We start from the raw sequence: 55,105 nt of genomic DNA on the forward strand, positions 1-55,105 counted from the left end.
ACGCGCGAGCGTGGACGCCAGCCGCCGCGAGGACTGGATCGCCGAGCAGTTGGACCGTGGCATCGACGTGCTCATCACCAACCCCGAGCTTGTGAAAACGGGACTGGACCTGTTGGAGTTTCCGACGATCGTGTTCATGCAGTCGGGCTACAACGTGTATTCGCTCCAGCAGGCGGCACGCCGCTCATGGCGCATCGGGCAGAAACTGCACGTGCGCGTGATCTACCTCGGCTACGCCGGTTCCTCGCAGATGACCTGCCTTGAACTGATGGCCAAGAAGATCATGGTCTCGCAGTCCACCTCGGGCGACGTGCCCGAATCCGGGCTGGATGTGCTCAACCAAGACGGTGATTCCGTCGAGGTCGCACTGGCCCGGCAACTAGTCGCCGCCTGATCCCCACGCCAACGCCGGCCTAGCGCCGCCGGGTTCTTGTTATTTCCAACTTGCAGCCACGCCCACGGTCTCCGTGGACGTGGCTGCGCTTTTCCTATCCCAAGGAGAGTTTCATGAACACCCATATCCAAGCCACGCCCGAAACCGTCAATGCTCGCCTGACGCTAGACGTGACCTATCTGCTCAACGGCGAGGCCGCGCCTGAAGTGCTGGCTCGGCTGGAACGCATGTGCGAACGCGCCATCGGCGAGGGTTTGCTGACCGACGAGACCGCCGTGGAAGTGGACGCCTGGTCGATCGATGTATCCGAGGTGCCTTCGGCTGCCGACCGCGAAACCCTGGAAGCCGAGATCGCCGCTTTCATGCAACAGCGCATCGAGGACGGCAACCTCGGTGCCGAGGACATTCCCATGCGCCTGGCACGCTATGGCCTGATGGCCCCCGAGGCATTCACCGACGAGATGCGCGAGCGCATGGGCATGGACGACGACGCCCTCACGGGCCGAGCCGTCATCCCCTCGACCGAACCTGCCGACGGCGGTGAGATCGAGATGCAAGTCGCGGTCGCCTGCATCGGTGCCTCCGGCAGCCCCGACGTGCCGGTCTTCAAGGTCAGGATCACCCAGGAGGAATACGACCTGGGTATCCACTACGACAAGGCCAAGGACTTCGCCAAAGAAGCCCACTACGAGGGGCCGTTCGTCTGCTTCGACGCTGCCGAATATGGCCCCATCCTGTCGGCCGCCCGCGAACTGGGTCTTGTTCCGCAGGTTGTCGTGGTCGATATGACCGACGGCCAGATCCACTCCATCCGCTGCGACAGCGGCGAGATCAAGGTCATCTGCTACGACACCAGCGACACCGAAGAGTATTCGGTGGCGGTTGCGAACCGGCCGCTCGGCGAGAACGGCCAGTTCGTGCGCTGCTGGTCGCACACCCAACTGGCACAGGTCGATCCCGGTCTGAAGCTGGCTCGGGATTGATTCAGCGCGCTCGATGTGCGTTTTCACTGGCCCCTTCGGGGGCCTTTTTCTTTGGAGGGAGGCTGTCGGTAAATCGGGCGCTGCCTGGTTCGCATTGTTTGCTGCCGCTCGTGGCCCGAGAGGCGATGGTGAGGGCTCGATGTTTCAGGACGCCGAGCTTATGTGCCCCTCTCCACCTTGGTTTCACCATCCCGAACGCCGCCTGCTGGCGGGAGTCCTCGGCCTGCTCTGGTCGGTGCTGGCTGCTGGCTGCGCGACGACGACTGCGCCGCCCCCGCCCGATGCCTTCGAGGAAGTCTTGGCCGCGCCGGAATCCGAGGCGCCCGAGTACATCCCCGTCGTGCGCTACGGTCGCTACACGCTGGTCGAGCTGGCACCCACGGCGGCGCAGCGGGACCTGCTGTTGCAGACCATCGACGTGTCCATGCCCGAAGATGCCCGTGCCACCGTCGGCGATGGGCTGCGGCATGTGCTCAAGCGCAGCGGTTACAGCCTATGCCAGACGGCGCACGCGGTGATCGAGCTGTACGCGCTGCCGCTGCCGGCGGCGCACTTGCACCTCGGCCCCATGACCTTGCGCGATGCGCTGCTCACACTGGCTGGCCCCGCCTGGGAACTGCACGTGGATGATCGCGCACGGCAGATTTGCTTCGAACGGCCTGCCGACAGCGCGGCCATCGAACCCGCATCCGAGTCACCCGCCGCCGAGGCGGTGCAGACGTTCCCGCTGGAGCCTTCTGTTTCGGGAGGCCAGCCATGACCGCCCCGCAGTCTGCCCGGCGCCCGGCCGCTGCGGTGGTGGTGCAGAGCCTTATGTGGCTCTGGCTGATCGGCCTCAGCATCTTCGTAGCCTTGGGCTACCAGACCATGAACGACCAGGCCGACCAGGAACAGCTCGCTTCCCGCCTGCAACGCCTGGAAGCGCAGGCGGCGGGCCTGGCCGAGACCATCGAGGCCATCCAGCAGCGTCCGGCCGTCGCAACGGCGGCAGACCTCAAAGACACCCGACAAATCCTGGAAGCACGCGCTGCCCAGGTTGAGAAAACGCTCAGCAGCTATGCCGCTGCCGACGACCTTCAGGCGCTGCGCGTGGAAGTTGAGCAGATCAAGGCGCGCCAGACCGCTGCGCCCGCTCCGCGCGCCGCAGCACCCGCACGACCGCGCGCATCGGGCAAGGCCGCCGCCAAGCCCGAACCGCCGCCGATGCCGTTCCGCGTCGTCGGCGCCGAATTGCGCGCTGGCCAGCGCAGCGTATCCGTCGCGCCGAGCAGCGCGGACTTCACGCCCGACCAGCTTCAGGTGCTGCTGCCAGGTGATGCGCTCGGCCCGTGGCGCTTGCAGGCGGTCGAGGGAAACACCGCCGTGTTCCAGTCCGGCGACCAGACCCGTCGCGTGGCGATTCCCTGACCGGAGCACACCGCATGAAGCCGTCGATCGTCCTTTCCGCGTTCCTGTTGGCATCCACCCAGTTGCCCGCCTGGGCGCAGCAGCCGTCCGCCGCCCCGGCCCGCAATGCGCAGAGCCAGGAGCGTCCGCTGGTCGCCCGAACCCCGAACGACCAGGTAGCAAGTGAGTGGGGCCTGCAACCGCAGGAATGGGCGCGCTATCGTGAGCTGATGGACGGGCCATTGGGCATCTACTCGCCCAACCTGGACCCGCTGTCCGCGCTGGGCATCGAGGCCCGCACCGATGAAGAACGGCGGCGCTACGCAGAACTGCAGGTGCAGGTCGAAGCACGCCGCGTCGAGAAATTGCTCGCCTACCAGCGCGCCTACGACGATGCCTGGCAGCGCCTGAACCCCGGCATGCAACGGGTGAACCTGCCTGACGACAAGCCCGGCGCAGTGCGCAGCAGCGGCCGTATGGCGGTGTTCGTCAAGGACGGCTGCGTGGCCTGCGGGCAACTCGTGCAGCGCCTGCAATCCTCGGGTACTGAGTTCGACCTGTACATGGTCGGCAGCCGCCAGGACGACGCGCGCATCCGCGACTGGGCCAAGCGCGCGCAGATCGACCCGGCACGGGTGCGCAGCGGCAGCATCACGCTCAACCATGACGGCGGCCGCTGGCTGTCGCTGGGCCTGCCCGGCGATCTCCCAGCGGTCGTGCGCGAGGTGAACGGCCAATGGCAGCGCCAACCCTGACGGCGCCGTTGCGCGCACTGGTGCTCGCTGCTGGCCTCTGCGTCTGCGCCGCCCGGGCCCAGGAAATTCCACCACCGGCCTACCAGCTTGCCGCCCAGCGCGCGGGCATTCCCTCGGCGGTGCTCTACGCCGTGGCCTTGCAGGAGAGCGGCATCCGGCGTAACGGACGCATCGTCCCGTGGCCTTGGTCCCTCAACGTCGCCGGCCAGTCGCGCCGCTACGCGACCCGCGCCGACGCCTGCGCCGGTTTGCAGCAGGCGATGCGCTCCACGCCGCACACGCGCATCGACGTGGGCCTGGGTCAGATCAACCTCGGCTACCAACAGCAGCGTTACGCCAGCGCGTGCGACTTGCTCGACCCGTACCGCAACCTCGCCATCGCTGCCGAGATTCTGAAGGAGCAGCACACCGCCGGTGAGGACTGGTTGCTGGCGATCGGCCGCTACCACCGTCCGGCGGGCGGTGAGCCCGCTGCCCGCTATCGCCGCAGCGTGTCCCGCCACCTCGCGCGCGTGCAGGGCACGCACCCAACCGCCGCGGTCCTCGCCGCGCGCCAGGAGACCTCCCCATGACGAAATCCCATCTGGCCCATCTCGCGGCGAAAGGCCTGCTCGTGCTGCTGGCTGGTCTGCCGCTGGCCTCGCGTGCCGGCGAGCCGCTGATCGTGGTCGAAGACCGTGGCGGCACGTCGGCGCTGCCGTACTACGAAGCCCTGAACCTTCAGCCGCGCGCCAACGCTCCGGCCCGGTCGCCCGCCGGCCCGGTCGCCCGCCCCGGCGCCTCAGATCCCTGCCACACCGGCGGACGAGGCCGCGATGCTGCCGGTGCGTAGCGCCAAGCTCACGTCCGGCACCGTCGCGCGGCGGGTGATCGAGGCGCCGGGCCTGCGTCCCTTTGTGGTCGTGGGCGACGACGAGGCTTCCCAGGCCTGGTTGCGCCGCCATGCAGCCTCATTGCGCGAGCGCGGCGCGGTCGGTCTGGTGGTCAACGTCGAGACCGTCCAGGGCCTGGAGCGGCTGCGCGCACTGGCACCCGGCGTCCCCCTCGCGCCCGTGTCCGGTGACGACTTGGCCGAGCGCTTGGGCCTGCGGCACTACCCGGCGCTGATCACGGCCACCGGCATCGAGCAATGAAGCCATGTCGGGGAAACAGCCGGTCGAGGTGCTGCTTCGCCCAGCGGTGGAGCTATATACCGTCGCGGCGTGTGCGGGCGCCGCGTTTCTGTCCCTGGTGGCCCCGTGGTCGCTCGCGCTGAGCCCCGCCATGGGTGTCGGCAGCGCGTTGGCGTTCGGGGCCTATGGCGCGATCCGCTACCGCGATGCCCGCGTCATCCTGCGCTACCGGCGCAACATCCGCCGCCTGCCGCGCTACGTGATGACCAGCAAGGACGTGCCGGTCAGCCAGCAACGTCTGTTTGTGGGGCGCGGCTTTTTGTGGGAGCAGAAACACACCCATAGGCTCATGCAGACATACCGGCCGGAGTTTCGGCGCTACGTCGAGCCGACGCCGGCCTACCGACTGACGCGGCGCCTGGAGGAACGGCTGGAGTTCGCGCGGTTCCCGCTTTCCCGGCTGCCGAAACTCACCGGCTGGGACGTGCCTTTCAACCCAGTGCGCCCGCTGCCGCCCGTGGGCGGACTGCCTCGGCTGCACGGCATCGAACCCGAGGAGGTGGACGTCAGCCTGCCGCTCGGCGAGCGCGTCGGGCACTCATTGGTCTTGGGGACAACCCGCGTGGGCAAGACGCGGCTGGCCGAACTGTTCGTGACCCAGGACATCCGGCGAAAGAACGCGGCGGGAGAGCACGAGGTCGTGATCGTCATCGACCCCAAAGGGGATGCCGATCTGCTGAAGCGGATGTACGTCGAGGCGCAACGCGCGGGCCGCGAGGGCGAGTTCTATGTCTTCCATTTGGGCTGGCCGGACATTTCCGCCCGCTACAACGCCGTGGGGCGCTTTGGACGTATCAGCGAGGTGGCGACCCGCATTGCAGGGCAACTCTCCGGTGAAGGCAACTCGGCGGCTTTCAGGGAATTTGCCTGGCGCTTCGTCAACATCATCGCCCGCGCCTTGGTGGAACTGGGGCAGCGTCCGGACTACATGCTGATCCAGCGGCATGTCATCAACATCGACGCGCTGTTCATCGAGTACGCCCAGCACTACTTCGCCAAGACGGAGCCGAAAGCCTGGGAGGTGATCGTCCAGATCGAGGCCAAGCTCAACGAGAAGAACATCCCGCGCAACATGATCGGGCGCGAGAAGCGCGTGGTGGCGCTGGAGCAGTACCTGTCCCAAGCCCGCAACTACGACCCTGTGCTGGACGGTTTGCGCTCTGCCGTGCGGTACGACAAGACGTATTTCGACAAGATCGTCGCCAGCCTCTTGCCTCTGCTGGAAAAACTCACGAGCGGCAAGATCGCGCAGCTCCTGGCCCCGAACTATTCCGACCTGGCCGACCCGCGCCCGATCTTCGATTGGATGCAGGTCATTAGGAAGCGGGCCATCGTCTATGTGGGCCTGGACGCGCTGTCCGATGCCGAGGTCGCCGCAGCGGTCGGCAACTCGATGTTCAGCGATCTCGTCTCGGTCGCAGGCCATATCTACAAGCACGGGATCGACGATGGCCTGCCGGGCGCTTCGGCCGGCGCGCGCGTGCCGATCAACGTCCATGCCGATGAGTTCAACGAGTTGATGGGTGACGAGTTCATTCCGCTGATCAACAAAGGTGGTGGCGCCGGGCTGCAAGTCACCGCGTACACGCAGACCCTCTCGGACATTGAGGCCCGCATTGGCAACCGCGCCAAGGCCGGTCAGGTCATCGGCAACTTCAACAACCTGTTCATGCTGCGCGTGCGCGAGACCGCGACCGCTGAACTGCTGACCCGGCAACTACCGAAGGTCGAGGTTTATACGACCACCATCGTCAGCGGCGCGACCGACAGCTCGGACATTCGCGGGGCGACGGATTTCACGTCCAACACTCAGGACCGCATCAGCATGTCCAGCGTGCCGATGATCGAGCCGTCGCACATCGTCGGCTTGCCCAAGGGCCAGTGTTTTGCATTGTTGCAGGGCGGCCAACTTTGGAAGGTTCGCATGCCGCTGCCGGCACCGGACCCCGATGAGGTCATGCCACAGGATCTGCAACAACTCGCGGGCTACATGCGCCAGAGCTACAGCGAGGCCACGCAGTGGTGGGAGTTCACCAGCTCCCCGGCGCTGCAGGACGGGGCCTTGCCCGACGACCTGCTGGATGATGCTGCTGCGGTCGAACCTGGCCTTGTGGCCACCGACGACAGCGCCGGCAACGAGGCCTCGCCATGAAGGATGCCGCCTCGACCGCGCAGCGGGAGCAGAACCAGCGCCAAGGCCTGATCGTCGGCACCATCACCTTGCCGTTCCGGCTGCTCGGGGTGCTGATCGGCTCACTGCTGTTCTCCATCGTCGTGGAATGCGTCGGCATGCACCTGTTCTGGAAGGACCAGGGCTGGCGTCACTCCCAGCAGATGTTGCAGTACGAGCTGGGGCACCTGTCCAACCACTTCACGCGCAGCGTCGTCGTGCGGGAGCCAGGGCGCACGGCGCATGAGCTGGTGGACACCGGCTACGAATGGGTATTCGTGCGCTCGGGACTGCTGGAACGCATGAGCCAGACCGCCGAGCGTGCCCGTGCGCCCAGCCACGGGCAGACGCGCAACTTCCGCTATTACATCAGCCAGGTCTATGTCTGGACCGAGAACTACCTGATCGCCGCGGCCTTCACGACGCTGACCTTCCTTGTGCGCCTGCTGGTCCTTGTGCTCACGTTGCCGCTGATCTCCACTGCGGCGTTCGTCGGCCTGATCGACGGCTTGGTGCGCAGGGACGTGCGCCGGTTCGGCGCGGGCCGCGAATCGGGTTTCATCTACCACCGTGCGAAAGCCAGCCTGATGCCCATAGCCGTTCTGCCCTGGGTCACGTACCTGGCCTTGCCGATCTCGGTACACCCATTACTGATCCTCTTGCCGAGCGCCGCCTTGCTGGGACTGGCGGTGTCTCTGACTGCGGGGAGCTTCAAAAAGTACCTGTGAGTGCTCGCCACCGGCAGCGCAGGAAGTAGTCGATGCTCAGACCTTCAACCGTGCGTACACCTGTTCCCAGGCCTTTGCAGCACGAACCTGTGCCGCCTCCATTTCGGCCCTGATCAGTTCGGTCATCTCGGCGTGGCCGGCTTCGGCTTCCTCCCAGATGAAGTACCTGCGCATCTCGTGCGTCTCGCCGTCCACGAAGACCATCGTCTCGAACAAGAGGGGATCGCCGCCTAGCGCGTGGTTGTGGTCCAGGCCGAGAAAAACCGTGGAGATACGGACGTCATCTATCCATGTTTCCGCCACACGCCTGTCGCCTTCCGCCATCCACATAGACCACTCAACGAGACTGTCGCACGGCACGGAGCGACGGCCATCGAGCTTGTAGTGCATGAGGCGTGGAGGACGGGGAATAGCCATGCTGAAAGAGTACCCCAACTCCATTTCTCTCCCCAATCTTCGCCATCGGTCTGCCCGGAGTTCAGCACGGCGCCGATAGGCACTTTCCGGGCCTCGAATCCGTGTCGAAAGCCCATGAATCCGGTCATCTGCGGGTTCCTATTGTTTGCAGCCTAAAGCAGCGCTGATCTCCACGATCAAGCCATTGCTGATCACACAGGAATGGCGCGATGGTGGCTTTAACCTGGCTGCGCGCCGCGCATCGCGGCGTGCCCACTTTTCTCGTGATGGCCCTCCTGCTGGGCCAGTCCCCGATGGCGTTGGGCGAGTCCCCGGCGCAGCGCCAGGAGTTGGTCGCCGCGCTGCGCCAGCTCGACGCGCTGGAGCGCACCGTCGCCGACAGCGCCGCGCATGCCTCCATCCAGCCGGGCGAACGCTATCACTTCGATTACCCGCGGCTGCTGGCTGATCTAGCGCGTATGCGCGCTGGCATCCAGGCCCACCTTACCCCGTCGCGTGCCCAGCCGCGCGACACCTCCGAACTGGCCGGCGGCTACCGCACCGAGCGGGCCGTCGAGGGATCGCTGCCGACGACTGTGGAGAACAAGCCATGAACGGCGCCCAGGTCTCGGCATTTCAGGCCAACAGCGGCATCGCGCCTTCAGCGATGGCGACCGTCCTGGTCGGCGTCGTGTTCGCGGTCCTGCTCGTCTGGGGCGTCTGGGCCATCCGAACGGCCTACGTGGGGTGGTCCGAGAGCCGCCTCAACCAGCGCCAGTTCCTCGGCGTCTGCATCCGCTTCGTCGCGATGTACCTCGTCCTGAGTTTCTTCCTCCTCTCTTGACCTGAAAGGCATGACCATGCAAAACCGCATCCTCAATTCCCGTCTCGCCCAGCGCGCCGCCGTGGCCCTGGGCATCGCCGCGCTGCCCGCGCTGTCGTTCGCGCAGGGTTTGCCGCAGTTGGAGAACCCGACCCGTGGCACCGGCAACGGCATCATGGAGACGATCCGCAACTACGGCTACGACATCATCATGCTCGTGGCATTGCTGGTTGTGGCGTCGATGTTTATTGGCGTCTGCTACCACGCCTACGGGACCTACGCGGAAATCCACACTGGCCGCAAAACCTGGGGCCAATTCGGCCTCACGGTCGCCATCGGCGCAGTGCTGCTCGTGATCGGCATCTGGCTGCTCACCGAAGCCACCGGCATCCTGTAAGGCGAGGCTGGTATGTCCGAGCAGCAGCACGTCCGTGCTGACGGGACGGTCACGTTCCTTCCGCACCGGCTCAACCGCCATCCCGTTGTTGTGCGCGGCCTCACCGCCGACGAGCTGTGGATCTGCTGCGGCCTGTCCGGCGCCGCCGGCCTGCTGGTCGGTGCGCCGCTGTCCTGGGTGTTCCGCACGATCGCGCTTGCACCCACGTTCGTCGTGCTGGGCGTGGCCTTCGGCGTGTTCATCGGGGGCGGCATCCTGCGTCGCCTCAAGCGTGGGCGTCCCGACACCTGGCTGTATCGGCAACTCCAGTGGCGCATCGCCACGCGCCACCCGCTGGTGGCAGGCTGGGTGGGCGGCCATGTACTGATCTCACGCTCCGGCTTCTGGACCACCCGAAGGTCTGCAGCAAGGGGGTCACGATGAGCCGTTTCAAGAACGAGATCACCCATCTGCAGGCGCACATCAAGACGCTCCGCCTGGGTGCTGGCGCGCTGGTCATCGTCGCCCTGGTCATGGGCGGCGGCTGGTGGAGCGCTCCGCGCGACTTGACCATCCACGTCCCTCCTGATCTGCGCTCCGGCAGTACCCGCAAGTGGTGGGAAGTGCCGCCCGAATCGGTCTATGCGTTCACGTTCTACGTGTTTCAGACCCTCAACCGCTGGCCGACGAATGGTGAAGAGGACTACGCACGCAATCTCCACACGCTCTCGCCGTACCTCACGCCGTCGTGCCAGGCCTACCTGCGGGCGGACTACGACTACCGCCGCTCCACGGGCGAGCTGCGCCAGCGCGTGCGCGGCATCTACGAAATCCCCGGTCGCGGCTATGGCGACGACCCCACGGCGCGCGTGCGCGTGGTGTCCGACCGCGACTGGGTGGTGACGCTGGACATCACCGCCGACGAGTACTACGGCGCCGAGCAGGTCAAGCGGGCCCTCGTGCGCTACCCCGTGAAGGTCACGCGGGTGGACGTCGATCCGACGCGCAACCCGTTCGGCCTGGCGCTCGACTGCTACGACGGCACGCCCCAGCGCATCAGTACGCCGGAGCCAACGCGCCCGGCGCCAAGCGGCCTGTCTCCACAAGCGCCCCAAGGAGGAAGCACCCCATGAAGCACCCTGTATTCAAGCTGCCGGGGCTGTTGGCCGTGGCCGCCGCAGTGGTCATGTCCTCCGCTGCCCAGGCGGTGGAAATCCTGCGCTGGGAACGCATGCCGCTGGCGGTGCCCTTGAAGGTCGGCCAGGAGCGCGTCGTGTTCATCGACAAGAACGTCCGCGTCGGCGTGCCCGCTGGCGTCAGCGAACGCCTACGGGTGCAGAGCGCGGGCGGCGCGGTGTACCTGCGCGCCAGCGAGCCGATCGAGCCCACACGGCTGCAACTGCAGGACGCCGACACGGGCGCGCTGATCCTGCTGGACATTGCGGCCGAGCCGCCCAAGGACGGGGAAGCCGAGCTGGAGCCGGTGCGCATCGTCGAGGGCAACAGCACCCCGGCACGCTATGGCGATCAGCCCGGCGATGCCGACGATGCCCCGGCACGCGCCCAGGACCCGACAGGCACGCGGGCAACGCGCCGCGAAACCCCGGTTCCGGTCGTGCTGACGCGCTATGCCGCGCAAAACCTCTACGCACCGCTGCGCACTGTGGAGCCGCTACCGGGCGTCATGCGGGTGAACCTGCGCCGCGACTTCGACCTCGGCACGCTGATGCCGACGCTGCCGGTGCGCGCGGTCGCGCTCGCGTCGTGGCGTCTGGAAGACCAGTGGGTCACGGCCGTGCGCCTGACCAATAGCAGCGGCGGCTGGATCACTCTCGACCCCCGCGTGCTGCAAGGCGACTTCCTCACCGCCACCTTCCAGCACGAAGCACTCGGCCCGCGCGGAACGCCCGAGGACACGACCGTGCTGTACCTGGTGACGCGCGGGCACGGCCTTGCCCAGTCGCTGCTGCCGGCGATCAACCGCTTCGACCCAGCCGCGCATTTGCCGCAACCCGAAGCCGAGGCCACCACCGCCAGCAAGGAGTCCCGCCATGCGCAGTAACGGACTCCTGAAGTGGTTGATGATCCCCGTGGCCCTGCTGGTGCTGTTCGTCGCCATCCGGATGTTTTCGGGTGGAAGCTCGTCTGCGCCTCCCGCCGCGGATGCCGGCGCCAAGCTCACGCCGGAGGAAATGAAGGCGCTGGGCATCGAGGGCGATACCCCCCGCGATACCGTAGCGACGCTCGTGGCGCAGGTGAAGCAGTTGCGCACCGAGCTTCAGACGGTCCTGTCCGACAACAAGTCCCAGCGCGAGGAGAACCAGCGCCTGCGCCAACGCGAGAACTCGATCGACCAGCGCATCAATTCGGCCCTCGAATCCGAGCGCTCCAACCTGCGCCGCGACCAGCAGCAGGCGGCCAGCGAGCGCCAGCAGACCGAGGGGCTGCTCGCCGACCTACAGCGGCGCTTGGAAAGCATCGGCGGGCGTGGCGGCGGCCACGCCGATCTACCCGTGGGCCTGGGACTGCGTGACGGCGACGAGGCAGGCATGGAAGGCGGCGTGCGCTGGGTCGAGCCGAACGACGCTAAGCCCGCTGATGGGCGTAACGGCAGTCGTGCCACGGGTGGCGGCACGAGCTTTCCGACGAGCTTCGGCCCTGCGCAGAGCACGCTGGAAACCACGGCGAAAACCGTGGCGAACGCGGGCGCCCGCGCCGCAGGCGTCAAGAGCGCCAAGCCGGTCTATACGGTGCCTACCAACTCGACGCTGATGGGGTCGGTGGCTATGACGGCGCTGATCGGCCGCGTGCCGATTGACGGCACGGTCAACGATCCGTATCCGTTCAAAGTCCTGGTCGGCCCCGACAACCTCACGGCAAACGGCATCGACATTCCCGATGTGGCCGGCGCCGTGTTTTCCGGCACTGCCTCGGGCGACTGGACGCTCTCTTGTGTGCGCGGCCAGGTGCGCAGCATCACCTTTGTGTTCCATGACGGAACCATTCGGACGATTCCCGAAGACCGCGACGGCAACCAGCAGAACAATCAGCAGCGCGACGGATTGGGCTGGATCAGCGACCCGTATGGCATTCCTTGCGTCAGTGGAGAGCGGCGCAGCAACGCCCAGCAATACCTCGGTTCGCAGGCGCTCATCACCGCGGCGGGTGCGGGCGTGGCCTCGCTTATCGACAGCGACAGCGGCCAGATGTCCTACGTGGGCGCAGACGGTTCCATCGGCAGCGTCGGCATTTCCAGCAACGAAGCCGTAGGTCGCATCCTGGCCGGTGGCGTGCGGGACATGGCCGATTGGGTGAACAAGTTGTACGGCCAGGCCTTCGCCGCCGTCTATGTCCAACCCGGCGCGAAGGTCGCCGTCCATCTCGAAAAGCCGCTCGCCATCGATTTCGATCCCGAAGGCCGCAAGGTCGATCACCGCGCAGGAGAAAGCCATGCTCTCGAACTTGAATAAGGGCCTGGCGCTGGCTCTTGCCGTCGCGGTGCTCGGCGGCTGCGCCACCAGTAAGGAAAAGCTGCTGCCGCACGGCGACAGCACAATGATGGACATCTGGCAGACCAACGCCGGCGACGGCGGCGGTGGCGCCGGCCAAGTGGCGCGCAGGCAATTGCTCGATGCACGCCAGAGCCTGCGCCGGCCGCTGACCGACGCCGACGTGCAGGCCGCGCCCGCCGAGCAGATGCGCTACACGCGGACCGCGCGCAACGAGGTCTATCGCCAGTTCCAGCGTCTGCCCAATCCCGACCTGGTGATGTACGTGTACCCGCATCTGGCGGGCACGGACCCCGTGCCGGTTCCGGGCTACACGACGGTCTTCCCCCTCTACCAGCGCGTGCAGTACGCCATGCCGGGCGAGCGCGTGGAGGACTACTGATGCGCTGGAAACTCCCCTGGCCGAAGCTGGCCGCATCCGGCGCTGGCGAGGACGAGCAGCCGGACGGCTGGCAGCGCCACGTCGAGACCTTGCGACAGGCCGGCATCCCTGAACCCGGCGCGGCGGTCCAGGACCGCAGGCCGGCGACCTTGGCAGACGAGCAGGCGCTGTACGACGTCGCGCCGTCCTTCACGGAACTGCTGCCTTGGGTGGAGTTTCTGCCCCAATCGAAGTCCATGCTGCTGGAGGACGGGCAATCGGTCGCGGCCTTCTACGAGCTGGTGCCGCTGGGCACCGAAGGTCGGGAACCCGGCTGGCTCGCGCATGCCCGAGATGCGCTCGAAAACGCGCTGCAAGACTCGTTCGACGAACTGGACGAGAACCCCTGGGTGCTTCAGCTCTACGCGCAGGACGAGCCCAGCTTCGACCAGTACATGCAGACCCTGCGCGACTACGTGCAGCCGCGCGCCCGCGGCACGGCGTTCACGGAGTTCTATTTGCGCTTCTTCGGCCACCACCTGCGGGCGGTGGCCAAGCCGGGCGGGCTGTTCGAGGACACGGTGGTCACGCGGCTGCGCTGGCGGGGTCAGACGCGGCGCGTGCGCATGGTCGTCTATCGCCGGGCCACCGGACAGGCGAGCCGCCGCGGCCAGACGCCAGAACAAATGCTCAATATCGTCTGCGACCGCCTGTGCGGCGGGCTGGCGAACGCTGGCATCCAGGCTCGGCGCATGGATGCGGCCGGGGTTCACGATTGGCTTTTGCGCTGGTTCAACCCGCGCCCAACTCTGCTGGGGCCGGGCGTGGAAGACCGCGAGCGGTTCTACGCGCTCGCGCGCTACCCTGACGAGACCGAGGAAGGCGAGATCGAGCTTGCGAGCGGGCGTGATTTCAGCCAGCGGCTGTTCTTCGGCCAGCCGCGATCCGACGTGGCGCACGGCACCTGGCACTTCGACGGCATGCCGCATCGCGTGCTGATCACCGACCGCCTGCGCATGCCGCCCGGCACGGGGCACTTGACCGGCGAAACCCGCAAGGGCGATGCGATCAACACCCTGTTCGACCAGATGCCGGAAGACACGCTGATGTGTCTCACGATGGTTGCCACACCGCAGGATGTCCTGGAAGCGGACCTCAACCACCTGGCAAAGAAGGCCGTGGGAGAGACGCTGGCGTCGGAGCAGACGCTCAAGGACGTGCAGGAGGCCCGCTCGCTGATCGGCAGCGCGCATAAGCTCTACCGGGGAACTCTGGCGTTCTACCTGCGCGGGCGCGACGAGGCGGAACTGGACCGGCGCGGGCTGGACTTGGCGAACGTCATGCTCAATGCCGGCTTGCAGCCGGTGCGCGAGGACGACGAGGTGGCGCCGCTCAACAGCTACTTGCGCTGGCTACCGTGCTGCTACAACCCCGGCCAGGATCGGCGCAAGTGGTACACCCAACTGATGTTCGCCCAGCACGCGGCGAACCTGTCGCCGGTGTGGGGCCGCGCCCAGGGTACGGGGCACCCCGGCATCACGATGTTCAACCGCGGTGGTGGGCCGATCACCTTCGACCCGCTCAACCGCCTGGACCGGCAGATGAACGCGCATCTGTTCCTGTTCGGTCCCACCGGCTCCGGTAAGAGCGCCACACTCAACAACCTCTTGAACCAGGTCACGGCCATCTACCGGCCGCGCCTCTTCATCGTGGAAGCCGGCAACAGCTTCGGCCTGTTCAGCGATTTCGCCAAGCGCCTGGGCCTCACCGTAAACCGGGTCAAGCTGTCACCTGGCTCGGGCATCAGCCTCGCGCCATTCGCCGATGCGCGCCGGCTGATCGAGACGCCAAGCGACGTGCAGACGCTCGATGCCGATGCGCTGGATGAAGACCTACCACCGGATGCCTCGGCCATGGAGGCGGACGAACAGCGTGACGTGCTGGGCGAACTGGAGATCACGGCGCGTTTGATGATCACGGGCGGCGAAGACAAGGAAGAAGCCCGGATGACGCGGGCCGATCGCTCGCTCATCCGCCAGTGCATCCTCGACGCCGCCGAGCACTGCGTGGCCGAGAAGCGCACGGTCCTCACGCGCGACGTGCGCAATGCGCTGCGCGCCCGGGGCCAGGACCCGACACTGCCCGAGATGCGCCGCGTGCGGCTGCTGGAGATGGCAGACGCGATGGACATGTTCTGCCAAGGCACGGACGGCGAAATGTTCGACCGCGACGGCACGCCGTGGCCCGAAGCCGACATCACGCTGGTGGATCTGGCGACCTACGCTCGTGAGGGCTACAACGCCCAGCTCTCCATCGCTTACATCAGCCTGATCAGCACGGTGAACAACATCGCCGAGCGCGACCAGTATCTGGGCCGCCCGATCATCAACGTGACCGACGAAGGGCACATCATCACGAAGAACCCGCTGCTCGCGCCCTACGTGGTCAAGATCACGAAGATGTGGCGCAAGTTGGGGGCCTGGTTCTGGCTCGCGACGCAGAACATCGACGACCTGCCGCGTGCCGCAGAGCCCATGCTCAACATGATCGAGTGGTGGATCTGCCTGTCGATGCCGCCGGACGAGGTGGAGAAGATCGCCCGGTTCCGCGAACTCTCGCCCGCGCAGAAGGCGCTGATGCTTTCGGCGCGCAAAGAGGCGGGGAAATTCACCGAGGGCGTCATCCTCTCCAAGAGCATGGAAGTGCTCTTCCGCGCTGTGCCGCCAAGCCTCTACCTCGCGCTCGCGCAAACCGAACCCGAAGAGAAGGCCGACCGCTACCAGCTCATGCAGCAATACGGCTGCACCGAACTGGAAGCGGCCTTCAAGGTGGCCGAGAAGATCGACCAGGCACGCGGCATCGAGTCGCCAGCCCTGGAACTGTCGTAAGCCGGAGAACGCCATGGAACAGAAACGTCCTTCCATTCCGATACAGGTGCAGGCGTTCCGTCGTCGTCACTGGCGGCCCCGCTGGCCTTGGGCCTTGGCGGTTGCGCTGATCGCGCTGCTGCTGATCTGGCTCGTGTCCCGGTCGCCCGGCGAATCCTCACCGCAATCGCCGACGCCGGTCAGCACGGCGCAGGTGGCCGGGCCTCCCTGGCAGATGGGCAACCCGGAGGGCCGTTTCACGCTGACGCTCTATGCGGATCTCGAATGCCCATTCTGCCGGGAGTACTTCCCGCAGCTCAAGCGCTGGGTCGGCCGCAACGCCGATGTGGTCCTGCAATGGCACCACCAGCCGTTGGCCGCGCACGAGCCGGCCGCGTCGGCCGAGGCGCGTCTTGTCGAGTGCGTCGCCGAAGCTGGCGGGCATGCTGCCTTCTGGCAGGCCGTCGAGTGGGTCTATGCTCACACACGCAGCGACGGCCAGGGATTGCCCGATGGCCTGCGCTACCCCGAATCTACGCCGGCCGTCGAACAGTGCATGGCAAGCGAGCGGGCCGATGCAGTCATCCATGCCCAGGCCGTGGAAGCCACGAAAAGTGGTGTAACGGCCACGCCGTCGCTGCGCCTGCTTGATCGCCAGACGGGCCAGGCCATCCTGCTGCAGGGGCCGATCGAAGGCGATGCCTTGCTGTCGGCGATGGACATGCTGTCCGCTGCCGAACCAGCCGCCACACCTACCGCCGAAATGCCTGCCGACGTTGTCGGCGACATGCCCAGGTAGTCCTCGGTCTTCAAGGCTACGGCGCGGTTGCCCGCGCTGACCGATACCCGTTCGCTCCGCATCCTGGCCGCGAACAATCACCGCTGCGCGGTGGTGGATGCACCTTGTTCCGTTGTTTCTATCCCAGGAGGGCTTGCCCTCCCAGGGTGTGCGCCCTCCGATCTCACCCTCCGGAGGTTCGCCATGTCTTTCGTCGTCAATGACTCCTGCATGGAGTCGCTTTCCGCCGTCGCAGCCCATCATGAGGACTGGATCATCCAGCAGGCTATCGCGTTGCTGGAGAGACGGATCTTCAAAGTCGGACCGTGCCTCAGCGGACCGGCGGCCGTGCGGGATTATCTGCGTTTAAAACTGGTCGCTGAGCCCAATGAAGTGTTCGCAGCCGTGTTCCTGGACAGCATGCATCAAGTGTTGGCCTACGAGCCGCTGTTCAGGGGCACGATCAATTCGACTGCGGTCTATCCGCGTGTCGTCGTACAGCGTGTATTAGAGCTGAAAGCCGCCGCAGTGGTCTTCGCGCACCAGCACCCTTCGGGTTCCACCGAACCGTCGAACGCCGATCGCGCGCTGACCCAGCGATTGCAGGCTGCGCTGGCGCTCATCGATGTTCGGCTACTGGACCACATCGTCGTCGGTCTGGGAAACCCCTATTCCTTCGCTGAGCACGGCCTGCTGTAGCGCATCGCCTCATTGATCACTGCGGGGGCTTCGGCCTCCGTTTTTCTTCGCAGCGGGACAAGCAGGTATGCGGGGTGTCCGTGATGCGCATTGTTTGTTGGGGCTGCATCCGGTTCGCGTTTGACTATGGCCCTGATCAACTTCCAGGGGCACGCGACATGCCAGCTTCTTTTTCCAGGTTCTCGCCGCGCTGGCGAACCCTCGGCCTGGCCGTTGCGCTGCCGGTGGCGTTGGCCGCTTTTTGCCCGGCCACCTTCGCCGCCGACGTGCTGGTCGTCACCGACAGCCGGCACCCCCTCAAGACCATGGGCGGCGAACGGCTGATCGAGCTGGACGAAGCGCATCGGATTGAAGCGGAGCTTTCTGTCGAACTCCCCGCCGATTCTGAACAGGCTGCCGCCGTCGTCAAGCGTCGGCTGAATAGTGGCGGTGCCGACCTCCAGCGCCGCATTGCGTCCGCATACCAGGGCGTCACCGACGCATGGAGCCTGGGCATCACCAGCATCCCAGCCGTCGTGGTGGACCAGCGCTACGTGGTCTATGGCGAGCCGGACGTGGCCCGCGCCGTCGCGCGCGTTCAGCAGCACCGGAGGGCTCAGCCGTGACTCGTGCATTCGACCTGATGCGCCGCCTGCGTGCTGGCGTGGCGTCCGTGCTGCTGCTCAGCGCCACGGGCAGCTACGCGCTCAACACCGCAACCATCGTCGGCTCGGTGGCATCTCCAGACTGCCTCGAATACCGCGTCGTCGGGATCTGCTACTGGCTCTACTGTACCTGGACGGGCTGTACGGTACGCACGTCCATCAAGGTCCGCCACTACATCCCCGATGCGGTCGTCTCCAGCTACAGCAACACCGGCGAAAACCCCTGGATCGAAGTCCGGCCGATGAGCACGCCCAACCCATCCGCCCAAGCCGGCGGGGACGGAACGACGAACGAGGACCACGAAAACAACCTCGCCAAGTTCAAGAATGCGGACGTCATCGGCCACCCGGGCGCCGAGGTGTTCAACCAGTTCGTGTCGTCCTCGGGCTACTTCTGCGAGGGTGCGGGCACGGCGTTCATGCCGTACTTGCTCAGCACCCTGGACACGCTGGCCTGGCGCTACAACGTGCCCGAGATGGCCTACCCGGAGGCGCTGATTCCTGGCATGCGCGAGGTCGGCGCACGCACCACGATGAACCTCTGGGGCAACGTGTATCCCCGCGGTGGTTTTCTGCACCAGACCGACGACCACAAGACCGGCGCAGTGATCGCCCAGCGCGCAGGCGATGTCGTCACGCGCCGCGGGCAACTCCACGTCTATCAGCCGTTGCTTGCCAACCCCCGCGATGGCTACTGGCCGGCTGGCGCGCTGATGGAGGGCGATGCCTCGACAGGCAAGTGGCAGGAACTCACACCCGTCCTGTCATCGTCCTGCTCGGTCTTCCCGCGCAGCGGCTCCCTGACCCAGGCCCAGCAGGGCGATTACGCCTGGGCGCTATGGCGGCCGTATGCGTGCTGCGAACGCCGGGGCCAAGTGTTTCTCGGCAGCGTCGATTTCCTCTGAGGTGGTGCCATGAAGTTTCGTCCTGCATTCAATCCGTTCTCCCCCCGTGTACCTCGCACGAAGATCGTTCTGGCGCTGGCTGGTGCGCTGGCCTTGGCCAGCGGCGTGGCCTGGGGCCAACTGGGCTACCAGACGGGCGGCAGCGTCATCGGCGATGACGTCATGTACTCCATCGGTGGCGGCAGCGCAGTGTCCATGGGACGTGCCGCAGGAATGCAATCGATCGGCGTGGGCGTGGGCTGGAACTCAAATCTCGTCTGCGGCGACATGAGCCTCCAGACCACTCTGCGCAACCAGCTCAACGGCATCACGAACGGCTTTCAGCAGATCATGGGGAACGTGATCCAGAGCGCCACCAGCGCCGTGGCATCCCTGCCTGCGCTGATCATTCAGCGCGCCGACCCGGGCTTGTACAACCTGCTCACCAATGGCGTGCTGCAAGCGCGGCTGGATTTCGACCGTTCCAAGCTGACGTGCCGCGCAATGGCCGAGAAGATGGCCGACACAGCGGGCGGCCAGCTCGGCTGGAGCCGGATGGCAGAAGGTTTGGCGCTGCGCGATGCGGTGTCAAGCACGGATGCGGTCTCGGCCATCGAGCAGGCCGAAACGCGCCGCGGCAATGACGGTGTGCCGTGGGTCGGGGGTAGCAACGCGGGGGGCTCTGGTCAGCCCGCGATTAAGGTCGTCGGCGATGTCACCCGCGCCGGCTACAACCTAGTCAACGGCCGCGGCGTGACCGATACGTCGTCTATCGCACCGACCAGTTGTAGCAGCCTCTCGTGCCAGACCTGGACCTCGCCGCAGGCCGCCGTCGAGTGGGCCACGCGCGTACTCGGCGAGAAGGAACAGCGCACTTGCGATGCCTGCACCAAAACCGAGACGACGCCCGGCGTAGGACTGACGCCGCTGATCCAGGAAGAGTACGACGCCAAGCTGCAGGCGCTCCAGGATCTGGTGTCCAAGGCGAAGAACACGACGCCCGAGAACCTGCGCGAAGCTGGCAGTGCATCGCTGCCCATCACCCGCGGCGTCATCGAGGCGCTGCGCGACGAGCCGGACCAGCACCTGCTGTCGCAGCGCCTGGCGTCCGAGGTCGCGCTGTCCTCAGTGCTGGAGAAGGCGCTGCTGCTACAGCGCACGCTGCTCACGGGCAAGAAAGAGCCCAACGTCGCGGCCAACGAGCTTGCGGTGGAGAGCGTGAACAAGGAGAGCGATACGCTCGACCGCGAAATCCGCAACCTCAAGACCGAACTGGAGCTACGGCGCGAACTGGCGAATAACTCGCCCATGGCCATCATCCAGCGGCATGGCACGCGTGCGGCAGGCTCGCGCGGCATCTACGAGGGCGATCCCATCCCCGACCGTCTCGACCGGCTCCAGAAGGGCAATCCGGGAGGCAACCCATGAGCCCGATGCACGCCAGTTGGCTGCGTCCGCGCTGGCTGTTCAGCCGGCGCGCGGTGAAAACCTTGCTGTGGCTTGTGCTGGTCGTGGCCGCCGCGGTGGGGGCCAACGTCGCCGGCATCTACTTGGTCGGCAGTGTTGCGGCCTGGGAGCATTGGCTGGCGGCGTCCGCAGGGTATTTCTTCATCTGGCGGCTGTGCCTGTACGGCGCGACGGTCTATGGATGGGTCTGGATGCGCCGTCGGCTGCTGGCCCGCGAAGACAACGCGCAGGCGCGACGTCGGCTGATCCGCGCCGAGGTCGCCGGCGTCGTCGCCATCGTGGCGCTCGAAGCCAGCCTGTTGATGCAGGCCGCTTGAGGGGAGATCGAGGCCATGACGCTTTTCACGACCGACTACCTGGAGTACTACCTCACCCTCGTGTCCTGGATCGTCAACAACGGCATCTGGGCCGTGCTGGTGTCCAGCGGGGTGTTTGCGCTGCCCTTTGTGGCGATCGTCATCCAGGAATGGCTCAAGGCCAGAGCGGAGGGCGCCGACGAAGGCAACAAGGGCGTGCTCTCGGCGGCGCGCATCGAGAACCGAGTATTTGTGGCCATCGTGGTCGTGATGTTCGCCGGCATTCCGTTCATCGACGTCGACCTCAGCACTATCCAGTACGACAGCTCGCGCTCGGCGCAGTGCCAGGTCAGCGTGCCACAGCCTGCGCAAACTGGCTGGTCGCAGTCCTTCAGCACCATCAACAACCAGTCGGCGAAGGTTCCGGTCTGGTGGGCGTTCATGCACGCGCTTTCGCGCGCCGTCACGAGCGCTTCGGTGGCTGCGATCCCGTGCGGCACAGATCTGAGGCAGATGCGTATGGAGATCGATGCGACCCGTATCGACGACCCGGTGCTGGCTCAGGAAGTGGCGGATTTCTCTCGGGACTGCTATGGACCGGCGCGCGCCAAGCTGTTCATGCAGCGCCCGGATCTCGATGAGCAGCAGATGCACGACGTGACCTGGATCGGCTCGCGCTTTTTCACGGACACAGGTGGCTACTACGACAGCTACCGCTCCAGTACGGCGCGAGAGGCATGGCCCTATGACGACACCCGCGATGCTGGGCTCGCGCAGGTTACCAATGGTGGCGGCTACCCGACCTGCAAGCAGTGGTGGTCCGACGGCAGTAACGGACTGCGCGCGCGGCTGCTGGGGCAAGTGGACCCGAGCCTGCTGAATCGCCTGGCGGGCTGGGCTGGATTCCTGAGCCGGGCCGAGGTGGACGACTCCGTGATCCGCGCCATCGCGTCACCGCGGCAGCAGAAATTGAACCAAGGCAGCGTCTATACGGACTACGGCGGTCAGATCGACAAGACGTTGCCCAATGTCGTCAACCGTGCCACCAGCGATGTTGGCTTGGCGGTTGGGGCTCTCGCCGCCTTCCCGGCAATGGACGTAGTGCGCCAAGCACTGCCCATGGTGCTCGCGCTGCTCAAGATGGCGCTCGTGATCTGCATTCCGCTAGTGCTGGTCGTTGGCACCTATGACCTGAAGATGGTCGTCACCGTCAGCACCGTCCAGTTCGCGCTGTTCTTCACGGACTTCTGGTTTCAGCTCGCACGCTGGATCGACAGCACCATCCTCGATGCGCTCTACGGGTGGGGCTTTGGCTGGAACCGGCCGCATACCAACTTCGACCCGCTGGTGGGGCTGAACAATGCCTTCGGCGACATGCTTTTGATGTTCGTCACCGGCACGATGTTCTTGGTCCTGCCGACTTTCTGGGTGGCAGCTCTTGGGTGGGTCGGAGTAAAAGCCGGGGTAATCGCTCAGAACCTGGCTGTCGGTTCCAAGGAAGCACGCGATAGCGCGGGATCAGGCGTGAACAAGGTTACCGGCAAGGTGCTTTGATCGGTCGCCCATTTCAGTCGTTGAACGGATCGTTCGGGTCGTGCGGATCGATCCGCTGACCGCTGGACGAATACAGGCCAAAGCCTGCCTCGCCGTTTCGCAGTTCGTCCGGTTGCGTCCAGCGATCATCATCGACCGTCGAATTGCTGGCCGTCCATGCTGCGGCAACCCCAACCAGAAGCACCAACGCCAGCCAGAACGCGGCGTAGAACAGCAATCCCAGCGCGACCAGCTTCACTACCCATACGAGCACGGTGGCCCCGGCAAGCGGCATCCCCTTGGAGGCGAGCCAACACGACAACCTTCGCTCGCCGCGCGCATAGGCGCGCCATCCACGGCCAACGCTGCGGCCGAGGCGTTCTGCGGTGCTGATGCGGGTTGTCGTGTTCATGGTCGTCTCCTGCTACATGAGGAATGCCTATTCCAGTTTGCTCCAATCCTGCTTGCTTGCCTGCACCAATACGTTCCAATCGTCTGGCGGATTTCCACGTCCGAGCATTTTCTCGAACACGGCATAGGGATCTGACTTGCTCCCCGAAGACCGCAAGGTCTGCTCATCATTGACCCAGGCGTACACGATGACCTTGGCCTTCGAGTCGTACCGGAAGAACAACCGGAACCGCCTTCCGATCTTGGCCCGTCGCCAGTGCCGGTGGGCGGGCCCCAGGGTGTTGCCCTGGCGGTACTCGTCGCGTGCCGGATCACCGGGCACCACATCTAATATCAACTGATTCAAGGCCCTGAAGAGCTTGACGTTGGCGTTGGACTCGAAGCCCTCCGGGTCGTTCTCTTGCGCGCGCCGTGCGGCTCCGTGCAGTTTTTGCAACTGCTCGATCACACAGTCGTGGAACAGCAATGCCCAGCCATGCCGTTGCATCAGAGTTCCACTTCGCCGTCGATCTCCTCGCCCAGGTTCACGCTATGACCTGCATGCTCCAGCATGGCACGAGCCAAGTCCTCGGGCAGGCCCTGGACATTCCGACCAGCCTCGATGTCGCGGGCCAGCAGGCTCAGGAACGCGCCGATGGCGGGGTCCTCGTGCTCGGCGTCAACGCGGGTGACAACGACTTCGCTGCCCCGCAGGTCGAACGCGAGCTTGCCGCCGGCATCGACACCGAGCGCCTGCCGGATGGGCTTGGGCAGCGTGATCTGGCCTTTGGACGTCAGCGTGGCAACTTCATGAATGGCAGGCATGGTGGTTCTCCTGATAGCGACACCACTATGGTAAGGAAATTTCCTTACCGTGTCAATGTTAGCCCTCATGATGCTCTCCAGAGTCCAAGAATCGGGCCATCGTATGGGGGGGAACAGCGAGCCTTCACGCACCAATCCGGCTCGCTGCAACCCGCATTGGTGGTGGACGGCAAGCGCACGCCGCCCTATATCCAAATGGTTAAAGGCCAAAGGGCCGAAAGGGCAATGGAAGGGGCTGCAAGGGGAAAGGCCCTACCTCGAAAAGGCAAAAGGCCTCCCGGTCGGCCCGCCACTAGGACACCCACATGCTCTCTCTGTTCCAGCGAAAACGGCCCGTGGTCGCTTCTGCTCCGTCGCCAGCGCCCTCCAACGACCTCCCGAAAGGGCGGCTGCGGCCCGAGTCGGCCGCCTCGCTGCTGGCGACACCGCGCCGGCAGAAGCTACTGGAACACATCTGGCAGCGCACGTCGCTGTCGCGCAAGCAGTTCGCCACCCTCTATCGCGCACCGCTGGAGCGCTACGCCGAGCTGGTCCAGCGGTTTCCCGCCTCGGAGGCCCATCACCATGCGTACCCCGGCGGCATGCTGGACCACGGACTGGAGATCGTTGCCTACGCCCTCAAGCTGCGTCAATCGCACCTGCTCCCGGCCGGCAGCACCCCGGAGGACCAGGCCGCGCAATCCGAAGCCTGGACCGCCGCCGTCGCCTACGCGGCCTTGCTGCACGACGTCGGCAAGCTCGCCGTCGATCTCCACGTCGAGCTGGCCGACGGCAGCACGTGGCACCCTTGGCACGGCCCCCTGCGCCAGCCGTACCGCTTCCGCTACCGCGAGGACCGCGAGTACCGCCTCCATAGCGCCGCAACGGGCTTGCTCTACCGCCAACTGCTGGACGCCCAGCTTCTGGACTGGCTCAGTGGCTACCCCGCCCTTTGGGGGCCGTTGCTCTACGTCCTGGCTGGCCAGTACGAGCACGCCGGGGTGCTGGGCGAGCTGGTCGTGCAGGCCGACCGCGCCTCCGTCGCCCAAGAGCTGGGCGGCGATCCGGCGCGCGCCATGGCCGCGCCCAAGCATGCGCTACAGCGCAAACTGCTGGACGGGTTGCGCTATCTGCTCAAGGAAGAGTTGAAGCTGAACCAGCCCGAGGCCTCTGATGGCTGGCTCACCGAGGACGCACTATGGCTGGTGAGCAAGACGGTTTCCGACAAGCTGCGCGCGCATCTGCTGTCCCAAGGTATTGACGGCATTCCCGCGAACAACACCGCCGTGTTCAACGTGCTGCAGGATCACGGCATGTTGCATCCCACGACGGACGGCAAAGCAGTCTGGCGCGCGACCGTGACCAGCGCGACCGGGTGGTCCCACTCGTTCACTCTGTTGCGCCTCGCTCCCGCGCTGATATGGGAACCAGGCGAACGGCCCGTTCCTTTCGCTGGGACGGTGGCGATCGACGCCGTACCCAACGATAAGTCGGTCGCCCAGCCGGCAGCCGTCGCGGAAACGACCCAGGAAGGCCAAGAAGCGCCACCATGGGAAAGCAGCAGCGTCGCGGTACCGTCGCCCGCGACTCAAACAGTACCCGACGTGTTGGAGGACATGCTGGCGATGGTGGGAATGGGCAATTCGTCCGGCACGCAGCAGGATGAGGAGGCCACCTCGCATGCGGCCGACGCAACACCATCCGAAGCCCCTATGCCAGCGATGGCTGCAGCTTCACCACCATCGCCTGTGCCCCCGGCTGCGCCATCGTCCGCTACTGCGCAGCCATCCGGCGAGCATTTCATGGCATGGCTGAAGCAGGGAATCGTTTCGCGCCGGCTCATCATCAATGATGCGAAAGCGCTCGTGCATACCGTGAGCGACACGGCTTACCTGGTCAGCCCAGGCGTGTTCCAGCGATACGCACGAGAGCACCCGCAGGTAGGCATGCTTGCTAAGCAAGAGAGCCAGCAGGATTGGCAATGGGTGCAAAAGCGTTTCGAGAAATTGCAGTTGCACCGCAAACACATCAATGGCCTAAACGTCTGGGCGTGCTCCGTTACAGGATCGCGCAAGTCACGCCAGTTGCACGGCTATCTCCTTCGTGATCCGCTGCCCTTATTCGGCAAAGTACCGCCGAATAATCCTTACTTGTCAATCTTGCAAAGCATTTAGCGCGCAACAAGGAACAAATACGGTCTGCAACCCATGGAAGCGAATGAGATAAAGCAGCGGGTCAGACGAGGAATAGATATCTTCATGAAAATATATGGGAAGCACGATGAGGATTAACCATTTCCTGCGCACTGTTTCACCGTCCAACAGGCCTAGCTGACTAATGTGCTGGGCCAGGGGTATTTGTTGATTGTGCGACCGACGCACGAGTGTTGGTTCAGGGCGATGGATACGTCGGCTGAGCACGTCGAAGCAGTGTTCTGTCGGTTCACGGTTGAGCCGACGGCAGGCCGGTGCTCTCAATTTTTTTTGACCATTTTCACGACTTGAGCCGGCGTTATGCCGTCCTCGATGACGGCATGGAATTCAGCCTGGTGCCTTGGCGACCGGTGATTGAACAGCGGCTGGGGCAGCGGATCGTCGCGACGGCGCGTGGTGGCGGTGTGTCGTGGAAGATCGGGCGGCAGCGATCCTCCCAATCGTAGATACTTGGCTTGCTTAGTCTCGGCGTTTTTTATTTAGGCTCTGGTCTTGTAAAACGGCTGGGGGATTTGCCGAATAGCTGTTTAAAGGCATGAGTAAATGCCGAAGGCGTGGAATAGCCAATTGTTAATGCCACCTCTGTCACTGTAATGTCTGACCTCAACATTTCAAGCGAGCCAAGAAGCCGCATGCGTTGTCGCCATGTGTGATACGGCAAACCCGTAGCCCGCAGGAAATGTCGAGTAAATGTACGTGACGACATGCGAGCAAGACCTGCGGACTCATCGAGTGTATGGGCTAGATGTGGGGCGCTCTGAATTGTCAAGCAAACTTCAAGTAGTCTAGGTTCAGTAGGGAACGGCAGATTAAACGGGGCATCCGGCAGCGATTGCAACGAATCTAGCAGCACTTTAACCTTTCGTCCGTCTGCACCGTCTTCATCATACTTAACAGGTATAGATGTACAGCCGTGATGGATGAATGCACGGACAAACTCATCCACCATTACCACCCGTGGCTCTTGATCTTGTATGGCTACAGCAGTTGGTTCGATATACAAACTTTCCAACTCGACCTCTTCGCCAATCCATAGGGTATGAACACAGCCAGGAGGTATCCACACTCCGTAGTCGGGCGGCAATGTCAATGTAGTCGCCCCCGCTTGCACCTGCATCAGGCCATTTCGGGCGAATAGAAATTGCCACCAGACATGCTCGTGGCCCTGGACACAGGTTCCCCCCTTGAGGCTATATGCACGAAAATACACATGCCGAGGCAACTCCTTCAGCGAAGAGGTGCAGGCAAGACACCAATCCCGATTGTGGATTCTAGCCATCACGATCTAATCTCCGTTGGCAGCTACTCGATATATGTTGGCATTGTATCGAAAGCGCGCCTGGGATGCGACCGATATCCTATCGTTATTTAGTGCTAGGAATTAATCGCATGAAATATAAGCTGTTGCTGCCCTGGTTGATGGTGTTTGGTGCAGGCCTTTGCCTGCGTACCGGTATCTCGTCACTTTCCCCGGTGCTTGATAAAATCCAGCAGGAACTTGTCATCAGCAGTAGCTCCCTGGGCCTGTTGACTGCCATCCCGGTTGTCTGCATGGGTGTGTTGTCACCGCTCGGCCATGCCTTCGATCGCCATCTTGGTCTAAAAAAGTCCATGATTGTGGCGCTCGCCGTGCTAACGATAGGCTTGGCACTTCGCCTTCATGCAGAAACTTATGGCCTTCTCCTTCTGACCGCAGCATTGGTCGGTGTTGGTGACGCCATCATTCGGCCACTGTTGAGCGGCTTCATTAAAGAGACCTTTCACAATAAAACACATGCGGCTATGGGGCTGTATGCCACAGCAATGGGTGTCGGTTCTGCCGCTGCTGCATACGCAACACCATTCCTGTCTAGCGGCACTGAGAGTTGGCAAGGCGGCCTAGCATTTTGGGCAATCCCTGCGGCTGTAGCCGGCGTGTTGTGGGCCATGTGGCCAGGTGCTGCACATGAAGCTGCCCATGTGCAACATGGGCACAAGCATGGGCTAAATCGGCTGGAAGTAGCGGCATTGACGCTGTTCTTCGGTTTGCAGGCCGGCATCAACTACACGATTGTTGCGTGGCTGCCTAGCCTGTACCTTGCCTCGGGATTCTCCCAGCACGCGAGCAGCGCATTGATCGCACTGTTCCTAATACTACAGACATCGACTAGCCTGTTTTTTCCTGTTGTCATGCGAACCCTGCGTGCGGGCGTTGCCGGTGCAATGGTCACTTTCACCGCCTTGGCTATCGCTGGCTTCTTTATGCTGTGGTGGCTTCCACAGACAGTTTGGGGAGCGGCCGTGCTTCTTGGCGTTGCGACAGGTGGCTTATTCCCAATTGCGTTGCTTCTCCCGCTTGAATTTTCTTCGTCCCGCAGTGAAGCAACACGCCTAAGTGGCTTGACACAATCTGGGGGCTACCTGATAGCTGGTGTAACGCCGTGGATTGCCGGTATAGCGGCGGATCATATGGGCGCTGTCCGTGGTATTGCGTCGCAGAGCCTGCTTATGGGTATCGTGCTGATCGTCGTGGTCGGACAGGTGCGAGCATCCTATCGTCGCCATACAAAATACATCCGTGAAAAAGCGTAGGTGCCACTATAGAACTGCGGTATTTGCGCTGCTTTCTAGCTGTAGCCGAAAGACTGCATTTCGCGCAAGCGGCCGAACGACTGCACATCGAACAGTCGCCGCTGTCGCGTGCAATCAAGGAACTAGAGGACGAACCGGGCGCACAGTTATTCATTCATACCAGCCGCACCACGGCCTGTTGCCGCAGCAGTTATTAGGCAAGTCGTTGGCAGTCGATTCATCTTCGGTGACGAGGCTGTTAGATCGGCTTGAGAAGAAGGGCATGAGCCAGAGAGCGGCGCAAGAGCGCGCCGATCGCCCGCACGATCGAAGAGTGATCGAAATTGTTCTGACTGAGCGCGGAAACAAGGCGATAGACGAGTTGAAGTCTCATTGGCGCTCCGCGCTTGCGGAATTGACGGAGGCGCTCAAACAAAGCGAGATACATGCCTTATTGCGCCTGCCGCAATTGTGCAATCAGGACGCGCTTCAACTTGACCTCGATAGCAAACCGTTGTCCCTCACAGAACCACGGCCGTGAAACGGGAATCGGGGCCGCTTCATGGTGCTATATACATGGGCACGTAGCCTCACAGCTCATCGCTCCCTGAACAAGGGCGTGGTCAATTGACGGCTTACGATTCGTTCGATGTCACGCAAAGGGTGCTCGCCTGACAACGCCGCCTGCGAGGGCTTCTTCGGCAGGCTGAAGACGGAAATGTTCTACCCTCGAGACGGGAAAGCCGCGAGCATCGAGCAGTTCACCCAGGCCCTGGACGCATACATCCGCTGGTACAACGAGAAACGGATCAAGATCTCACTGGGCGCTCTCAGCCCTGTTGAATATCGCAAGAGCCTGGGGCTCATGGCATAACCAGTCCAAGAAATCCGCCGCACCCCCGGTGGCTCAGATTTACTTCGGCGCGGACACTTTGGGCAAGGACAACGCAAGATGCGCTACGACTTCATTCCCACGGCCGTTTTCACGGACCCCAGCATCGGAACCGTGGGATACAGCGAGGCGCAGGCGCGCGAAGAATTCGGGGAAGTGGCGGTGTATCGAAGCGCGTTCAGGCCGCTCAAGCACACTCTGTCGGGCAGCACCGAGCGCGCCCTGGTCAAGTTGGTGGTAGATACCGCCAGCGACCGCGTCGTAGGCCTGCATATTGTTGGCCAGGACGCAGGCGAGATTGTGCAGGGGTTCGCAGTGGCCATAAAGGCCGGGGCTACCAAAGCCGTATTTGACAGCACTATCGGCATCCATCCGACTTTGGCTGAAGAGATCGTGACACTGCGCAATCCGGTCGCGAGTCCGGCAAGCGCCCTTGACATTTAACCTGCCGGCACTCGCACCTGAGCCGAGCTCACGCTCGAGCTGGCGCAAGAGCGTCGCCCGCAGCACTCACTTGGAGGCCGCGACGCGACCCCGATGCAGACCTACTAGGCGGCGCACGCATTTTTCTGACGCCGTTATCGCTCGTTTGCAGCGCTGCGAGCACCGGGCTGGAGTCGTGCTACGGTCTCCGACCAATCCGGTATGAGCGCGGCGAAATGCCGAACATCCGCTTGAATGCGCGGCTGAAGTAGGCGTTATTCCAGAAACCCCATCGCATCGCGATCCCGGCCACGGACAGCGACGAGTGCATCGCATTGCCGAGGTCCTCTTTGCACCGCAGAAGACGCCGATGGGTGACGTAGGTCGACACTCCCAGTTCCTCGGCGCTGAAGAGCCCATGCAGCGTGCGTACCGACATTCCGTTGGCCGATGCAATCGCATGCGGGTCGAGCCTCGGGTTGGCCAGGTTCAACTCAATGTACGATTTCACCCTGAGCAGCCGGAGTTCGCGCTCGTTGGCCTCATCGGTTCGAAGCTCGAGCAACTCGGAAACCATCGAGGTTGCCAGATGGACTGCGACGCTGCCAAGCGATGTCCTGGCAATCACTCCGGAAGACGTATGGCCGCTGCGGACCTCCTCGATCAAGGACGCCAGCAACTTACCCGCGCCTGACACTGCGTCGAACGGCCTGCCCGCAACATCCGAAAGCCTGCTCCCAGCAAACGCAAGACTTGCGTGCGGCAACTGCAGCACATGCAGGTCGAAGTCCTCGTCGAACTCAAGCTCGAAGGGATAGTTCGAGTCGTAGAGCACGAACTGCATCGGTGCAACCTGGACAGTTCGGCCGTGCTGGCTGACTTTCCATCGGGCTTTGGGCGCAAAGCCGAACATCAGGCATTCATCGCTCGACAGGCGGATCAGTGCGCTGGTTCTCGCCACGCGCTGTGGCGAAGCGCGAACAACCGTAAGCTCCGCCTCGCCCAGTCGCTCGTTGTGCAGGCTTGCTCGGAACTCGCCTGCACGGGGAGGCTGCACGCTCGACGGGATGAACGTACTCGAAACGACCTCGTTCCAGTACGGGAGGCGATCCGCCATCGCCATCCCGTCCGTGGTGAAGCAGGAGCTCGTCTGCATATTGCACTCCAGGACAAGAAACGCTGCGCTAGGAGGAAAACTTTTGTGGCTTTTGCATCCTACATTGCGATGCCCGCAGCGACACATAGGTCTTGCACGGGGTCCCGCATGTCCGTCGGGCGCCTGAACGCAGACACATGCCGAAGTGCAGAGGCATCGGCGTCAGTCGTAGCGAAAACGGCAAATAGGACGAACTACCACGAGAGGAAGACATGAAGATCGAGCCGGGACTGGCCATCGCGACTGCGGCAACGCAGTATGCCGAACGCACCGCACTGGTGACGGACGACGGACAGGAAACATACTTTGAACTCAACAGGCAGGCGAACAAGGCTGGTTCCGCAATCGCTGATCGACTAAAAATCCCGCGGGGCAGCGCCATCGGGGTTTTGTCGTACAACCGAAGGGAAATTGTTCACTGCTGGCTCGGTTTCGACAAGTTCGGATTTCCTCGCGTCGCCTTGCATGCGCATCTCCCGATCCAGACTCACATCGCGACTTTACGTGCCGCGAAGGCGCGGGTTCTGGTGTTCGATGTGCGGTTCGCGCAGGCGATCGCCGAGCATCTCGACGCGCTCAAGGCCCTCCATCTGGTCGGCATCGGTGCAGAACACGAGGTGCCTGGATGGGCGACTCCCTTTGCCACTCTGCTAGATCAAGCGAGTGACGAGGAGCCGCACTTCGAGGTGGACGATGACGCTCCCTACTATCTTCAGCCGACGAGCGGCACTACTGGCATGCCCAAGCTCTGGGAAATGTCCCACCGCGCATGGCTGGCGATGGTCTCGCAGAATCTGGAGCACCTGGACTCCTTTGGTCCCAACGCGGGCTCTCTCTCCAAGGACGACGTGTGCCTGCATTTCCATTCTCTGCAATGGTGCAGCGGTGCACACAATCTCTACCCGCACCTCGTCCGGGGAGCCCGGAACGTGATACTGGACGACGAGCGGTTCGATCCAGGGAGGGTGGTCGATGCAATCGTGCGACACGGGGTCACCAATGCCTTCGTGCCAGGCCCCCTGCTACCTCAGCTCCTCGACGAAATCGAATCGCGCGGCGGCATCGAGCACTGCCTGCGCAGGCTGATCGTCTTCTTTGCCACGCCCGAGCTGCTGCAACGGACCAGCCGGTTGCTGGGCGACGTGTGGTGCCATGCGTACGGTGTCACTGAGATGGGAGGCGTCGCGACGCGGTTGCTGTGGAGCGATGTAGAGGACGATGAACGCCGCTGGGGAAGCATCGGCCGACCCGCGTCGTTCCTATTTCAGCTGGACGTCGTCAATGATCTCGGCGAACGGCAGGCGCCGGGCGAAGTTGGCGAGATCCGCGCACGCAGTCCAATGTCTCGCGGTCGTTACGTAGACCGGCTGGATCTTTCAGCACTCGACGCCAATGACTGGTTCAAACCCCGCGATTTGGCCTACATGGACGAGTGTGGTTTCGCCTACTACGTCGATCGCTGCACCGACGTCATCAACATCAACGGCCGCACCGTCTACCCACATACGGTCGAAGAACAGATCCTTGCGCACCCGAGCGTGCGGCAGTGCGGCGTCGTCGCGGTGCGCATCGGCGGGGTGGATCGCCTGGTGGCGGGCGTCGCGCTGCGTCCCGGCGCCGAATCCGGCGACGCCATGGCAGCCGAAATCCGTCTTGCCGGTTGTAAGAGACTAAAGCCCCACGAGACACTGCACGCCGTGTTCATCCTGGACGAGCTGCCGACCGTGCTCTCCGGCGCGAAGGTTAGACGCGCCGACCTGCAGGCGCAGCTCACGGCACGGCATGCGGGTTGACATGCAGCTGATCGCAGGACAGCTCACCCACCATGGATTGATGCGCGCAGGCCACCAGCGCATCCTCTCTAGAGTTGATGGCAGCGGAAAGACGGGTTTCGAACTGGCTGCGGTCGTGGCTGCATTGGCTGGCAATCTGGCAGAGCGTGGCCTGCGCCGGAAGCGCATCGGCCTTTGGTATTCGAACAGCATCGCTGCCGTCGAAGCATTTCTCGCCGTGGAGTGGCTGGGGGGGGGGGGGGGGGGCGCCGATCCCGCCCTAGCGGTGGACGAAGCGCGCAAGCTCTTTCTGGCGGCAGGGGTCGACCGCATCGTCGCCGATCCGGAGCACGCAGATCTGCTCGGAGGCGATGCGCTGGTGCACAGCGACGCAACGCCACTGGAGGGGACGGCTCTCTCGCCCGGTGAGTGGGTTCGCGACGAACCTGCCGTCGTCTACCCAAGGCAGATCACAAACGGCGAGCTGGTGGCTGTCACGATGTCGTACCGGAACTGGGCTGCATCGCTGACGACGAGCATGCGTCTATTCATGACGGGCGCATACGGCGCTCCCGTTAGCGGCGACGACCACTTTCTTACGACCCAGCAGATCATTCATGGGACTTGTCAGATCGGGACATTTCCTTTCATCGCCATGGGCCTGCCGCAAGTCGTACTCCCTCGCTTCGATGTCGCCACCGTCTTGCGGGCGATCTCGGATCACAAAGTGACTTCCGTGGTGTTGATCTCAGAAATGGTCAAGCGGATCAGTGCCGCTGAAGGCGTGGACATGTACCCGCTGCACCGTCTTCGTCGGGTCGTCTATGGCGGTGCACCTCTGGGCGTCGATGAGTTGCAGATAGCGATCGATGCGTTCGGGCCTTCGCTGCACCAGATCTATGGTCGCATGGAAGCAGGCTGGCCCTTGTCGATCCTGCGTGGGGACGAGCTTTGCCACGACGGCAGATTGCGCGAAGACCGAATGAACAGCTGCGGACGCCCGATCGCCGGCATCGAAGTCACCGTCGGCGGACATCATGACGGCCCAGCCGAAGGGGAACTGTGCGTTCGTGCCGATACCGTCGTCAAGGAGTTCGCCGACAACGACGGCTGGTGCCACACAGGCGACATCGTCCGTCGAGACGGCGACGGGTTCCTGTTCCATTTGGGACGATCTGATCGCCAGATCAATTGCGCTGGATACCACATCTATCCCGAGGAGATCGAAGAGGCTCTCATGGCAATTCCCGGGATTCGTCAGGCACGCGTTACAGGCGAGGACATGCCACCTTGGGGCATCACGCTGGTTGCTGAACTGGTGACCGAGGACTCGCAAGCCTCCGACGAGGAATGGACGCAGCGCATTCGCGCCGAACTCGGGATGCGCCTTGCCAAATTCAAGGTCCCCCGCGTTGTTCGAGTGCTCTCCGCCTGATCAACGCCAGCCGCGGCTGTAGCGGAACTCCATTTACTTCAGATAGGACATCTAGATGACAACTTCTGAAATTGCCAAGTACAAGGTCGCCGCCGTTCAGGCGGCCCCAGAGTTTCTTAATTTGGACAAGGGCGTCGAGAAGGCGGTCCGCCTTATTGAAGAAGCCGCGAAAAACGGCGCCAAGCTGATTGCGTTTCCCGAGGTCTGGCTTCCGGGGTACCCGTGGTGGATCTGGCTCGACTCGCCTGCATGGGGCATGCAGTTTGTCCAGAGGCATTTCGAGAATGCCCTGTTGGTGGGAAGTCCGCAGTGGGAACGCCTATGCGCTGCTGCTGCCGAGCACAGGATATTCGTTGTCCTCGGGTTCTGCGAGCGTCAGGACGGTACGCTGTACATTGCTCAAGCCATCATCGACGATGAAGGGCGAGTCGTGAGCACCCGTCGAAAGCTCAAGCCAACGCATGCCGAAAGGACTGTCTACGGCGAGGGCGATGGAAGCCATCTTTCGGTGCATCAAACGAGCATCGGCCGCATTGGCGCACTGTCTTGCGCCGAGCACATTCAACCGCTCAGCAAGTACGCCATGTATTCGCAGAATGAGCAGATCCATGTGGCGGCTTGGCCGAGCTTTTCAGTCTACAGAGGGGCAGCCTTTCAGCTGAGCCCGGAAGCCAATCTGGCTGCAAGCCAAGTGTATGCGCTCGAGGGCGGCTGCTATGTGCTGGCTCCTTGCGCGTTGGTGTCCAAGGAAATGCTGGAGATGCTGGCTGACACGCCGCAGAAACGGCAGCTGCTGCTTGAAGGTGGGGGATTCGCGCAGATCTTCGGTCCGGACGCCAAGCCGCTGTGCGAGCCGTTTCCGGAGACGCAAGAGGGCTTGCTCTACGCCGATGTAGATCTTGGCTTCATCGGCGTGGCCAAGGCGGCATATGACCCCACCGGACACTATTCCCGCCCCGATGTCGTTCGGCTGCTGTGGAATTCGAAGCCGGCGACCCGCGTTCACAGCTTCCAGGCCGACCCCACCGAATACAACACCCAAGGCGAATGAGTGAATTTACCGAGAAAGGAGACATCCGTGTCCGCGAGAACAATCTTGTCTATTCTCAAGTCCCGTCCTGCGGCCGCGGCCTTTGGCCTCGTGGCGCTTGCGCTCACCACTCAAGCACAGGTACATGCCGAGCGCATCGCACCCAATCCAGGTTCCGCCAATAGCGTCTGGATGGTCAAGAACGCCGGCGCACCGATCAACACCGAGTACCACGACGGCTGGGCCACGATCACGGGTGACGGACTGACCTTGTACTTCTCGTCGAATCGGCCAGGCGGCGTGGCGCCCGCGAACGCGGAGGACGGATGGTACATGGGCAAGGACGGCACACCAACGCGCTATAGCGTGTACGTAAGCCACCGCGCAACACGCAGTTCTCCTTGGGGCGATCCGAAGTTGCTGCCCAGGGGCGTGAACAGCGGCTATGCGGATCACAGCGCGCTCCAATCCGATGATGGTCATTGGCTGTTCTTCGCAAGCGATCGGCCCGGGGGGTGCGGTGGACTCGATCTGTATGCCAGCTACCGTAGAAACATCAGAGACGACATGGCATGGGAGCAGCCAGTCAATCTCGGTTGCGAGAACGATGGCGGGCCGAACAGTTCAGGAATCGATTCCTGCCCCAACTACGACGGAAAGGCCAACATCTACTTCACTTCTGCGAAGGATGCGAACCCGGTCAATCTCGATTTCAAGGTCACCCGCTTCGACCGACTCACCCGCAAGGCAGGCGCTGCGAGAATCCTGCCGAACAGCATCCCGGACATGGATGGTCACATTGACCCCAAGCATCGCTATGTGTGGGCGATCTACCCGGACGGCGTTGGCGGCAGCGACATCTGGCAATTTGAGGCTGGTGCGAATGCCAGGGACCCGTCGCAATGGAAGAAGCCTATCAAGCCTCTGCCCTCGCTGATCAACACCAAGTATGAAGATCAAATGCCAGCAGTCACTGGGGACGGCGAGATTCTGACTTTCGTGTCTGATCGTCCTGGTGGCAAGGGCGGCCTGGACATCTATGAAGTCGTTCGCGCGCGCGAAGACCGCAGAACGGCAAAATAAGAGCGAACCAAGACCCCGCGAGGCCAGTGCCGCGCTGCGCGGGTAAGCGGCAATGCTTCCGAGTTGCTCAGCGAGGCGGCGCCGCGGAACTTCCCGTGCTAGACGTCGTGCGTAGCGCCTTGCCGCCATACCGCCCGCGCTGGCCGGTGCGCGCCTCCAGGTCGTCCAGCAGCGCCCGCTGCGCGGCGCTGTTGTGACGCCGCTCCAAGTATGCAGCGGAGAGCCACATACCGGTGCATCCATAGCCCCGCAACACCGCGTCAGTTCGCCTTGGTCCCTCTGCGGCTGCACCACCAGCGAGGGCACATAGATCACGCCAAAGCCATGCGCCTGGATCAGCGGCGGACCTTCGGACGCTTCCTTGCGGCTACGCACGGGCACGTCGATCGGAAATCCCTTGCCCTCGAAGCGCCATATGGGGTGCGTTCCACTGCGCGAATGGTCTGCCAACGCCTTTCCTGGAAGTGCCTCGGCTTGGGGGTGAAGCGCACGCCTCAAAGCCACCCGAAGAAATCACAGACTGCCTGCCGTTGTGCCAACGTGTCGCGCTCACCCAGCGCCATTACCTCCTGGGTGAAAGGAGCCTCGAACAACAGGTAGCTCGCCAGAGCGGAACCGCTCAGGTCACTGCTCGCGCTGGACGAACCCACGCCGCGCAACAGCGCGCGCACCGTTCGCGGCAGGTACTTCTGGTGCCGAGCCGCGATGTCGTCAATGCGCTCGCTTGGCGCGATCACCAGCGCCTTCACCGACCGCAGTGAGGTGGCCAGGCGCTGCCCCAGCGTCATCATTTCCAGGGTACGGTTGACGCGCTCCATACGCTCGATGTCCACCGCGAGCGAATCGAGAAAGACGTTCGACAGCACGTGCCCACCAACTTGAGCCAGTGTCGGGTAACCGCCATCACGCACGATTCGCCCACGCGGTTCATGCAGCCGACCGGCACCAACGATGAGCATACGCTGCGCACCGAGATGGATCGCCGGCGAGATCGGTGAGGTTTGCCGCATCGAGCCGTCGCCGTACCAGCCGGCGTGCTCCGCATGCTCGATACGCTGTGCTGGAAATACGAAGGGGATCGCCGCCGAAGCGAGCAGGTGCTCCAGCCCCAGTCGCATGGGTACGGCCAGCCGCTGCGAGCGTTCATAGCCCGTCATGTCGCCGGTGGCCTCAAAGAAGGTGAGGTGTTCGCCGCTGGTGTAGCTGGACGCGCCTAGCGCCAGCGCGTGCAGATGACGCTCGGCCAGCATGCGCGGTAGCAGTTCCAGCGGCGCCCAATGTCGCAGCAGTTCGGCCAAAGGTTCATTGTCCAGCAGCGAACGTGGCCCTTCTTTGCGCCAGCGCGCCAACATCCAGCCTACCGAAATCGCGCTCAGCCACTGTGCACCGCTGCGGGCGATACCAAGCGCATCGGTGCGATACACCTGATCAGCGCGAAAGTTTCGCCAAACTGCGGCGATTGTCTCCACGCCCGCATCAAAGGAGTCTGCCCGGCAGGCTAAAGCGGCGGCATTGATTGCACCTGCCGAAGTACCGCATAGGATGCCGAATGGGTTCGGAGCCCCGTCGCCCAGACGTTCGCGGCGCAATCTCACCAGACCCTGCAACACGCCAACCTGGTAGGCAGCGCGTGCACCGCCACCGGACAGAACGAGCGCCGTCTTCTCGGCGCTCATGGCGGGCCTAGTATGTGCCACCGCAGGCACCCGAGTATGCCCGGCCGCCTTCACCACGGGAGAGAGAAGCGCAAGGACATAAAGTTCTCACCCGGATTGGGTTTCTTGATGCCGGCATTCGAGAAGTGCTGTACACGCAAGGAAACCTCGTAGGCCTTTTCCGGCCCAAAGCGGTAGCCAATTGCCAGCACTTCCGTGAACTGGAAGGCCGTGCTGAATCGACGCTGCCCTGAGTTGTAGAGACCGTCCAAGACGCTCCCTCCCAGGCCTGCCTCAAAGAACCAAGGAGATTTCGGTCCGGCGGGCTGGTAGCGCCAAGCCATCAGGGCTCCAAGCTGGGAATAGCCGCCTGTTGTGCCATCAGCATGGTGCGACCTCCAATGGCCACCCCATAGATCCCAATGCAGGGTCAGCGGACCCGCATCACGACTGATGCCCTTGAAGAGGCCAGAAGGCACCATCACGCCCACGTTCATTGCGCGTGTTGCGTCGCCTTGCAAAGAAGTCGCTCCAGCCTGCACATACATCTTCGCGTCGACAAAGCGAGCCTGGGCCGCAGAAACAGCCGGCAGAGCACCTACGGCCGTGCCAAAGAGAATGCGCACGCCGTGTTCAATGACAGTGCCGCGATGCCCACCACCGTTGCAGGTCCTCAGTCCGGCGAGCCTATCTGTGGTTTCTGAGCAAGGTGTCATGACCCAGCGTCCCTTCATATCCTTTGTTGCGCGAGCAGCTGGGTCATCGGTCCGTCTTCGACCCAGCCTTTAGCTCCTTCACGAACTGATATAGATGCGGCAGGAACGAAGACAGAAGCGGGTTATCCTTGTTTGCCAGGATCGCCCAGGCAAACAGCTTCAACCCGACCGCAAATGCCGCCGCGTCATCTTGGCTACTGAAGTCACCTCTGCTGCGAAGCCATGTCACGACGGAGATGATGTCGTCATGATTTCCGGCCTCAAATTGCAGAGGCTTGCGATCGCTGGGGATGCCATGCGAATCAGTCAACTGCTCCACAGTTACGCGATATCGGTATTGCCTCATTTGTATGGCTCCTCATGCTGGACGAATGGCGCTATTCACCGATGTGGATCCTCGGCGTCACGGACATACCGACGCGCAAATTCGCGGCACCAGGCTGGTCGGGGTCAATGCGAATGCGCACGGGTAGGCGCTGGACGATCTTGGTGAAGTTGCCCGTGGCGTTGTGTGGCGCGACGGCCGAGTAGCTGACGCCACTGGCCGGTCCGAGGCTCTCCACGGTGCCCTTCAGTACGGCCCCCGGCAAGGCGTCCACCTTGATGTCCACCGACTGCCCTGGCTGCACACGTGCCAATTGCGTTTCGCGGAAGTTGGCCGTGATGTAGACCGCATCGAGCGGGATCACCGCCACCAGCGGCTTGCCAGCATTCACGAATGCGCCGACGCGCACTGACTTCTGACCGATGAGGCCGCTGATGGGCGCTGTGATTTGGGTATAGGAGAGCTTCAACTCCGCCGCGTCCTGCGCCGCCTGCGCTTGGGAAAGTGCAGCCTTGGCTTTTTCAAGATCGGCTTTGAGGATGTCCGTCTGTTGCCGTGCCGCTTGCAGGCCCGCGCGGTTCCTGTCTCGGCTGGCCAGCCGAATGGCCAACTGCGCCTCGGCCTGTTGGCGCGCTTGGATCGAACCTGATCCGTCTGAAGCCAGGTTCCGATAACGCCTTTGGTTGGCCTCTGCCAATTTGAGTTCTGCGTCGTCCACCGCGACTGTCGCCTGAGCCTGACGTATGGCGGTCTCCTGCTGCGCCACGCGCGCGGCAAGCCCCGCGACGCTGGCCTTCGCGGCGGCGACTTGTGCCTTTGCCGCGTCCACCGCAACGATGAAGTCTCGATCGTCGATGGCCGCAAGCAGATCCCCGGCTTTCACTGGTTGGTTTTCTTCGACCAGCACCTTGCCGATCACTCCCGACACCTGGGGGGCGACGAGGGTGAAATCGGCCTGTACATAGGCGTCGTCCGTGGATTGGGTCGATGCGCTGGATTCGGGGCGATTCAGATAAATGACACAGCCCACTGCCACTGCGAGGAGCAGCACGGCACTGGTGATCTTGGCTTTTTTCGGCATGGCCATGGCGGAACTATCCTTGGGACGACGATGTGGATTGCGAAGCGGGGGCCTGCAAAATGGGAGCGGGAATGTAGGTCAGTCGCAATACGAAGGGGACCATCACCAGCGCCAAGACGCCCAGGACGCGATAGGCATCCGCGACCGACAGTACCAGTGCCTGCTGGGCGATGACTCCCATCAGTTGAGCGGGCTCCAGGGCAAGCGGAACGGAGTTGCCTACCAATGCAGCGTGATCCAGCAGCATTTCCGCGTGGACCCGCTGACTCACGGTCACAAGTTGCCCAACCACGGCGCCCCCGATTAGCGACCCCAGGGCGCGCAGCGTGTTGATGTTCCCCGACACATACGGGCCTTCGCTGGGGTGCACGACACTGGTACCCAGGAACAGCAGCGAGACGACCGCCATGGGCTGGCCAAAGGCTTGCAGCGTCTGCGTCAGCACGAACTGGTCGCGGTTCCAGTCGGAAGTCAGTTGCGCGCCAAGGAAGCACGCCAGGCCGATCAATAGCAGGCCGCCCGCGAACACGAATCGGGCATCGACCCATTTCCGGTACAGGAACAGCGCCACCACGGAACCCAGGGCGAGTTGAGGCAGCGCGACGATCAGCCCGATCGGTGCCATCTGAAGCGGTCGGTAGCTCTGCAGTGGCCCGAGAAAGGTCATTGGCAACATCACGCCGGAGGTCAGCACGACCAGAAGGCAGATGAACAAGGTGAAGCCCAGCGCCAGGTTGCGGCGGCTGAGCATCTGCAACTTGATGAACGGCGTGGGGTGATACCACTCCGTTAGCAGATAGGCCCCCAGCAGCGTCAGCCCGGCCACCAGCGAGACGACGATGAGGGGTGAATTGAACCAGTCCAGCCGAACGCCCTGATCCAAGGCGACGGCAATCAGGCCGAATGCCGGTGCGCCGAAGGCCATACCGGGCCAGTTGGCCTGCGGGAAACGGTCTGTCTGGATGGGGTCTTTGGGCAGGCCCCATCCGATCGTCAAGGCGGCAATCGCCGCGAGCGGAAGAATCTGCCAGTACACCCAGCGCCAATCGAACAGGCCATCCGTCCATTGCCCCGCCAGCCAGATCGAGAGATTGGGCGAGAAGGTGGCCGTCAGTGCATACAGCGCCAGTCCGTGCAGTCGGATGGGGGGCGGCAGAAACTTCAACGCCGCCATCATCAGCACGGGAATCATTGTGCCGCTGGCGATGCCCTGCAGAAACCGCATGGCCAGCAGCAGATCGAGGTCATGGATGAAGGGGATGCACACCGCCAGCAAAGTGCACGTGCCAATCATCCACAACTCGAAGCGGCGCACTGAAAGCGTGACGGCGAACCACGCTGAAAATGGCATGGCGATCACTTCGCCCGCGCTATAGACGGTGGTGAGCCAGGAGGCATCGTCCAGGCCGAAGCCCAGCGCGCCACGCACGTCGGCCAGTGCCAGCGCGCCCACGCGGTTGTTCAGTCCGGCCATCATGGCCGCGATGAGGATGCCGACCAGTCCCGCAATCGCCCGCTTCGGAGGGGCTGCCGCAGCGGTTGCCGCGGGCGGCGGCGCCGTCGACGACTGCGACGCTGCGGCGCTCATTGGTCAACCTTCGATTGCGAGGTGGCCGACGACACAGCGGTCGTCAGCGACGCGTCGCCGCCGGTCTGCTGCTCGGAAGAGAATGCGCCGGGGTCCCAGCCACCGCCCAGGGATTTGTAGAGATTGACCAGGGTGAGCGCGGCGTTGGTCGCGCTGGCATTGAGGCTGGTCTGGCTTGCGAGGACACCGCGCTGTGCGGCCAGGACGTTCAGGTAGTCGGCAGCGCCTTCCTGATAGCCGCGCTCGGCAGCATGCAGCGCCTGCTGGTTCTGCTCGTACGAAACCACCAACTCGGCATGGCGGTTCTGCTGGGCTGCCCAGGCGTCCAGGGCGTTGTCCACTTCATGCCAGGCTTGCAGCACCGTCTGCCGGTAGCCGATGGCGGCAGTTCTTTGCCGTGCCTCGTTCAGCGCCAGGCGCTGCTTCAGACGCCCGCCCTGGAAGATGGGAAGATAGACCGTGGGGCCGACGGAGAAGAACCGGGAATCCCAACTGTCGAGGTCGTTGAACTCGAAGGCTTCGACGCCGACCCTGCCTTTGAGGCCGATTCGCGGGTAGAAATCGGCTTTGGCGACGCCGATGGCTGCCGTCGCAGCATGGAGCTGGGCTTCGGCGCGCTGTATGTCCGGCCGCCTGTGCGCCAATTCGGAGGGCAGGCCCACCGGCACATTGGAAGGAAGCGACGGCAGAGGCATCGCTTCAAGCAACTGCGCATCGAGGGCGCGCGGCTGCTCTCCCAGCAGCAATGCCAGGACGTTCATCAGCGTGTTGCGGCGCTGGACCAATTCGGGTACCAGCGCCTCGACCGTTGCCAGTTGCGCGCGCGCCGAAGCGGTTTCAAAACGTGTGGCGACGCCATTGCGCTCACGGCTTTCGGCAAGGCGGAGCGTGCGATCGGCAACCTCCAGGTTCTGCCGGGTGATGTCCAGTTGCGCTTGCGTGCCGCGCAATTGGAGATAGGTACGGGCCACCTCGGCGGACAGGGCCACGCGTGCCGCCTCGCGCTCATACACCGTGGCCTCGAAGGCGGCCGCGGCGCTTTCGCGCGATCGACGCGCGCGGCCCCATAGGTCGAGTTCCCAACTGGCGTCGAATCCCAACTGCCAGAAGTCGCTCGCGCTCGTCGGAGCACCCAACGCGGCAAACTTGCCGTGCTCGCTGATGGCCTCGCGGGAATAGCCCGCCGAAGCACCCACACTGGGCAGCAGCAGCGAGGAGGCAATCCCCAACTGCGCCCGACTTTGCTCGATGCGCTCGGAAGCCATCTGCAGGTTCAGGTTGCCCGCCTGCGCACGGGCTTGCAGATCCGCCAGTACGTCATCGTTGAACAACGTCCACCATGAAGACGGGAAGTTCGCGGCGGATGTCTCCTGAGCCTGCGCGTAGTCCGCCCTGGGCGACAGTTGAACGGCTGCGAGCCTGTCGTCGGGTTTCACGAAGTCAGGACCAACCGCGCAACCGACCAGGGAGATCGTGCAGAGTGCCGTGCCTGCCTGTCGCAGCAGTTGTGAGAGCAGCGGTTGTGACGTCATGAAAGTTCACCCAATATACGAATAGTACCGAACCGCTCGGTTTGACATAAAAGAAAAGTTAACCAGCAGTTCAAATAAATTCCGAGCATCCTCATAACTTCGGATGCTCAGCGGCGGCGTGGTTGAGTTTGACCGTACCGAGCGGTTTGGTACTATACCGATTTCGGGGCGTTGTGTCAAAACACCCCAAGCAGGTGCGATGCATGGATCAAGCCATGACCGCCATACCGCCGAGCGGCGGACTGGTTGGTTGTGGCATTGTGATCGCCGAAGGCCGCGCTTGCGCAGGCTCTTGCAGAGGCATTCACTCTGGCCAGCCTGGCAGGCCATACAAACGGTGGTGGCCGACTAGCTGACCAACGCAGCGGCGGCACGCAGCGCCTGAAATTGGCGTAGGCGTAGTAGCAAAATTTCTCGAGCGAATCGGCGCAGCGCTGGACGCCATCACCACGGCGGGCCTTCTGATGACCTGCATCACTTCGAGCGGCGTCAGCACAGCGCGGTTTCCCCTGCCGCGACGCCATCAGGCGCCCGGAGCACGGGGCGAGTTGGTGGCCGGAATAGTTGCACGGCACGCCCAGATCGGTCGTGGTACCGAGCGTTTCGGGGGGCGCTATTCATCCATCCATCAGCTCCAGCACAGCCTGCACGAGCCGGCTCTCCGGATCTTCGAAGCCCGCGACTGCCGTGAAATGGTTGCAGTTGTGCTGATCCAACTGGCGAACCTGTGCGCCTGCGGCGCGCCAAGCATCGGCAAAGGCAGTCGACTGGCGCTGAAAATCTGGAGGCTCGTCGCCGCCGACGGTGATCACCAGAGGGAATCGCGAGGTATCGGTCGGCACATGGAACAAGGGACTTTGGCGAAAAATGGTGTCGTGGTCTAGTTGGAGCTTGGGCTGCAACCACGAATAGCGGAACGGTGTCAGGTCGAAAAGTCCACTAACAGGGACATCGCCTTTGACGAGGTCTGGCGGTAGACCATAGTCAGCTTGCCAATCAGTGAGAGCGATCATGCCGACTTGATGGCCGCCTGCGGAATGGCCGGCGACGTAAATTCGGTCTGGATCAACGTTGTAGCGCTGCGCGTTACGGTACAACCAAGCCACGGCAGCGCGGCTCTGTCGGATGATTTCATCGATCGATGCCTTGGGGCACAGGTGTAGTTGGTCACCGCCACGGTTACGCCGTGCGGTACAAGTCCGCGCGCCATAAGGCTCCATTCCTTGCTGGTAGTCGAGCTCCACCAGCCACCGTGGATAAAGACGACGAGAGGCGAGCCGGTGCGACTGGACGGAAAAATGTCGACAGTCTCATCCACGGTGGGACCGAAGCGCTCGTCCAGATAGCAGTCCAACTCGCTGCGCGCCAGCTTGCTGTGCGCCAGCTTGCTGTGCGCCAGCTTGCTGTGCGACGTGACCCATTCCCAGATGGCGCGCATATCCTGGGGCGCCTCGCAGTCGCATTGGAGGTCGATTTCTTCTTGCGTAGTGAACTCCCGATACAGCTTCATATGTAGTCTCCTGTGGATCGGCTCAATAGGTTCGGCATGGGTAATGCGTTTTCCCAAACGCCTAGAGCGGAGCGAGTAGCTGCTCCCCGATGCCATTCGTCTAACCGCTAGCTACGTTGTCGTCTGTTGTGCCAAATCGAGCGCCACATCGACGATCATGTCTTCTTGCCCACCAACCATACGACGCTTGCCAAGCTCCACCAGAATATCGACCGTCTTCAGACCATACTTGTGACCGGCGGCCTCGGCGTGCCGCAGGAATGAGCTGTAGACACCGGCATAGCCGAGCGCGAGCGTCTCTCGATCAACACGCACTGGACGATCTTGCAGAGGGCGAACGATGTCATCGGCGGCATCCATCAATCTGTACAGGTCCGTACCATGCTGCCAGCCCATGCGTTCCGCGGCGGCGATGAATACCTCCAACGGCGCATTCCCGGCACCCGCGCCCATGCCAGCCAGGCTTGCGTCGACACGGATAGCGCCTGCTTCTACGGCCACGATGGAATTGGCCACGCCGAGGCTGAGATTGTGATGCGCATGAATCCCAATGGCAGTTTCCGGCTGCAAGACTTCACGCAGCGCGAGAACACGATCTCGAACATCGTTCATGTTCATCGCGCCGCCGGAATCGACGACATAGCAGCAGGTCGCGCCGTAGCTTTCCATGAGCTTGGCCTGCTCAGCCAGAGCTTGCGGCGAGGACATGTGACTCATCATTAGGAAGCCCACCGTGTCCATGTCCAGCTTGCGAGCGAGTTCGATGTGCTGGCGCGACACATCGGCTTCAGTGCAGTGGGTGGCGACACGCACGATGCGCGCGCCGGCGTTGTACGCGGCCTGCAGATCATGCACGGTGCCTATGCCTGGCAGCAGGAGTGTCGCGATCTTGGCGTGCTTCACAACATCGGCTACAGCTTCGATCCATTCCACGTCGGTGTGAGCGCCAAAGCCGTAGTTGAAGCTCGAACCCTGAAGGCCATCCCCGTGCGCGACCTCTATGGAGTCAACGCGGGCCTCGTCCAGCGCCAGGGCGATCTGACGTACCTGAGGCACAGAGTATTGATGGCGGATAGCGTGGCTTCCATCGCGCAAAGTGACGTCGGAAATATAAAGCTTGGACGCTGCGGCGTTCCCGTTGATGCTCATCGTTGTGCTCCTCGTTCAGGCGGCGACCGTCCCGGCCGTCATCCGTGCTGCCATTTGTTCGGCTGTGCGAAGGCCGGCGCTGGTCATGATGTCGAGATTTCCCGCGTAAGCCGGCAAGTAGTGCGCTGCGCCTTCGACTTCCAGGAAAATGCTGGTTTTCAGGCCGGAGATGCGGCCCACGCCTGGCACGTTCAGGTTCTCGACACGATCAAACTGCACGGTCTGCTTCAATCGATATCCTGGCACGTAGCTCTGGACATCGGCGGCCATCCGGGCAACCGAATCGGCAATAGCTGCTTCGTCAGCCACGTCGCTGAGCGTGTACACGGTGTCGCGCATGATCAAGGGCGGATCGGCGGGGTTCAACACGATGATGGCCTTGCCTTTCGATGCGCCACCCACAACTTCAATGGCCTTTGAGGTTGTCTCGGTGAACTCGTCGATGTTGGCCCGAGTCCCTGGCCCGGCACTCTTACTAGCGATAGAAGCCACGATCTCGCCATAGTGGACCTGGGTCACGCGAGAGACCGCGGCTACCATGGGGACAGTTGCCTGGCCGCCGCAAGTCACCATGTTGACGTTCAGCGCATCCAAGTTCTGTTTGCCATTGACTACGGGGATGCAGTACGGACCGATGGCGGCCGGCGTCAGGTCAATGACGCGGATACCGGGTTTGTACTTGCGCAGCAGTGCATCGTTGTGGACGTGAGCCCCGGCGCTCGTAGCATCGAACACGAAGTCGATTTCCTCGAAGATGGGCAGACGCGTCAAACCCTCTACACCTTCGTGTGTGGTGCCTACGCCCAGGCGAGAAGCACGGGCAAGACCGTCCGAGGCAGGGTCGATCCCCACCATGGCCCCTACTTCGATGTGACGGCCGTGACGCATGATCTTGATCATCAGGTCCGTGCCGATGTTTCCGCTGCCGATGATGGCGGCTTTGAATTTTCGGGTCATAGAGAACTCCAGATATAGACGCTGCAAGTGCGGTGGTGCGCTTGACGCGCAAGACCCCAATCAAACCAGTTGAAAGCTAACGCTCCCCAAGCCCTGCATGCGCATCGAAATGTGCTGACCGGGATAGATCCACTCCGCGGGCGTCGCCCCCCCGGCCAGAACGATCCAACCGGCCTCCAAGGGTTCGTTCGCAGCGGCCGAAACCCGCGCTGCGGCGACCAGCGAGCGCAGCGGATCGCCGAGCAGCGCCGCCGTGGAGCCGACCTGCACGGCGCGGCCGTCCAGGCTCATGACCAGCCCCAGGTTGCCGAAGTCCGTGGCCGGCGAATGCCAGCCGCCAACCACGAAGCCGCTGGAAGACGCGTTGTCCGCGATGACCTCCGGCAGCGTGAACTTGAAGTTCTGATAGCGGGAGTCGATCACCTCCAAAGCAGGTGCAATCGCTTCGACCGCCGCCAGCGCCTCGGCTCCGGTGACATTGCCCGCCAGAGGCTTTTTCAGCAGGAATGCCAGCTCCGGCTCGACCCGGGGATGCACGAAACGCGAATGCTCGACATTGGAGCCCTCCTCCAATTGCATGGCGTCAGTCAATCGGCCCCAGATGACATCGGACAGCCCCATCTGAACCATCTTGGCCCGGCTGGTGAACCCCATCTTCACGCCGACACGCCGCTCGCCCCGCTCAAGTCGACGGGCGATGGAGCCGCGCTGGATCTCGTAGGCGTCGGGCAGGTTCAGTGTGTTGTCGGTGTCGAACTGTGGGACCTCGTGCGCGTATCTTGCGGCGTCGTCCAGGCGGATGATGATTTCTTCGTGCACGCTCATGCCGCAACTCCATTCATTTGGTTGGATTCAAACTCTGTGCGAACGCTTCCCACGCCATTGATGTGGCACTCGAACACGTCGCCCGGCTTGACCGCGACCATCGGGCCCAGCGCGCCCGAAAGGATGAGTTCGCCGGCACGCAGCGGCTTGCCCAGGCGGGACATGGTGCGCGCCAGCCAGACCACAGCGTTCAGGGGGGTGCCCAGGCAGGCCGCGCCTGCGCCGGTAGACACCGGCTCCCCGCGGCGCGACAGGCACATTCCTACCAAGCTCAGGTCCAGGCCACGGGGAGAAATCGGCGTCGATCCCAACACGTAGACTCCGCTCGAAGCGTTGTCGGCCACGGTATCGACGAACTTGATGTTCCAGTCAGCGATGCGGCTACCCACGATTTCCAGCGCTGGAACCACGTAGTCCACAGCCTGCAGGACCTCCTGGTGCGTAGGCTGCTCCGTGTCCAGGTCGCGGCCGAGGACAAAGCCGATTTCTGCCTCGACCTTCGGTTGATGAAGAATCGACAGAGGGATCGTCTCGGCATCGCCAAAGGACATGTCATCGAAGAGAGCACCGAAGTCGGGCTCGTCCACACCGAGTTGCTGTTGAACGACGACGGATGTCAGGCCGATCTTGCGACCGACCACGCGCCGGCCCAGCGAGATTCGCCGTTGTGTGTTGATGCTCTGGATCGCGTAAGCGTCGTCCACGTTCATGTCCGGGAACGTGTCGCGCAGGGGCGCGATCGGTTTGCCGCTTTGCATCGCCTGATAAAGAGACTGAGCGGCCTCTTCGCGTTGTTGTGGTGTCACGATAGAACCTTCCTCTATGCGTCTGGGGCCGGCGGCTTGTAGGCCACTGCCTTGATTTCGATGCGCAGCATCGGGTGAGGCAGCTGATGGACAGCCACCGTAGTGCGGGTTGGACCGTCGTAGCCGAAGTACTCGGCGTAAACCTCGTTGTAGCCCTTGAAGTCGCCCATATCGACCAAGTAGGCCGACAGCTCGACCAGATCCGTCAGATCCGCGCCTGCGGGCTGCAGGATGGCCCGGATGTTCTCGATGACCGCGCGGGTCTGCGCACGGATATCTGCATCCAGGACGCCCATGGGGTCGGCCTCGGCGCCGACAAAGCTGTTGTCGGGACGGCGCGAGCTGGTGCCTGAGACAAAAAGAAAATCGCCGGCGCGCTTGATGTGGGGAAACTTGCCGCGCGGCTGCGAGCGGCCTTCAACCACGGCCGACGATGTAGCGCCCGTGCTCACGGTCTTATCTGTCATGGGAGCCATCCGGCGCATCTACATGGATGCAGACATTCGTGAGCTCGGAATAGAAGTTCAGCGAGTGGAGCCCCCCCTCACGGCCGATACCCGACAGGCCGCTGCCACCGAACGGGGTTCGCAGGTCGCGCAGGAACCAGGCATTGACCCAGGCGACGCCCACGTTCATGGACTGCGCGACGCGATGAGCCTTGTTCACATTGCTCGTCCAGATCGTCGCGGCCAAGCCATAGGGCGTCGCGTTCGCGCGCTGGATAACTTCTGCCTCCGAGTCGAAGGGCGTGACGTGACCAATCGGCCCAAAAATCTCTTCCGTGACGCATCGTGCGTCGTCGGGCAGGCCGGCGAGTAGTGTCGGTTCAACCCAGAAGCCGCCATCGAGCTGGTTGCCGAAAGAGGGTGTTCCGCCGCCTGTGATGAACTCTGCGCCTTCCTCGCGCGCCAGCGCGTAGTAGCTGAGCACCTTGTCGCGATGGGCGGCAGAGATGACAGGCCCCATGCACGTCGCCTCGTCGGTGGGGTCACCGAGCTTGATCTGTTTCGCGCGTTCGGCAAGTGCCTTCACGAAGCGGTCATAGATTGGCCGCTCGACGAATATGCGCTCGGAGCACAGGCAGACTTGGCCGCTATTGAGGAATGCCGCGCGCGTCATGCCTGCCACGGTCTTGTCAAAGTCGCAGTCGGCGAAGATGATGGCGGCGTTCTTGCCGCCCAGTTCGAACGACACGGGCTTCACGCCTTCCGCAGCGGCGTGCATGATGGCGGTGCCCGTCTTCGACTCGCCCGTGAAGGTGATGGCATTGATGCCCGGATGCGTGGTGATGAACTCCCCAGCCGAGTTCGGGCCGAAGCCATGCACCAGGTTGAAAGCGCCAGCAGGTAACCCTACCGTCTGCATGACCTCGGCGAGCAGTGTGGCGGTTCCAGGCGTCTCCTCCGATGGCTTGGCCACCACCGCATTTCCGCAGGCCAGTGCGGGGGCGACTTTCCAGCTGAACAAGAGCAGCGGGAGGTTCCAAGGAGAAATGATGCCGACCACGCCCAAGGGCTTGCGCACGGCGTAGTTGATCGCATGGGAGCCGCCAGGCAGATCCGTGCGGAAGGTGTCCAGCGGGGCCGTCTTCAGAATATCCGCAAAGATGCGGAAGTTCGCGGCGCCCCGGGGAATGTCCAGTTTTGAGGCGAGCGGCACCGGGGTTCCCGTGTCGCTGACCTCGGCGGTCAGGAAGTCATCGGCGCGTCGATCAATCTCGTCTGCAATGCGATACAGCATGTCGGCCCGATCCGAGACGCTGGCCGAGCCCCAGCCGCGGACGGCCCGATGGCCGGCCGAGACAGCCTCATCAACCATCTCCCTGGTGGCCTCGTGCACATCGGCGAAACGAACGCCGGTCGCCGGATTGATCCCTGCAAACCGCTTGTCGCTCTCGACGAACCGGCCATTAATGAAGTTTTTGTACTGCTTCAAAACGAATGCTCCTTTGGAGGCAAATTTGGGCTTGCGCCGCAAGCCCTGTCGATAATGCGCTACTGGACGTCAAACTGGACAATAGCGCCACCACTGCCGTAAAGCGGGGCATACTCATGCACCGTCGCCTTCTTGAAACTGGCGTTCATGGCACCGAGCAGCCAATAGAAGTGCTTGAGGCCCATGTCGGGGCGAGCCTCGGTGGAGTACTGCGGAAGGATCGCGCGAATCGCCTCGATGTCGCCGCTTTCCATGAGCGCCAGCACTCGCTGGTTCCACTTGTCATCGGCTTCGGACAGGATGTGGTCTTTCTCCAGATCGATGTTCTCGCGGAACGCACTGTTGGACAGGCCACCTATTCCCAGCACGGCCGCGCGCTTGTCCTGCAACGCAGCCGAGGCGATCGCGCCCAGTTGCTCCGTTTGCTCGGCGCTGTGGTACAGGTTGTTCGCTGCGATGACGACCGGCAGGCTGGCTGAGCCGAAACCCATCAGCGTCGTGGCGGTGATCGTTCCGGTGTCGATCGGGAACTGGTCGTAATCGACACCGCGTGTCTTGATCCCCGCAGCATTGCAGGCGTCTACGCAGCGCTGGGCCAGGGCGCAGTCCGAGTGGATGTCGAAGGCCTGCTCGCCGAATTCGTGCCAGTTTTCATCCACGTGCACGCCGGTGCTGCGCGCGCGTGTGATCCACAGCTGGTCAAGCACCGCGAACCATTGCGTTGAATAAACAAGCACGCAGTCGGGTTTCGATTCAGCAAGTGCTTTGCCGGCTCGCGAAAGGCCTTCGCGGATGCGCCCCCAAGGCGTGATATCGGGCCGCAACTGCGGCAGTGGGCTGCCGGGGAGGAGGAATGCAGAAACGATGGTCATGTTGAAGTCTCCTGCTTCTTATGCTTATGGTGGACTCAGGCGGCTTACGCCACGGACTCCAAACGGGAAAGGCCGACATCCTCAAGGTTCCACTCGATCACCGCGTTGCCAGTGCCGATGACGGTGCCGTAGCCATGTAGCTTGCCGGCCAGTTCGGGATAACCCATCGCTGCGTGCATCCAAGTGAATGCACCGGACTTGATTTCAGCAAAGGCTTCTTCGATGAACTGAGGGAGCAGTTCGAAGACTTCCTTCATGTGGCCCTTGCGCATGAGTTCGATCATGCGTACATCCCACAAGTAGCCGTCGTAGCGCTCCGGGTGCTCTTTGGACATGTCCTCAGGCAGCGCAGGCTCCTCATGGAAGTGCCAGTGCGACAGCGTATTGCTCGCCAGAAGGACTGCACGCCGCCCCGTCTTCCGAATAGCTTCTCGCGTGGCACGACCGAGAAGGTCCATCTCGCCCAGCCCCTCTTTGGTGTTGAGGTAGTACGGCGTGTTGTTGGCCGAGATCCCCACCACGGGGATATCCCATTGCGGGCGGACCATGTGCAGCGTGGTGATGGTCCCGTAGTCCACGCGGAAGCTCGGGTTGCGCATCATCTTGCTGACCAGACCCAGCTTGGTTGCTTCCTCGCAGCAGGCCTCGGCCAGTTCCACATCGACGTTCATGCCGAAGTCGTAGCGGAACAGATTCGGAAAGATGGGATCGACCGAGCGCCCCGTAAGCCGAGGTACGCCCAGGAAATGATGGCCCACCTGAGTGATCCAGTGCGGGGAATGGACGATCAGAACATCGGGCTTCAGATGCTCGATGTTCTCGCGCACTTGATCGTAGGCCCAGCGCAGCGGTTCCCAGCCGCCTTGCGACCTCGGTTCGTTCTGAGGCGGGTTCTCCCCATAGACCAGATGCGGCGGATGGGGCGCCAAGAGGCCGGACAGAATCTTGCCTTCGTTCATAGCAGTTCTCCTCAAATTGACAACTGAAACTCGATTTCCACCGCAGCACCCAGCGGGAGGGACTTCACGACCGTGAAGGTTCTGGCGGGTGGAGCGAGCTGAGTAAAAAATTCGCTCCACACCTCGTTCATGCCATCTGCTGCACCTTCGCCGGCGCAGTACACACGCGCCACCACAACGCGCTCAAGGGACCAACCTTGTTCCGCACAGAGGGCTTGGATATTCCTGAAGATTTGCCGGGTCTGCCCCGCAGCCGTTTCAGCGGCCAGGCCGCCCGTAGCCGGGTCCAGACCAACAAGCCCCGAGACATAGACATCCGAGCCAACCTGGACTGCAGGCGAATAGCGGAAGTGAGGGGGCGGGAGCGCGTCTGACCGTTCGATGCGCCGCAACAGAACCTGTGGCGTTGGCTTGATGGTTCGCATGGTTTACGCTGATCCTTTGATTGTCTGCGTCCGTATGAAACGTATACGTACTATCGTAAGGGGCGTCCACGCACCGGAATATAGGTGATAACCCTATGTTTATCGCCTCAAATACTCAAAAAAACCCCTCCTGGGTCCACTCTATAGTACGTACACGACGTATTGTCAATATGATGGGACCTATCGTAATATTCAGTACCTACCGCTACATACGACTGCCACCCGCAATGAATTCCAACTCGTCGTCTCGTGCTCTCACGAAGGAGGTTCAAGCCCTCCTTCGGCATTTCCGGCTTGAGGATGTGCCTTCCCACCTGCTACGCCGCGCACACTTCAAGGCCGAGGAGATCTTCGCCAATGCGTTTTCCGAGGAAGGGGTCACGCCACGGCAGAAGGCGACCCTGGTGTTGCTTTACCAGGAGCCAGGCCTCAGCCAGAGCGCGCTATCTGAACGCTTGGCGATGGATCGCAACACGGTGGCCGAGATGGTTCGACGGATGAGCAGCAGTGGTTTGATCGAGCGCAGACCATCACCCTCCGATGCTCGCGCCTACCAGCTCTACGTGGCACCTGCGGGAATCGAGTTGCTCAATCGAGTGATGCCACGCGATGGATCCGTTGAAGACCAGCTGCTCGCTCGCCTGCCAGAGGAGTACCGCGGCCTTTTCGTCAAGTGCCTACGCTTGATCGCCGAAGACAGTGATCGAGCCTGATCGGACGCGAGCAATTGAGCCGAGACATTCCCCCGCTCAGGTGGTGTTCCATCAATGAGCGTCAGTCAGTAGGCGTGAGTTCCATGTCATCGTCCATCCTCCGTCATTGCCGCTCGACAAAGTGACGGAGCACGATGGATGCGCGCCCGATGCCGGAGGAGACTGGCGGGACGGCGTTGCCCAGGCTGGCATCACGACCGGCGCTGTCGGCCCTGCTCCTGCTCTCCGGTCCTCGATTGGACGGCATGTGCACGCATGGTCCGGGCGATGACGCCGCCGCGTCATTCGCACAGTCCGTGTTCTACCAGAGTGGGCACGGCGTTGCATCGACGGAGCAATGGTTCTTCGTTCGAGCCCGTGCCTGCAATCACGCCCAAAACCCCGCATGGGCCTCATGTCCCTCCGACTTGCCACGTGTACCTTGCCCTGGCTCAATCTATTTACTATACTCGCAAGTCTGCTAAATGTGCTTGGTGCGCCATGGAAAGCTTCTTCACGCCGCTGCTCACTCATCCCGTCACCTTGGTGGTCGCCAAGGTCGTGCTGACCTTCGTGTTCTGGACGGCAGGCCTGTTCGGTGTCTTCAACTTCAAAGTCATTGTTCAGGAGATGATCGATGCAAACTTGCCATCGCCTCGCTTATTTGCGATTGCAACAATGGCTACCCAGCTCACTGGCTCGGCGCTGGTGATCACGAATTTCGCTGGACTTGGATGGATTGGTGCTTTTGGCTTGACGGTCTTTCTTCTTCTCACAATTCCCATAGGTCATCCTTTTTGGAAGTTCGAAGAACCAAAACGCACGGGTGAGTTTCATATCGCGCTTGAGCACATCACTGTCGTGGGTGGCCTCATGCTTGCGGGCATTCTTTCGACGCTGCCTTTGCCGTGATACGCAAAGCTGGAGCATTTCATGACAAGAGAGAAACGGCCCCGCGGAAGACCGAAAGACGATGCGAAGAAAACAGCTTTGCTGGACGCTGCACGCGCATTGCTCCTGGCCCGCGGTCCTGACGTCACGATAGATGAAATCGCGGCGAGCGCCGGCATCGCAAAGGCGACCGTCTACGCGAATTTCGCGGATAAGAACGCTCTTATCGAAGCCGTGATCCGACGAGAGTCGGACATGACCATCACGGATGAGCAGCTTGTCCGGCTGGCTAAGGCCCCCATCGCAGATGCGCTGTTTGAGTTTGGGGTGCAGTTCGTCAGATTCATCAACCACCGTGACCTGCTCGGCTGGGATCGATTGATCGCCTCTCTGGAAGCCCATCAAACCGAGCTACCCAAGCGATTTTTTGATCTAGGCCCAGGTCGCGGTCAACGTTTGCTGACGAAGATGATCGCGGACGCTGTAGCGAGCGGTCAGATTGAAACTGATGACGCAGCTTATGCCGCCGATGCGTTGACCGGTCTTTGGCTCGGGTTCGTTAACCTCGAAATCAAGCTTGGTGTTCGTCAACCCATGAAAGCGAATGAGATAACGCAGCGGGTCAGACGAGGAATAGATATCTTCATGAAAATATATGGGAAGCACGATGAAGGTTACCCATTTACTGCGCACTACGGCTAGGGATATGTCGGCTGAGCACATCGAAGCAGTGTTCTGGCGGTTCACGGTTGAGCCGACGGCAGGCCGGTGCTCTCAATTTTTTGACCATTCTCACGTACTGGAGTAAGAGTGCATGCGTAACATCGTCGATTCCATTCTGGGTAGTCGCTGGCTTTGGCTGGTAGCCCGCGTGCTTTTAGCGGTAGTTTTTCTATCCTCCGGATTGGCCAAACTCATAGACTTTGAGGGCGGGCTGGCTGAAATGCGAGGGGCTGGATTATCGCCAGAAGGTCTGTTCAATATAGCAACGATCGTAACGATGCTAGGCGGGTCTGCACTATTGCTGCTGGATCGACTCTTATGGGTTGGCGCTGGAGCACTGGGCTTTTTTTTGTTCCTTACGATTGTTGTGGTACATCGCTTTTGGGCTCTCCCCGAGGCGGAAGCAATGCCCGCCTTGTATGTTGCACTTGAACACATCTCGTTAATTGGCGGATTGATTGCTGCCAGCATTGCCGGTCACCTGCACAAGCGTCT

General features: G+C 62.7%; 59 protein-coding genes and 4 pseudogenes (2 of these 63 running past the window's edge). 40 read left to right on the forward strand and 23 right to left on the reverse strand.

Going from position 1 to position 55,105, the window contains the following annotated elements:
* The 9 genes and pseudogenes from PKB_RS15775 to PKB_RS15815 all read left to right on the forward strand — a co-directional run.
* A protein-coding gene (locus PKB_RS15775) for a helicase-related protein (protein ID WP_038457552.1) crosses the window boundary here: on the forward strand, window positions 1–394 show its final stretch. The gene continues 1,886 nt to the left of window position 1, outside the view; only the last 394 of its 2,280 coding nucleotides appear in the window; its start codon lies beyond the left edge, outside the window; the stop codon is at window positions 392–394.
* 113 nt (window positions 395–507) lie between these two features.
* Entirely contained in the window at window positions 508–1,377 is an 870-nt protein-coding gene (locus tag PKB_RS15780; protein WP_011489298.1) for a hypothetical protein, read from the forward strand.
* A gap of 160 nt (window positions 1,378–1,537) precedes the next feature.
* Entirely contained in the window at window positions 1,538–2,137 is a 600-nt protein-coding gene (gene pilL2, locus PKB_RS15785) for a PFGI-1 class ICE element type IV pilus protein PilL2 (RefSeq protein ID WP_011489299.1), read from the forward strand.
* Window positions 2,134–2,784 carry a hypothetical protein gene (locus PKB_RS15790; RefSeq protein WP_011489300.1) on the forward strand — a complete coding sequence of 217 codons (651 nt, stop codon included), beginning with the start codon at window positions 2,134–2,136 and terminating at the stop codon, window positions 2,782–2,784. Before pilL2 ends, PKB_RS15790 begins: the two co-directional genes overlap by 4 nt.
* Before the next feature lie 14 nt (window positions 2,785–2,798).
* Window positions 2,799–3,518: a TIGR03759 family integrating conjugative element protein gene (locus tag PKB_RS15795; protein ID WP_003290214.1), complete on the forward strand. Its 720-nt coding sequence runs from the start codon at window positions 2,799–2,801 to the stop codon at window positions 3,516–3,518.
* Window positions 3,500–4,090, forward strand: a complete 591-nt coding sequence (locus PKB_RS15800; RefSeq protein WP_011489301.1) for a transglycosylase SLT domain-containing protein — start codon at window positions 3,500–3,502, stop codon at window positions 4,088–4,090. Before PKB_RS15795 ends, PKB_RS15800 begins: the two co-directional genes overlap by 19 nt.
* Window positions 4,087–4,651, forward strand: a pseudogene (locus PKB_RS15805) (integrating conjugative element protein). Before PKB_RS15800 ends, PKB_RS15805 begins: the two are co-directional and overlap by 4 nt.
* Window positions 4,652–4,655: 4 nt before the next feature.
* A complete protein-coding gene (traD, locus tag PKB_RS15810; protein ID WP_003290220.1) occupies window positions 4,656–6,842 on the forward strand; it encodes a type IV conjugative transfer system coupling protein TraD in 2,187 nt (728 codons plus the stop codon).
* On the forward strand, window positions 6,839–7,588 hold the full coding sequence (locus PKB_RS15815) for a TIGR03747 family integrating conjugative element membrane protein (RefSeq protein ID WP_043253131.1): 750 nt from the start codon (window positions 6,839–6,841) through the stop codon (window positions 7,586–7,588). The genes traD and PKB_RS15815 overlap by 4 nt, the downstream gene beginning before the upstream one ends.
* A gap of 36 nt (window positions 7,589–7,624) precedes the next feature.
* Here the strand turns inward: PKB_RS15815 and PKB_RS15820 are convergent, their stop codons facing one another.
* Window positions 7,625–8,005, reverse strand: coding sequence for a hypothetical protein (locus PKB_RS15820; RefSeq protein WP_234421387.1), 381 nt, complete (start codon window positions 8,003–8,005; stop codon window positions 7,625–7,627).
* 209 nt (window positions 8,006–8,214) lie between these two features.
* Here PKB_RS15820 and PKB_RS15825 point away from each other — a divergent pair, with 209 nt between their 5' ends.
* From PKB_RS15825 to PKB_RS15900, 16 genes are all read left to right on the forward strand, one after another.
* Window positions 8,215–8,598: an integrative conjugative element protein, RAQPRD family gene (locus PKB_RS15825; protein WP_011489303.1), complete on the forward strand. Its 384-nt coding sequence runs from the start codon at window positions 8,215–8,217 to the stop codon at window positions 8,596–8,598.
* Window positions 8,595–8,828, forward strand: a complete 234-nt coding sequence (locus PKB_RS15830) for a TIGR03758 family integrating conjugative element protein (RefSeq protein ID WP_003050225.1) — start codon at window positions 8,595–8,597, stop codon at window positions 8,826–8,828. Before PKB_RS15825 ends, PKB_RS15830 begins: the two co-directional genes overlap by 4 nt.
* Window positions 8,829–8,844: 16 nt before the next feature.
* Entirely contained in the window at window positions 8,845–9,204 is a 360-nt protein-coding gene (locus tag PKB_RS15835) for a TIGR03745 family integrating conjugative element membrane protein (RefSeq protein ID WP_003290228.1), read from the forward strand.
* A 12-nt stretch (window positions 9,205–9,216) separates the two neighbouring features.
* Window positions 9,217–9,627, forward strand: a complete 411-nt coding sequence (locus PKB_RS15840) for a TIGR03750 family conjugal transfer protein (protein ID WP_003290229.1) — start codon at window positions 9,217–9,219, stop codon at window positions 9,625–9,627.
* Entirely contained in the window at window positions 9,624–10,316 is a 693-nt protein-coding gene (locus tag PKB_RS15845; RefSeq protein WP_003460319.1) for a PFL_4703 family integrating conjugative element protein, read from the forward strand. The genes PKB_RS15840 and PKB_RS15845 overlap by 4 nt, the downstream gene beginning before the upstream one ends.
* Window positions 10,313–11,245 carry a TIGR03749 family integrating conjugative element protein gene (locus PKB_RS15850; protein WP_003290231.1) on the forward strand — a complete coding sequence of 311 codons (933 nt, stop codon included), beginning with the start codon at window positions 10,313–10,315 and terminating at the stop codon, window positions 11,243–11,245. Before PKB_RS15845 ends, PKB_RS15850 begins: the two co-directional genes overlap by 4 nt.
* Complete coding sequence (locus PKB_RS15855; RefSeq protein ID WP_011489305.1) at window positions 11,235–12,653, forward strand: TIGR03752 family integrating conjugative element protein; 1,419 nt, start codon at window positions 11,235–11,237, stop codon at window positions 12,651–12,653. Before PKB_RS15850 ends, PKB_RS15855 begins: the two co-directional genes overlap by 11 nt.
* Window positions 12,634–13,074, forward strand: a complete 441-nt coding sequence (locus PKB_RS15860) for a TIGR03751 family conjugal transfer lipoprotein (protein ID WP_003290235.1) — start codon at window positions 12,634–12,636, stop codon at window positions 13,072–13,074. The genes PKB_RS15855 and PKB_RS15860 overlap by 20 nt, the downstream gene beginning before the upstream one ends.
* Window positions 13,074–15,941: a conjugative transfer ATPase gene (locus PKB_RS15865; protein WP_011489306.1), complete on the forward strand. Its 2,868-nt coding sequence runs from the start codon at window positions 13,074–13,076 to the stop codon at window positions 15,939–15,941. Before PKB_RS15860 ends, PKB_RS15865 begins: the two co-directional genes overlap by 1 nt.
* A gap of 13 nt (window positions 15,942–15,954) precedes the next feature.
* Window positions 15,955–16,719, forward strand: a complete 765-nt coding sequence (locus tag PKB_RS15870) for a DsbA family protein (RefSeq protein ID WP_011489307.1) — start codon at window positions 15,955–15,957, stop codon at window positions 16,717–16,719.
* A 183-nt stretch (window positions 16,720–16,902) separates the two neighbouring features.
* A complete protein-coding gene (locus PKB_RS15875) occupies window positions 16,903–17,397 on the forward strand; it encodes a JAB domain-containing protein (protein ID WP_011489308.1) in 495 nt (164 codons plus the stop codon).
* Between the two features lie 158 nt (window positions 17,398–17,555).
* Window positions 17,556–18,002, forward strand: a complete 447-nt coding sequence (locus PKB_RS15880; protein ID WP_011489309.1) for a TIGR03757 family integrating conjugative element protein — start codon at window positions 17,556–17,558, stop codon at window positions 18,000–18,002.
* Window positions 18,003–18,019: 17 nt separating this feature from the next.
* Window positions 18,020–18,946, forward strand: a complete 927-nt coding sequence (locus PKB_RS15885; RefSeq protein WP_247747968.1) for a TIGR03756 family integrating conjugative element protein — start codon at window positions 18,020–18,022, stop codon at window positions 18,944–18,946.
* A 9-nt stretch (window positions 18,947–18,955) separates the two neighbouring features.
* On the forward strand, window positions 18,956–20,353 hold the full coding sequence (locus PKB_RS15890) for an integrating conjugative element protein (RefSeq protein ID WP_011489311.1): 1,398 nt from the start codon (window positions 18,956–18,958) through the stop codon (window positions 20,351–20,353).
* Entirely contained in the window at window positions 20,350–20,709 is a 360-nt protein-coding gene (locus PKB_RS15895; RefSeq protein WP_011489312.1) for a hypothetical protein, read from the forward strand. The genes PKB_RS15890 and PKB_RS15895 overlap by 4 nt, the downstream gene beginning before the upstream one ends.
* 15 nt (window positions 20,710–20,724) lie before the next feature.
* On the forward strand, window positions 20,725–22,242 hold the full coding sequence (locus PKB_RS15900; protein WP_011489313.1) for a conjugal transfer protein TraG N-terminal domain-containing protein: 1,518 nt from the start codon (window positions 20,725–20,727) through the stop codon (window positions 22,240–22,242).
* 13 nt (window positions 22,243–22,255) lie between these two features.
* Here the strand turns inward: PKB_RS15900 and PKB_RS15905 are convergent, their stop codons facing one another.
* The 3 genes from PKB_RS15905 to PKB_RS15915 are packed head-to-tail and all read right to left on the reverse strand — an operon-like array spanning window position 22,256 to window position 23,436.
* Complete coding sequence (locus tag PKB_RS15905; protein WP_011489314.1) at window positions 22,256–22,633, reverse strand: DUF3742 family protein; 378 nt, start codon at window positions 22,631–22,633, stop codon at window positions 22,256–22,258.
* Between the two features lie 27 nt (window positions 22,634–22,660).
* The gene (locus PKB_RS15910; protein WP_011489315.1) at window positions 22,661–23,119 is read right to left on the reverse strand and encodes a type II toxin-antitoxin system YhaV family toxin; all 459 of its coding nucleotides are present in this window, start codon (window positions 23,117–23,119) and stop codon (window positions 22,661–22,663) included.
* Complete coding sequence (locus PKB_RS15915; RefSeq protein ID WP_003290252.1) at window positions 23,119–23,436, reverse strand: type II toxin-antitoxin system PrlF family antitoxin; 318 nt, start codon at window positions 23,434–23,436, stop codon at window positions 23,119–23,121. The genes PKB_RS15910 and PKB_RS15915 overlap by 1 nt, the downstream gene beginning before the upstream one ends.
* A gap of 305 nt (window positions 23,437–23,741) precedes the next feature.
* Here PKB_RS15915 and mobH point away from each other — a divergent pair, with 305 nt between their 5' ends.
* Both mobH and PKB_RS29165 read left to right on the forward strand, forming a co-directional pair.
* Entirely contained in the window at window positions 23,742–25,589 is a 1,848-nt protein-coding gene (gene mobH / locus PKB_RS15920) for a MobH family relaxase (RefSeq protein WP_011489317.1), read from the forward strand.
* Window positions 25,590–25,870: 281 nt separating this feature from the next.
* Window positions 25,871–26,074 (forward strand): annotated as a pseudogene (locus PKB_RS29165) (DUF3363 domain-containing protein); the annotation flags it as partial.
* Between the two features lie 29 nt (window positions 26,075–26,103).
* Here PKB_RS29165 and PKB_RS29170 read toward each other — a convergent pair.
* Complete coding sequence (locus PKB_RS29170; protein WP_197539222.1) at window positions 26,104–26,745, reverse strand: AraC family transcriptional regulator; 642 nt, start codon at window positions 26,743–26,745, stop codon at window positions 26,104–26,106.
* Between the two features lie 272 nt (window positions 26,746–27,017).
* Here PKB_RS29170 and PKB_RS15925 point away from each other — a divergent pair, with 272 nt between their 5' ends.
* The 5 genes and pseudogenes from PKB_RS15925 (at window position 27,018) to PKB_RS15940 (ending at window position 29,514) form a co-directional block, all read left to right on the forward strand.
* Window positions 27,018–28,199: an MFS transporter gene (locus PKB_RS15925; protein ID WP_038457537.1), complete on the forward strand. Its 1,182-nt coding sequence runs from the start codon at window positions 27,018–27,020 to the stop codon at window positions 28,197–28,199.
* Between the two features lie 8 nt (window positions 28,200–28,207).
* Window positions 28,208–28,387, forward strand: a pseudogene (locus tag PKB_RS29175) (LysR family transcriptional regulator); the annotation flags it as partial.
* Between the two features lie 74 nt (window positions 28,388–28,461).
* On the forward strand, window positions 28,462–28,719 hold the full coding sequence (locus tag PKB_RS15930; RefSeq protein ID WP_233518771.1) for a MarR family winged helix-turn-helix transcriptional regulator: 258 nt from the start codon (window positions 28,462–28,464) through the stop codon (window positions 28,717–28,719).
* Window positions 28,720–28,818: 99 nt separating this feature from the next.
* Window positions 28,819–29,052, forward strand: a pseudogene (locus PKB_RS15935) (IS3 family transposase); the annotation flags it as partial.
* A gap of 78 nt (window positions 29,053–29,130) precedes the next feature.
* Window positions 29,131–29,514, forward strand: coding sequence for an NAD(P)/FAD-dependent oxidoreductase (locus PKB_RS15940; protein ID WP_020205778.1), 384 nt, complete (start codon window positions 29,131–29,133; stop codon window positions 29,512–29,514).
* Between the two features lie 178 nt (window positions 29,515–29,692).
* Here the strand turns inward: PKB_RS15940 and PKB_RS15945 are convergent, their stop codons facing one another.
* The gene (locus PKB_RS15945) at window positions 29,693–30,649 is read right to left on the reverse strand and encodes an AraC-like ligand-binding domain-containing protein (protein WP_020205777.1); all 957 of its coding nucleotides are present in this window, start codon (window positions 30,647–30,649) and stop codon (window positions 29,693–29,695) included.
* 212 nt (window positions 30,650–30,861) lie between these two features.
* Between PKB_RS15945 and PKB_RS15950 the strand changes: the two genes are divergently transcribed.
* Genes PKB_RS15950 through PKB_RS15965 form a run of 4 tightly spaced genes read left to right on the forward strand, consistent with a single transcriptional unit; the run spans window position 30,862 to window position 35,969 of the window.
* Complete coding sequence (locus PKB_RS15950; protein ID WP_011489321.1) at window positions 30,862–32,442, forward strand: class I adenylate-forming enzyme family protein; 1,581 nt, start codon at window positions 30,862–30,864, stop codon at window positions 32,440–32,442.
* Between the two features lies 1 nt (window position 32,443).
* Window positions 32,444–33,856, forward strand: a complete 1,413-nt coding sequence (locus PKB_RS15955; RefSeq protein ID WP_197539223.1) for a class I adenylate-forming enzyme family protein — start codon at window positions 32,444–32,446, stop codon at window positions 33,854–33,856.
* A 55-nt stretch (window positions 33,857–33,911) separates the two neighbouring features.
* Window positions 33,912–34,907, forward strand: a complete 996-nt coding sequence (locus tag PKB_RS15960; protein ID WP_011489323.1) for a carbon-nitrogen hydrolase family protein — start codon at window positions 33,912–33,914, stop codon at window positions 34,905–34,907.
* Window positions 34,908–34,952: 45 nt separating this feature from the next.
* Window positions 34,953–35,969 (forward strand): PD40 domain-containing protein, encoded by a 1,017-nt coding sequence (locus PKB_RS15965; protein ID WP_038457528.1) that lies wholly within the window; start codon window positions 34,953–34,955, stop codon window positions 35,967–35,969.
* A 494-nt stretch (window positions 35,970–36,463) separates the two neighbouring features.
* On the opposite strand, the gene PKB_RS15975 is transcribed toward PKB_RS15965, so the two are convergent.
* From PKB_RS15975 to PKB_RS16050, 17 genes are all read right to left on the reverse strand, one after another.
* Entirely contained in the window at window positions 36,464–37,645 is a 1,182-nt protein-coding gene (locus tag PKB_RS15975; RefSeq protein ID WP_038457526.1) for a patatin-like phospholipase family protein, read from the reverse strand.
* A gap of 50 nt (window positions 37,646–37,695) precedes the next feature.
* Window positions 37,696–38,358, reverse strand: coding sequence for an acyloxyacyl hydrolase (locus tag PKB_RS29180; RefSeq protein ID WP_011489326.1), 663 nt, complete (start codon window positions 38,356–38,358; stop codon window positions 37,696–37,698).
* Between the two features lie 25 nt (window positions 38,359–38,383).
* Window positions 38,384–38,686, reverse strand: coding sequence for a DUF3861 domain-containing protein (locus tag PKB_RS15985; RefSeq protein ID WP_020205774.1), 303 nt, complete (start codon window positions 38,684–38,686; stop codon window positions 38,384–38,386).
* Between the two features lie 31 nt (window positions 38,687–38,717).
* The gene (locus PKB_RS15990; protein WP_011489328.1) at window positions 38,718–39,752 is read right to left on the reverse strand and encodes an HlyD family secretion protein; all 1,035 of its coding nucleotides are present in this window, start codon (window positions 39,750–39,752) and stop codon (window positions 38,718–38,720) included.
* A 7-nt stretch (window positions 39,753–39,759) separates the two neighbouring features.
* Window positions 39,760–41,334 (reverse strand): MFS transporter, encoded by a 1,575-nt coding sequence (locus PKB_RS15995; RefSeq protein WP_011489329.1) that lies wholly within the window; start codon window positions 41,332–41,334, stop codon window positions 39,760–39,762.
* Window positions 41,331–42,866, reverse strand: a complete 1,536-nt coding sequence (locus tag PKB_RS16000) for an efflux transporter outer membrane subunit (protein WP_011489330.1) — start codon at window positions 42,864–42,866, stop codon at window positions 41,331–41,333. The genes PKB_RS15995 and PKB_RS16000 overlap by 4 nt, the downstream gene beginning before the upstream one ends.
* A gap of 617 nt (window positions 42,867–43,483) precedes the next feature.
* A complete protein-coding gene (locus tag PKB_RS28780; RefSeq protein ID WP_231401701.1) occupies window positions 43,484–43,972 on the reverse strand; it encodes an alpha/beta hydrolase in 489 nt (162 codons plus the stop codon).
* Complete coding sequence (locus tag PKB_RS30165; RefSeq protein ID WP_049782196.1) at window positions 43,876–44,376, reverse strand: alpha/beta hydrolase family protein; 501 nt, start codon at window positions 44,374–44,376, stop codon at window positions 43,876–43,878. The genes PKB_RS28780 and PKB_RS30165 overlap by 97 nt, the downstream gene beginning before the upstream one ends.
* Before the next feature lie 111 nt (window positions 44,377–44,487).
* Window positions 44,488–45,525, reverse strand: a complete 1,038-nt coding sequence (dmpG, locus tag PKB_RS16010) for a 4-hydroxy-2-oxovalerate aldolase (RefSeq protein WP_011489333.1) — start codon at window positions 45,523–45,525, stop codon at window positions 44,488–44,490.
* A 15-nt stretch (window positions 45,526–45,540) separates the two neighbouring features.
* Window positions 45,541–46,482, reverse strand: coding sequence for an acetaldehyde dehydrogenase (acetylating) (locus PKB_RS16015; RefSeq protein WP_011489334.1), 942 nt, complete (start codon window positions 46,480–46,482; stop codon window positions 45,541–45,543).
* A 60-nt stretch (window positions 46,483–46,542) separates the two neighbouring features.
* Window positions 46,543–47,307, reverse strand: a complete 765-nt coding sequence (locus PKB_RS16020) for a 2-keto-4-pentenoate hydratase (RefSeq protein ID WP_011489335.1) — start codon at window positions 47,305–47,307, stop codon at window positions 46,543–46,545.
* Entirely contained in the window at window positions 47,304–48,113 is an 810-nt protein-coding gene (mhpD, locus tag PKB_RS16025) for a 2-keto-4-pentenoate hydratase (RefSeq protein WP_011489336.1), read from the reverse strand. The genes PKB_RS16020 and mhpD overlap by 4 nt, the downstream gene beginning before the upstream one ends.
* A 14-nt stretch (window positions 48,114–48,127) precedes the next feature.
* Window positions 48,128–48,580, reverse strand: a complete 453-nt coding sequence (locus PKB_RS16030) for a RidA family protein (RefSeq protein WP_038457523.1) — start codon at window positions 48,578–48,580, stop codon at window positions 48,128–48,130.
* Window positions 48,570–50,048 (reverse strand): 2-hydroxymuconic semialdehyde dehydrogenase, encoded by a 1,479-nt coding sequence (locus tag PKB_RS16035; protein ID WP_043253136.1) that lies wholly within the window; start codon window positions 50,046–50,048, stop codon window positions 48,570–48,572. The genes PKB_RS16030 and PKB_RS16035 overlap by 11 nt, the downstream gene beginning before the upstream one ends.
* Before the next feature lie 59 nt (window positions 50,049–50,107).
* Window positions 50,108–50,920 (reverse strand): DODA-type extradiol aromatic ring-opening family dioxygenase, encoded by an 813-nt coding sequence (locus PKB_RS16040; protein ID WP_011489339.1) that lies wholly within the window; start codon window positions 50,918–50,920, stop codon window positions 50,108–50,110.
* A 44-nt stretch (window positions 50,921–50,964) separates the two neighbouring features.
* The gene (locus PKB_RS16045) at window positions 50,965–51,879 is read right to left on the reverse strand and encodes a DODA-type extradiol aromatic ring-opening family dioxygenase (RefSeq protein ID WP_011489340.1); all 915 of its coding nucleotides are present in this window, start codon (window positions 51,877–51,879) and stop codon (window positions 50,965–50,967) included.
* Between the two features lie 11 nt (window positions 51,880–51,890).
* Window positions 51,891–52,304 (reverse strand): RidA family protein, encoded by a 414-nt coding sequence (locus PKB_RS16050; RefSeq protein ID WP_011489341.1) that lies wholly within the window; start codon window positions 52,302–52,304, stop codon window positions 51,891–51,893.
* 227 nt (window positions 52,305–52,531) lie between these two features.
* Between PKB_RS16050 and PKB_RS16055 the strand changes: the two genes are divergently transcribed.
* The 4 genes from PKB_RS16055 to PKB_RS29185 all read left to right on the forward strand — a co-directional run.
* Window positions 52,532–53,017, forward strand: coding sequence for a MarR family winged helix-turn-helix transcriptional regulator (locus PKB_RS16055; RefSeq protein ID WP_020205767.1), 486 nt, complete (start codon window positions 52,532–52,534; stop codon window positions 53,015–53,017).
* A 480-nt stretch (window positions 53,018–53,497) separates the two neighbouring features.
* Window positions 53,498–53,908, forward strand: coding sequence for a DoxX family protein (locus PKB_RS16060; protein WP_020205766.1), 411 nt, complete (start codon window positions 53,498–53,500; stop codon window positions 53,906–53,908).
* A gap of 21 nt (window positions 53,909–53,929) precedes the next feature.
* On the forward strand, window positions 53,930–54,589 hold the full coding sequence (locus PKB_RS16065) for a TetR/AcrR family transcriptional regulator (RefSeq protein ID WP_011489344.1): 660 nt from the start codon (window positions 53,930–53,932) through the stop codon (window positions 54,587–54,589).
* Window positions 54,590–54,701: 112 nt separating this feature from the next.
* Window positions 54,702–55,105, forward strand: the 5' portion of a protein-coding gene (locus tag PKB_RS29185) for a DoxX family protein (protein WP_011489345.1). It continues 16 nt past the right edge of the window; only the first 404 of its 420 coding nucleotides appear in the window; its start codon is at window positions 54,702–54,704; its stop codon lies off the right edge, out of view.

This window comes from Pseudomonas knackmussii B13 (assembly GCF_000689415.1).
GTDB lineage: Bacteria > Pseudomonadota > Gammaproteobacteria > Pseudomonadales > Pseudomonadaceae > Pseudomonas > Pseudomonas knackmussii.

Bases quoted from the DNA above. Each gene is read 5' to 3' on its own strand.
- PKB_RS15795 (WP_003290214.1), top strand. From the start codon at position 2,799: ATGAAGCCGTCGATCGTCCTTTCCGCGTTCCTGTTGGCATCCACCCAG.
- PKB_RS15955 (WP_197539223.1), top strand. From the start codon at position 32,444: ATGCAGCTGATCGCAGGACAGCTCACCCACCATGGATTGATGCGCGCA.
- PKB_RS15985 (WP_020205774.1), bottom strand. From the start codon at position 38,686: ATGAGGCAATACCGATATCGCGTAACTGTGGAGCAGTTGACTGATTCG.
- PKB_RS16055 (WP_020205767.1), top strand. From the start codon at position 52,532: ATGAATTCCAACTCGTCGTCTCGTGCTCTCACGAAGGAGGTTCAAGCC.
- PKB_RS15930 (WP_233518771.1), top strand. From the start codon at position 28,462: ATGAGCCAGAGAGCGGCGCAAGAGCGCGCCGATCGCCCGCACGATCGA.
- PKB_RS15870 (WP_011489307.1), top strand. From the start codon at position 15,955: ATGGAACAGAAACGTCCTTCCATTCCGATACAGGTGCAGGCGTTCCGT.
- PKB_RS15845 (WP_003460319.1), top strand. From the start codon at position 9,624: ATGAGCCGTTTCAAGAACGAGATCACCCATCTGCAGGCGCACATCAAG.
- PKB_RS30165 (WP_049782196.1), bottom strand. From the start codon at position 44,376: ATGAAGCTGTATCGGGAGTTCACTACGCAAGAAGAAATCGACCTCCAA.
- PKB_RS15925 (WP_038457537.1), top strand. From the start codon at position 27,018: ATGAAATATAAGCTGTTGCTGCCCTGGTTGATGGTGTTTGGTGCAGGC.
- PKB_RS15820 (WP_234421387.1), bottom strand. From the start codon at position 8,005: ATGGCTATTCCCCGTCCTCCACGCCTCATGCACTACAAGCTCGATGGC.
- PKB_RS16045 (WP_011489340.1), bottom strand. From the start codon at position 51,879: ATGAACGAAGGCAAGATTCTGTCCGGCCTCTTGGCGCCCCATCCGCCG.
- PKB_RS15910 (WP_011489315.1), bottom strand. From the start codon at position 23,119: ATGCAACGGCATGGCTGGGCATTGCTGTTCCACGACTGTGTGATCGAG.
- pilL2 (WP_011489299.1), top strand. From the start codon at position 1,538: ATGTGCCCCTCTCCACCTTGGTTTCACCATCCCGAACGCCGCCTGCTG.
- PKB_RS15830 (WP_003050225.1), top strand. From the start codon at position 8,595: ATGAACGGCGCCCAGGTCTCGGCATTTCAGGCCAACAGCGGCATCGCG.
- PKB_RS29180 (WP_011489326.1), bottom strand. From the start codon at position 38,358: ATGAAGGGACGCTGGGTCATGACACCTTGCTCAGAAACCACAGATAGG.
- PKB_RS15945 (WP_020205777.1), bottom strand. From the start codon at position 30,649: ATGCAGACGAGCTCCTGCTTCACCACGGACGGGATGGCGATGGCGGAT.
- PKB_RS15885 (WP_247747968.1), top strand. From the start codon at position 18,020: ATGCGCCGCCTGCGTGCTGGCGTGGCGTCCGTGCTGCTGCTCAGCGCC.
- PKB_RS16065 (WP_011489344.1), top strand. From the start codon at position 53,930: ATGACAAGAGAGAAACGGCCCCGCGGAAGACCGAAAGACGATGCGAAG.
- PKB_RS15900 (WP_011489313.1), top strand. From the start codon at position 20,725: ATGACGCTTTTCACGACCGACTACCTGGAGTACTACCTCACCCTCGTG.
- dmpG (WP_011489333.1), bottom strand. From the start codon at position 45,525: ATGAGCATCAACGGGAACGCCGCAGCGTCCAAGCTTTATATTTCCGAC.
- PKB_RS15875 (WP_011489308.1), top strand. From the start codon at position 16,903: ATGTCTTTCGTCGTCAATGACTCCTGCATGGAGTCGCTTTCCGCCGTC.
- PKB_RS15860 (WP_003290235.1), top strand. From the start codon at position 12,634: ATGCTCTCGAACTTGAATAAGGGCCTGGCGCTGGCTCTTGCCGTCGCG.
- PKB_RS15890 (WP_011489311.1), top strand. From the start codon at position 18,956: ATGAAGTTTCGTCCTGCATTCAATCCGTTCTCCCCCCGTGTACCTCGC.
- PKB_RS16050 (WP_011489341.1), bottom strand. From the start codon at position 52,304: ATGCGAACCATCAAGCCAACGCCACAGGTTCTGTTGCGGCGCATCGAA.
- PKB_RS15780 (WP_011489298.1), top strand. From the start codon at position 508: ATGAACACCCATATCCAAGCCACGCCCGAAACCGTCAATGCTCGCCTG.
- PKB_RS15790 (WP_011489300.1), top strand. From the start codon at position 2,134: ATGACCGCCCCGCAGTCTGCCCGGCGCCCGGCCGCTGCGGTGGTGGTG.
- traD (WP_003290220.1), top strand. From the start codon at position 4,656: ATGTCGGGGAAACAGCCGGTCGAGGTGCTGCTTCGCCCAGCGGTGGAG.
- PKB_RS29170 (WP_197539222.1), bottom strand. From the start codon at position 26,745: ATGCAGGTGCAAGCGGGGGCGACTACATTGACATTGCCGCCCGACTAC.
- PKB_RS15825 (WP_011489303.1), top strand. From the start codon at position 8,215: ATGGTGGCTTTAACCTGGCTGCGCGCCGCGCATCGCGGCGTGCCCACT.
- PKB_RS15800 (WP_011489301.1), top strand. From the start codon at position 3,500: ATGGCAGCGCCAACCCTGACGGCGCCGTTGCGCGCACTGGTGCTCGCT.
- PKB_RS15815 (WP_043253131.1), top strand. From the start codon at position 6,839: ATGAAGGATGCCGCCTCGACCGCGCAGCGGGAGCAGAACCAGCGCCAA.
- PKB_RS15975 (WP_038457526.1), bottom strand. From the start codon at position 37,645: ATGAGCGCCGAGAAGACGGCGCTCGTTCTGTCCGGTGGCGGTGCACGC.
- PKB_RS15950 (WP_011489321.1), top strand. From the start codon at position 30,862: ATGAAGATCGAGCCGGGACTGGCCATCGCGACTGCGGCAACGCAGTAT.
- PKB_RS15895 (WP_011489312.1), top strand. From the start codon at position 20,350: ATGAGCCCGATGCACGCCAGTTGGCTGCGTCCGCGCTGGCTGTTCAGC.
- PKB_RS15840 (WP_003290229.1), top strand. From the start codon at position 9,217: ATGTCCGAGCAGCAGCACGTCCGTGCTGACGGGACGGTCACGTTCCTT.
- PKB_RS15835 (WP_003290228.1), top strand. From the start codon at position 8,845: ATGCAAAACCGCATCCTCAATTCCCGTCTCGCCCAGCGCGCCGCCGTG.
- PKB_RS15850 (WP_003290231.1), top strand. From the start codon at position 10,313: ATGAAGCACCCTGTATTCAAGCTGCCGGGGCTGTTGGCCGTGGCCGCC.
- PKB_RS15905 (WP_011489314.1), bottom strand. From the start codon at position 22,633: ATGAACACGACAACCCGCATCAGCACCGCAGAACGCCTCGGCCGCAGC.
- PKB_RS15995 (WP_011489329.1), bottom strand. From the start codon at position 41,334: ATGAGCGCCGCAGCGTCGCAGTCGTCGACGGCGCCGCCGCCCGCGGCA.
- PKB_RS15855 (WP_011489305.1), top strand. From the start codon at position 11,235: ATGCGCAGTAACGGACTCCTGAAGTGGTTGATGATCCCCGTGGCCCTG.
- PKB_RS15990 (WP_011489328.1), bottom strand. From the start codon at position 39,752: ATGGCCATGCCGAAAAAAGCCAAGATCACCAGTGCCGTGCTGCTCCTC.
- PKB_RS15915 (WP_003290252.1), bottom strand. From the start codon at position 23,436: ATGCCTGCCATTCATGAAGTTGCCACGCTGACGTCCAAAGGCCAGATC.
- PKB_RS16015 (WP_011489334.1), bottom strand. From the start codon at position 46,482: ATGACCCGAAAATTCAAAGCCGCCATCATCGGCAGCGGAAACATCGGC.
- mobH (WP_011489317.1), top strand. From the start codon at position 23,742: ATGCTCTCTCTGTTCCAGCGAAAACGGCCCGTGGTCGCTTCTGCTCCG.
- PKB_RS16060 (WP_020205766.1), top strand. From the start codon at position 53,498: ATGGAAAGCTTCTTCACGCCGCTGCTCACTCATCCCGTCACCTTGGTG.
- PKB_RS16030 (WP_038457523.1), bottom strand. From the start codon at position 48,580: ATGACAGATAAGACCGTGAGCACGGGCGCTACATCGTCGGCCGTGGTT.
- PKB_RS15940 (WP_020205778.1), top strand. From the start codon at position 29,131: ATGCGCTACGACTTCATTCCCACGGCCGTTTTCACGGACCCCAGCATC.
- PKB_RS15960 (WP_011489323.1), top strand. From the start codon at position 33,912: ATGACAACTTCTGAAATTGCCAAGTACAAGGTCGCCGCCGTTCAGGCG.
- PKB_RS15880 (WP_011489309.1), top strand. From the start codon at position 17,556: ATGCCAGCTTCTTTTTCCAGGTTCTCGCCGCGCTGGCGAACCCTCGGC.
- PKB_RS16020 (WP_011489335.1), bottom strand. From the start codon at position 47,307: ATGAGCGTGCACGAAGAAATCATCATCCGCCTGGACGACGCCGCAAGA.
- PKB_RS15865 (WP_011489306.1), top strand. From the start codon at position 13,074: ATGCGCTGGAAACTCCCCTGGCCGAAGCTGGCCGCATCCGGCGCTGGC.
- PKB_RS16000 (WP_011489330.1), bottom strand. From the start codon at position 42,866: ATGACGTCACAACCGCTGCTCTCACAACTGCTGCGACAGGCAGGCACG.
- PKB_RS16040 (WP_011489339.1), bottom strand. From the start codon at position 50,920: ATGACCATCGTTTCTGCATTCCTCCTCCCCGGCAGCCCACTGCCGCAG.